The 55,454-nt window shown below is 68.1% G+C and carries 53 protein-coding genes (2 of these 53 cut by a window edge); 29 read left to right on the top strand and 24 right to left on the bottom strand.

What is annotated here, in order from left to right; all coding sequences use genetic code 11:
• The 6 genes from ACJH7A_RS09510 to ACJH7A_RS09485 form a co-directional block, all read left to right on the top strand.
• Positions 1-496: the 3' portion of a general stress protein gene (locus ACJH7A_RS09510; protein WP_212812619.1), read on the top strand. Its footprint begins 5 nt before the window's first position; 496 of the gene's 501 nt are visible here — the last part of the coding sequence; the start codon falls outside the window, past its left edge; it ends in the stop codon at positions 494-496.
• A gap of 113 nt (positions 497-609) precedes the next feature.
• Positions 610-2,019 carry an ABC transporter substrate-binding protein gene (locus ACJH7A_RS09505; protein ID WP_212814934.1) on the top strand — a complete coding sequence of 470 codons (1,410 nt, stop codon included), beginning with the start codon at positions 610-612 and terminating at the stop codon, positions 2,017-2,019.
• Positions 2,016-2,915 (top strand): carbohydrate ABC transporter permease, encoded by a 900-nt coding sequence (locus ACJH7A_RS09500; protein ID WP_406801836.1) that lies wholly within the window; start codon positions 2,016-2,018, stop codon positions 2,913-2,915. Before ACJH7A_RS09505 ends, ACJH7A_RS09500 begins: the two co-directional genes overlap by 4 nt.
• 14 nt (positions 2,916-2,929) lie before the next feature.
• Entirely contained in the window at positions 2,930-3,766 is an 837-nt protein-coding gene (locus ACJH7A_RS09495; RefSeq protein ID WP_346416938.1) for a carbohydrate ABC transporter permease, read from the top strand.
• Positions 3,767-3,769: 3 nt separating this feature from the next.
• On the top strand, positions 3,770-4,945 hold the full coding sequence (locus ACJH7A_RS09490) for an ABC transporter ATP-binding protein (RefSeq protein WP_406775620.1): 1,176 nt from the start codon (positions 3,770-3,772) through the stop codon (positions 4,943-4,945).
• A complete protein-coding gene (locus ACJH7A_RS09485) occupies positions 4,942-5,538 on the top strand; it encodes a suppressor of fused domain protein (RefSeq protein WP_318986184.1) in 597 nt (198 codons plus the stop codon). The genes ACJH7A_RS09490 and ACJH7A_RS09485 overlap by 4 nt, the downstream gene beginning before the upstream one ends.
• Here the strand turns inward: ACJH7A_RS09485 and ACJH7A_RS09480 are convergent.
• The 3 genes from ACJH7A_RS09480 to corA all read right to left on the bottom strand — a co-directional run bounded on the left by ACJH7A_RS09480 (position 5,535) and on the right by corA (position 8,562).
• A complete protein-coding gene (locus tag ACJH7A_RS09480) occupies positions 5,535-5,813 on the bottom strand; it encodes a hypothetical protein (protein ID WP_318986183.1) in 279 nt (92 codons plus the stop codon). The genes ACJH7A_RS09485 and ACJH7A_RS09480 overlap by 4 nt on opposite strands.
• A gap of 43 nt (positions 5,814-5,856) precedes the next feature.
• Positions 5,857-7,254 (bottom strand): NAD(P)/FAD-dependent oxidoreductase, encoded by a 1,398-nt coding sequence (locus tag ACJH7A_RS09475; RefSeq protein ID WP_346416936.1) that lies wholly within the window; start codon positions 7,252-7,254, stop codon positions 5,857-5,859.
• Positions 7,255-7,455: 201 nt separating this feature from the next.
• Positions 7,456-8,562 carry a magnesium/cobalt transporter CorA gene (gene corA, locus ACJH7A_RS09470; protein WP_406801835.1) on the bottom strand — a complete coding sequence of 369 codons (1,107 nt, stop codon included), beginning with the start codon at positions 8,560-8,562 and terminating at the stop codon, positions 7,456-7,458.
• A gap of 136 nt (positions 8,563-8,698) precedes the next feature.
• Between corA and ACJH7A_RS09465 the strand changes: the two genes are divergently transcribed.
• Both ACJH7A_RS09465 and ACJH7A_RS09460 read left to right on the top strand, forming a co-directional pair.
• Positions 8,699-9,841 (top strand): NADP-dependent malic enzyme, encoded by a 1,143-nt coding sequence (locus ACJH7A_RS09465; RefSeq protein ID WP_406801842.1) that lies wholly within the window; start codon positions 8,699-8,701, stop codon positions 9,839-9,841.
• Positions 9,842-9,846: 5 nt separating this feature from the next.
• A complete protein-coding gene (locus ACJH7A_RS09460) occupies positions 9,847-10,707 on the top strand; it encodes a glycine betaine ABC transporter substrate-binding protein (protein ID WP_212812611.1) in 861 nt (286 codons plus the stop codon).
• 283 nt (positions 10,708-10,990) lie between these two features.
• Here ACJH7A_RS09460 and ACJH7A_RS09455 read toward each other — a convergent pair whose 3' ends face one another.
• Both ACJH7A_RS09455 and ACJH7A_RS09450 read right to left on the bottom strand, forming a co-directional pair.
• A complete protein-coding gene (locus ACJH7A_RS09455; protein WP_318986604.1) occupies positions 10,991-11,821 on the bottom strand; it encodes an SDR family NAD(P)-dependent oxidoreductase in 831 nt (276 codons plus the stop codon).
• Positions 11,822-11,850: 29 nt separating this feature from the next.
• A complete protein-coding gene (locus tag ACJH7A_RS09450) occupies positions 11,851-12,687 on the bottom strand; it encodes an SDR family NAD(P)-dependent oxidoreductase (RefSeq protein WP_318986603.1) in 837 nt (278 codons plus the stop codon).
• A gap of 242 nt (positions 12,688-12,929) precedes the next feature.
• Here ACJH7A_RS09450 and ACJH7A_RS09445 point away from each other — a divergent pair, with 242 nt between their 5' ends.
• Together ACJH7A_RS09445 and ACJH7A_RS09440 are read left to right on the top strand one after the other, a co-directional pair.
• Positions 12,930-13,841, top strand: coding sequence for a TIGR04222 domain-containing membrane protein (locus ACJH7A_RS09445; RefSeq protein WP_406801834.1), 912 nt, complete (start codon positions 12,930-12,932; stop codon positions 13,839-13,841).
• Positions 13,838-14,953: a DUF692 domain-containing protein gene (locus ACJH7A_RS09440; RefSeq protein WP_406775651.1), complete on the top strand. Its 1,116-nt coding sequence runs from the start codon at positions 13,838-13,840 to the stop codon at positions 14,951-14,953. The genes ACJH7A_RS09445 and ACJH7A_RS09440 overlap by 4 nt, the downstream gene beginning before the upstream one ends.
• Here the strand turns inward: ACJH7A_RS09440 and ACJH7A_RS09435 are convergent.
• Together ACJH7A_RS09435 and ACJH7A_RS09430 are read right to left on the bottom strand one after the other, a co-directional pair.
• Positions 14,928-18,599, bottom strand: a complete 3,672-nt coding sequence (locus ACJH7A_RS09435) for a multifunctional oxoglutarate decarboxylase/oxoglutarate dehydrogenase thiamine pyrophosphate-binding subunit/dihydrolipoyllysine-residue succinyltransferase subunit (RefSeq protein ID WP_406775653.1) — start codon at positions 18,597-18,599, stop codon at positions 14,928-14,930. The two genes, ACJH7A_RS09440 and ACJH7A_RS09435, sit on opposite strands and share 26 nt — an antisense overlap.
• 207 nt (positions 18,600-18,806) lie before the next feature.
• Positions 18,807-19,577: a hypothetical protein gene (locus tag ACJH7A_RS09430; RefSeq protein WP_212812605.1), complete on the bottom strand. Its 771-nt coding sequence runs from the start codon at positions 19,575-19,577 to the stop codon at positions 18,807-18,809.
• Between the two features lie 160 nt (positions 19,578-19,737).
• On the opposite strand from ACJH7A_RS09430, the gene ACJH7A_RS09425 reads away from it, so the two are divergent.
• Positions 19,738-21,024 (top strand): multidrug effflux MFS transporter, encoded by a 1,287-nt coding sequence (locus ACJH7A_RS09425; RefSeq protein WP_371824521.1) that lies wholly within the window; start codon positions 19,738-19,740, stop codon positions 21,022-21,024.
• 185 nt (positions 21,025-21,209) lie between these two features.
• Positions 21,210-22,961, top strand: coding sequence for an MFS transporter (locus tag ACJH7A_RS09420; protein ID WP_346416971.1), 1,752 nt, complete (start codon positions 21,210-21,212; stop codon positions 22,959-22,961).
• A 184-nt stretch (positions 22,962-23,145) separates the two neighbouring features.
• Here ACJH7A_RS09420 and ACJH7A_RS09415 read toward each other — a convergent pair whose 3' ends face one another.
• The 4 genes from ACJH7A_RS09415 to ACJH7A_RS09400 are packed head-to-tail and all read right to left on the bottom strand — an operon-like array spanning position 23,146 to position 29,068.
• On the bottom strand, positions 23,146-23,754 hold the full coding sequence (locus tag ACJH7A_RS09415) for a hypothetical protein (RefSeq protein ID WP_346416934.1): 609 nt from the start codon (positions 23,752-23,754) through the stop codon (positions 23,146-23,148).
• Positions 23,755-23,787: 33 nt separating this feature from the next.
• Complete coding sequence (locus ACJH7A_RS09410) at positions 23,788-25,140, bottom strand: FAD-binding oxidoreductase (protein WP_406775650.1); 1,353 nt, start codon at positions 25,138-25,140, stop codon at positions 23,788-23,790.
• Positions 25,137-25,652 (bottom strand): hypothetical protein, encoded by a 516-nt coding sequence (locus ACJH7A_RS09405; RefSeq protein WP_406775649.1) that lies wholly within the window; start codon positions 25,650-25,652, stop codon positions 25,137-25,139. The genes ACJH7A_RS09410 and ACJH7A_RS09405 overlap by 4 nt, the downstream gene beginning before the upstream one ends.
• Positions 25,649-29,068, bottom strand: a complete 3,420-nt coding sequence (locus ACJH7A_RS09400; RefSeq protein WP_406775648.1) for a TM0106 family RecB-like putative nuclease — start codon at positions 29,066-29,068, stop codon at positions 25,649-25,651. Before ACJH7A_RS09400 ends, ACJH7A_RS09405 begins: the two co-directional genes overlap by 4 nt.
• A 50-nt stretch (positions 29,069-29,118) precedes the next feature.
• Between ACJH7A_RS09400 and ACJH7A_RS09395 the strand changes: the two genes are divergently transcribed.
• The gene (locus ACJH7A_RS09395; protein ID WP_406775647.1) at positions 29,119-29,460 is read left to right on the top strand and encodes a DUF2200 domain-containing protein; all 342 of its coding nucleotides are present in this window, start codon (positions 29,119-29,121) and stop codon (positions 29,458-29,460) included.
• Here ACJH7A_RS09395 and ACJH7A_RS09390 read toward each other — a convergent pair.
• The gene (locus tag ACJH7A_RS09390; protein WP_212812598.1) at positions 29,457-29,996 is read right to left on the bottom strand and encodes an LppP/LprE family lipoprotein; all 540 of its coding nucleotides are present in this window, start codon (positions 29,994-29,996) and stop codon (positions 29,457-29,459) included. The two genes, ACJH7A_RS09395 and ACJH7A_RS09390, sit on opposite strands and share 4 nt — an antisense overlap.
• 111 nt (positions 29,997-30,107) lie before the next feature.
• Between ACJH7A_RS09390 and ACJH7A_RS09385 the strand changes: the two genes are divergently transcribed.
• Both ACJH7A_RS09385 and ACJH7A_RS09380 read left to right on the top strand, forming a co-directional pair.
• Entirely contained in the window at positions 30,108-32,039 is a 1,932-nt protein-coding gene (locus ACJH7A_RS09385) for a DEAD/DEAH box helicase (protein ID WP_212812597.1), read from the top strand.
• Positions 32,036-33,136: an acyltransferase family protein gene (locus ACJH7A_RS09380; RefSeq protein WP_406775646.1), complete on the top strand. Its 1,101-nt coding sequence runs from the start codon at positions 32,036-32,038 to the stop codon at positions 33,134-33,136. The genes ACJH7A_RS09385 and ACJH7A_RS09380 overlap by 4 nt, the downstream gene beginning before the upstream one ends.
• Here the strand turns inward: ACJH7A_RS09380 and ACJH7A_RS09375 are convergent.
• Positions 33,133-34,236, bottom strand: coding sequence for a DUF5685 family protein (locus ACJH7A_RS09375; protein ID WP_406775645.1), 1,104 nt, complete (start codon positions 34,234-34,236; stop codon positions 33,133-33,135). The genes ACJH7A_RS09380 and ACJH7A_RS09375 overlap by 4 nt on opposite strands.
• Before the next feature lie 97 nt (positions 34,237-34,333).
• Between ACJH7A_RS09375 and ACJH7A_RS09370 the strand changes: the two genes are divergently transcribed.
• Positions 34,334-35,059: a siderophore-interacting protein gene (locus ACJH7A_RS09370; protein ID WP_212812594.1), complete on the top strand. Its 726-nt coding sequence runs from the start codon at positions 34,334-34,336 to the stop codon at positions 35,057-35,059.
• Here the strand turns inward: ACJH7A_RS09370 and ACJH7A_RS09365 are convergent.
• The 3 genes from ACJH7A_RS09365 to ACJH7A_RS09355 all read right to left on the bottom strand — a co-directional run bounded on the left by ACJH7A_RS09365 (position 35,044) and on the right by ACJH7A_RS09355 (position 38,379).
• Positions 35,044-35,628 (bottom strand): TetR/AcrR family transcriptional regulator, encoded by a 585-nt coding sequence (locus tag ACJH7A_RS09365; protein WP_212812593.1) that lies wholly within the window; start codon positions 35,626-35,628, stop codon positions 35,044-35,046. The two genes, ACJH7A_RS09370 and ACJH7A_RS09365, sit on opposite strands and share 16 nt — an antisense overlap.
• A complete protein-coding gene (locus ACJH7A_RS09360) occupies positions 35,628-36,875 on the bottom strand; it encodes a cytochrome P450 (RefSeq protein ID WP_406775644.1) in 1,248 nt (415 codons plus the stop codon). Before ACJH7A_RS09360 ends, ACJH7A_RS09365 begins: the two co-directional genes overlap by 1 nt.
• A gap of 91 nt (positions 36,876-36,966) precedes the next feature.
• Positions 36,967-38,379: an FAD-linked oxidase C-terminal domain-containing protein gene (locus tag ACJH7A_RS09355; RefSeq protein ID WP_318986588.1), complete on the bottom strand. Its 1,413-nt coding sequence runs from the start codon at positions 38,377-38,379 to the stop codon at positions 36,967-36,969.
• Between ACJH7A_RS09355 and ACJH7A_RS09350 the strand changes: the two genes are divergently transcribed.
• On the top strand, positions 38,326-38,781 hold the full coding sequence (locus tag ACJH7A_RS09350; protein WP_406801843.1) for a hypothetical protein: 456 nt from the start codon (positions 38,326-38,328) through the stop codon (positions 38,779-38,781). The two genes, ACJH7A_RS09355 and ACJH7A_RS09350, sit on opposite strands and share 54 nt — an antisense overlap.
• Here the strand turns inward: ACJH7A_RS09350 and ACJH7A_RS09345 are convergent.
• Positions 38,768-39,406: a TetR/AcrR family transcriptional regulator gene (locus ACJH7A_RS09345; protein ID WP_244872639.1), complete on the bottom strand. Its 639-nt coding sequence runs from the start codon at positions 39,404-39,406 to the stop codon at positions 38,768-38,770. The genes ACJH7A_RS09350 and ACJH7A_RS09345 overlap by 14 nt on opposite strands.
• 80 nt (positions 39,407-39,486) lie before the next feature.
• Here ACJH7A_RS09345 and ACJH7A_RS09340 point away from each other — a divergent pair, with 80 nt between their 5' ends.
• From ACJH7A_RS09340 to ACJH7A_RS09330, 3 genes are read left to right on the top strand one after another with little or no spacing between them, the layout of a single operon-like run.
• The gene (locus tag ACJH7A_RS09340) at positions 39,487-40,434 is read left to right on the top strand and encodes an oxygenase MpaB family protein (RefSeq protein WP_318986587.1); all 948 of its coding nucleotides are present in this window, start codon (positions 39,487-39,489) and stop codon (positions 40,432-40,434) included.
• A gap of 29 nt (positions 40,435-40,463) precedes the next feature.
• Positions 40,464-41,294 (top strand): uracil-DNA glycosylase, encoded by an 831-nt coding sequence (locus ACJH7A_RS09335; protein ID WP_318986586.1) that lies wholly within the window; start codon positions 40,464-40,466, stop codon positions 41,292-41,294.
• Between the two features lie 3 nt (positions 41,295-41,297).
• Positions 41,298-42,350 (top strand): LLM class flavin-dependent oxidoreductase, encoded by a 1,053-nt coding sequence (locus ACJH7A_RS09330; protein ID WP_318986585.1) that lies wholly within the window; start codon positions 41,298-41,300, stop codon positions 42,348-42,350.
• On the opposite strand, the gene ACJH7A_RS09325 is transcribed toward ACJH7A_RS09330, so the two are convergent.
• The 3 genes from ACJH7A_RS09325 to ACJH7A_RS09315 are packed head-to-tail and all read right to left on the bottom strand — an operon-like array spanning position 42,347 to position 43,728.
• On the bottom strand, positions 42,347-42,793 hold the full coding sequence (locus tag ACJH7A_RS09325) for a nitroreductase family deazaflavin-dependent oxidoreductase (protein WP_318986584.1): 447 nt from the start codon (positions 42,791-42,793) through the stop codon (positions 42,347-42,349). The genes ACJH7A_RS09330 and ACJH7A_RS09325 overlap by 4 nt on opposite strands.
• Positions 42,790-43,236: an HIT family protein gene (locus tag ACJH7A_RS09320; RefSeq protein ID WP_318986583.1), complete on the bottom strand. Its 447-nt coding sequence runs from the start codon at positions 43,234-43,236 to the stop codon at positions 42,790-42,792. Before ACJH7A_RS09320 ends, ACJH7A_RS09325 begins: the two co-directional genes overlap by 4 nt.
• Positions 43,237-43,260: 24 nt before the next feature.
• Positions 43,261-43,728, bottom strand: a complete 468-nt coding sequence (locus ACJH7A_RS09315; RefSeq protein ID WP_212812584.1) for a glyoxalase/bleomycin resistance/extradiol dioxygenase family protein — start codon at positions 43,726-43,728, stop codon at positions 43,261-43,263.
• Between the two features lie 27 nt (positions 43,729-43,755).
• Between ACJH7A_RS09315 and ACJH7A_RS09310 the strand changes: the two genes are divergently transcribed.
• Together ACJH7A_RS09310 and ACJH7A_RS09305 are read left to right on the top strand one after the other, a co-directional pair.
• Positions 43,756-44,583: a DUF6597 domain-containing transcriptional factor gene (locus ACJH7A_RS09310; protein ID WP_406801833.1), complete on the top strand. Its 828-nt coding sequence runs from the start codon at positions 43,756-43,758 to the stop codon at positions 44,581-44,583.
• Positions 44,584-44,600: 17 nt separating this feature from the next.
• A complete protein-coding gene (locus tag ACJH7A_RS09305; RefSeq protein WP_406801832.1) occupies positions 44,601-45,977 on the top strand; it encodes an amidase in 1,377 nt (458 codons plus the stop codon).
• Here ACJH7A_RS09305 and ACJH7A_RS09300 read toward each other — a convergent pair.
• Positions 45,974-46,936 carry an esterase family protein gene (locus ACJH7A_RS09300; RefSeq protein WP_406801831.1) on the bottom strand — a complete coding sequence of 321 codons (963 nt, stop codon included), beginning with the start codon at positions 46,934-46,936 and terminating at the stop codon, positions 45,974-45,976. The two genes, ACJH7A_RS09305 and ACJH7A_RS09300, sit on opposite strands and share 4 nt — an antisense overlap.
• A 76-nt stretch (positions 46,937-47,012) precedes the next feature.
• Entirely contained in the window at positions 47,013-47,501 is a 489-nt protein-coding gene (locus ACJH7A_RS09295; protein WP_406801830.1) for a DNA-deoxyinosine glycosylase, read from the bottom strand.
• A gap of 42 nt (positions 47,502-47,543) precedes the next feature.
• Between ACJH7A_RS09295 and ACJH7A_RS09290 the strand changes: the two genes are divergently transcribed.
• A complete protein-coding gene (locus ACJH7A_RS09290) occupies positions 47,544-48,623 on the top strand; it encodes an adenylate cyclase regulatory domain-containing protein (RefSeq protein ID WP_406801829.1) in 1,080 nt (359 codons plus the stop codon).
• 67 nt (positions 48,624-48,690) lie between these two features.
• Positions 48,691-49,491: a family 16 glycosylhydrolase gene (locus ACJH7A_RS09285; protein WP_406801828.1), complete on the top strand. Its 801-nt coding sequence runs from the start codon at positions 48,691-48,693 to the stop codon at positions 49,489-49,491.
• On the opposite strand, the gene ACJH7A_RS09280 is transcribed toward ACJH7A_RS09285, so the two are convergent.
• Together ACJH7A_RS09280 and ACJH7A_RS09275 are read right to left on the bottom strand one after the other, a co-directional pair.
• Positions 49,492-51,603 (bottom strand): heavy metal translocating P-type ATPase, encoded by a 2,112-nt coding sequence (locus tag ACJH7A_RS09280; RefSeq protein ID WP_406801827.1) that lies wholly within the window; start codon positions 51,601-51,603, stop codon positions 49,492-49,494. It lies immediately after the preceding gene.
• Positions 51,600-51,803: a cation transporter gene (locus ACJH7A_RS09275; RefSeq protein WP_212812576.1), complete on the bottom strand. Its 204-nt coding sequence runs from the start codon at positions 51,801-51,803 to the stop codon at positions 51,600-51,602. Before ACJH7A_RS09275 ends, ACJH7A_RS09280 begins: the two co-directional genes overlap by 4 nt.
• A gap of 110 nt (positions 51,804-51,913) precedes the next feature.
• Between ACJH7A_RS09275 and ACJH7A_RS09270 the strand changes: the two genes are divergently transcribed.
• From ACJH7A_RS09270 to ACJH7A_RS09250, 5 genes are all read left to right on the top strand, one after another.
• Positions 51,914-52,126 (top strand): hypothetical protein, encoded by a 213-nt coding sequence (locus ACJH7A_RS09270; protein WP_406801826.1) that lies wholly within the window; start codon positions 51,914-51,916, stop codon positions 52,124-52,126.
• Between the two features lie 78 nt (positions 52,127-52,204).
• Complete coding sequence (locus ACJH7A_RS09265) at positions 52,205-52,756, top strand: hypothetical protein (RefSeq protein ID WP_406801825.1); 552 nt, start codon at positions 52,205-52,207, stop codon at positions 52,754-52,756.
• A gap of 65 nt (positions 52,757-52,821) precedes the next feature.
• Positions 52,822-53,295 (top strand): glucose-6-phosphate dehydrogenase, encoded by a 474-nt coding sequence (locus ACJH7A_RS09260; protein ID WP_318986572.1) that lies wholly within the window; start codon positions 52,822-52,824, stop codon positions 53,293-53,295.
• 3 nt (positions 53,296-53,298) lie between these two features.
• Positions 53,299-53,814 (top strand): methyltransferase family protein, encoded by a 516-nt coding sequence (locus ACJH7A_RS09255; RefSeq protein ID WP_406801824.1) that lies wholly within the window; start codon positions 53,299-53,301, stop codon positions 53,812-53,814.
• A 407-nt stretch (positions 53,815-54,221) separates the two neighbouring features.
• Positions 54,222-55,454, top strand: partial view of a DUF222 domain-containing protein gene (locus ACJH7A_RS09250; RefSeq protein ID WP_406801823.1) — the 5' portion only. The gene runs 6 nt beyond the window's last position; 1,233 of the gene's 1,239 nt are visible here — the first part of the coding sequence; the start codon lies at positions 54,222-54,224; its stop codon lies off the right edge, out of view.

The following is a 55,454-nucleotide window of genomic DNA, read 5'->3' as shown; positions in this document are numbered from 1 at the left end:
GAATCCGCTGCAGCCTGACCGGACCCCGGGCCCGGGTGGTCAGCCCGGATTGCCGACCCCGCCCAAGGGCTGGCCCATCGGTTCGTACCCGACCTATGCCGAGGCGCAGCGCGCCGTCGATTACCTGTCGGATCAAGAGTTTCCGGTGCAGCACGTGACCATCGTGGGTGTCGACCTGATGCAGGTGGAGCGCGTCACCGGGCGGCTCACCTGGCCGCGGGTGCTCGCCGGCGGCATCCTGACCGGGGCGTGGCTGGGTCTGTTCATCGGCCTGGTGCTCGGGCTTTTCGGCACGAACGCGTGGGGCTCGCTGCTCACCGGCCTGATCGCCGGCATCTTCTTCGGCTTGATCACCTCGGGCGTGCAGTACGCGATGTCCCGCGGCACAAGGGATTTCAGCTCCACCATGCAACTCGTCGCGGGCCGCTACGACGTGCTGTGCGATCCGGTGTGCGCCGAACAGGGCCGCGACCTGCTGGGCCGCCTGTCGCTCTAGGGCCTTCGGGCCTCGGTCGCCATATCCGCCACTGAGCGGCGATATGTTGCACGGCACACCCGCGGCGCTCTACGGTTTGCGCGCGGGAGGTTCCCGTGAGACAGGAGGCGTCCGTGGTGCGCGCGGGAAAGCTGCGGGCTGCGCTGGCAGCGGGTGCGGCGGCGTGCACGGCCGCCACGTTGGTCTCCGCCTGCGGTTCCGGTGGGGGCGGCACCGTCGTCAGCGTCTACACGTCGGCGAATGAGAAGGCGACGTTCTCGGCCCTCGCCAGGCGGTGCAACGCCGAACTCGGCGGCCGCTTCAGCATCAAGCAGGTCAGTCTGCCCAAGGGCGCCGACGATCAGCGGCTGCAACTGGCGCGCCGGCTGACCGGCAACGACAAGACCCTCGACATCATGGGCCTGGACGTCGTGTGGACCGCCGAGTTCGCCGAGGCCGGCTGGGCCGTGCCGCTTTCCGACGACCCGGCCGGAAAAGCGGAAGCCGACGCTGCCGACGACACCTTGCCCGGACCGCTGAAGACCGCGCAGTGGCAGGGCCGGCTGTTCGCCGCGCCCATCACGACCAACACCCAAATGCTCTGGTACCGGGCCGATCTGATGCCCGAAGCGCCGGCCACCTGGGACGACATGGTGGCGCAGGCGACGCGGCTGCACGCCGCCGGCGGACCCAGCTGGATTGCCGTGCAGGCCAAGCAGTACGAGGGCCTGGTGGTCTGGTTCAACACCCTGCTGACCAGTGCCGGCGGCAGCGTGCTGTCCGACGACGGCAAGACCGTCACCTTGACCGACACCCCTGAGCACCGCGCCGCGACGGTCAAGGCCCTGCAAGTCATCAAGTCGGTGGCCACCGCACCCGGCGCCGACCCGTCGATCACCCAGACCGACGAGGGGACGGCGCGGCTCGCTCTCGAGCAGGGCAAGGCCGCGCTCGAGGTGAACTGGCCGTTCGTGCTGCCGTCGCTGCTGGAGAACGCGGTCAAGGGCGGCGTGCCGTTCCTGCCGCTCGATCAGCACGCGGAGCTCAAGGGCGCCATCAACGATGTCGGCACCTTCGCACCCGACGATGCGCAGTTCGCCACCGCCTACGACCAGAGCAAGAAGGTGTTCGGCTTCGCGGATTACCCGTCGGTGCAGCCCGGGGTGCCGGCCAAGGTCACCATCGGTGGCCTGAATCTTGCGGTGAGCAAGACCAGTACGCACAAGGCCGAGGCCTTCGAGGCCATCCGCTGCATGCGCAGCGCGACCAACCAGCAGTTCACGTCGGTGGAGGGCGGGCTGCCCGCGGTCCGCGCGTCGCTGTATGACGATGCCAAGTTCCAGGCCAAGTACCCGCAGTACGCGGTGATCCGCCGCCAGCTCGCCGACGCCGCGGTCCGGCCGGCCACGCCGCAGTATCAGGCGGTGTCGACGCGGATTTCGGCGACGCTGGCCCCGGTCACCAAGATCGACCCGGAGCGCACCGCCGACAAGCTGGCGTCCGAGGTGCAACAGGCGATCGACGGCAAGGGGCTGATCCCGTGAGCGACACCGGAGTTGCGAACGCGGCAGCCAACCCCGAGCGCCGGCTCGCCTACCTCCTGATCGCCCCCGCCGTGCTGGTGATGGTGGCGGTGGCCGCGTATCCGGTCGCCTATGCGGTGTGGCTGAGCCTGCACCGGGACAACCTCGCGGCGCCGGCGGAGACCCGCTTCGTGGGGCTGGACAACTACACGACGATCCTCACCGACCACTACTGGTGGACGGCGTTCGTGGTCACCCTCGGCATCACGGTGGTATCGGTGGCCATCGAGTTCGTGCTCGGGATGGCGCTGGCGGTGGTGATGCACCGGACCATGTTCGGCAGTGCCGTCGTGCGCACGGCCATCCTCATTCCGTACGGCATCGTAACCGTGGCCGCTTCCTACAGTTGGTATTACGCGTGGACGCCGGGCACCGGATACCTCGCGAACCTGCTGCCTACGGGCACCGCGCCGCTGACCGAACAGTTGCCGTCGCTGGCCATCGTGGTGCTCGCCGAGGTGTGGAAGACGACGCCGTTCATGTCGCTGCTGCTGTTGGCCGGGCTGGTGCTGGTGCCCCGGGAACTGCTCGACGCCGCCGAGATGGACGGCGCGAGCCGCTGGCAGCGGTTCGCCAAAGTGACTCTGCCGCTGATGAAACCGGCCATCCTGGTGGCCCTGTTGTTCCGCACGCTGGACGCGTTCCGGATCTTCGACAACATCTATGTGCTCACCGGCGGCACCAACAACACCGGTTCGGTGTCGATCCTGGGTTACGACAACCTGTTCAAGGCGTTCAACATCGGGCTCGGCTCGGCGATCAGCGTGCTGATCTTCGCGACCGTCGCGATCATCGCCTTCATTTACATCAAGATCTTCGGTGCTGCGGCGCCCGGTGCGCAGGCCGAGGTGCGGTGAAAATGGGTGGGGCGATGAGCGGGCAGAGAAGTGGCGGCCGGCTGGCCGGCTGGGGCGTGGTCAACGTCCTGGTGGTCATCTACGCGCTGCTGCCGGTGCTCTGGATCTTTTCGCTGTCCCTCAAGCCGACGTCATCGGTCAAGGACGGCAACCTGATTCCGCGTCAGATCACCTTCGACAACTACAAGGGCATCTTCACCGGCGGCGCCTTCGGCTCGGCATTGTTCAACTCGATCGGTATCGGGCTCATCACCACCGCCATCGCGGTGACGATCGGCGGCATGGCCGCCTACGCCGTGGCGCGCCTGGACTTTCCGGGCAAGCGGCTGCTGGTCGGCCTGGCGTTGCTGATCTCGATGTTCCCCCAGATCTCCCTGGTGACACCGCTGTTCAACATCGAGCGCACCGTCGGGCTGTTCGACACCTGGCCGGGCCTGATCCTGCCGTACATCACCTTCGCGCTGCCGCTGGCGATCTACACCCTGTCGGCGTTCTTCCGGGAAATCCCTTGGGATTTGGAGAAGGCCGCCAAGATGGACGGTGCCACGCCGGGGCAGGCCTTCCGGAAGGTCATCGCGCCGCTGGCGGCGCCCGGCATCGTCACCGCGGCGATCCTGGTGTTCATCTTCGCCTGGAACGACCTGCTGCTGGCGTTGTCGCTGACCGCCACGCAGCGGGCCATCACCGCGCCCGTGGCAATCGCGAACTTCACGGGCAGTTCGCAATTCGAGGAGCCGACCGGTTCCATCGCCGCCGGGGCGATGGTCATCACGGTGCCGATCATCATCTTTGTTCTGATCTTCCAACGACGGATCGTCGCGGGCCTGACGTCCGGTGCGGTGAAGGGGTAGTTCATGGCCGAAATAGTTTTGGACCACGTCACCAAGAGTTACACCGGCGGGGCGACCGCGGTGCAGGACCTGTCGCTGACCATCGCCGACGGTGAGTTCCTGATCCTCGTCGGGCCGTCGGGGTGCGGAAAGTCGACCACGCTCAACATGATTGCCGGGCTCGAGGACATCAGCTCCGGCGAACTGCGCATCGGTGGCGAGCGGGTCAACGAGAAGGAGCCCCGGGACCGGGACATCGCGATGGTGTTCCAGTCCTACGCGCTCTACCCGCACATGACGGTGCGGCAGAACATCGCGTTCCCGCTCACCCTCGCGAAGCTGCCGAAGGCCGAGATCGCGGCCAAGGTCGAGGAGACCGCGAAAATCCTTGACCTGACCGCACTTCTGGACCGCAAGCCCGCCCAGCTTTCCGGTGGCCAGCGTCAGCGCGTGGCGATGGGACGCGCCATCGTGCGCAGCCCCAAGGCCTTCCTGATGGACGAGCCGCTGTCCAACCTGGACGCCAAGCTGCGGGTGCAGATGCGCACCGAGATCGCCCGGCTGCAGGCCCGCCTCGGCACCACCACCGTCTACGTCACGCACGACCAGACCGAGGCGATGACGCTGGGGGACCGGGTGGTGGTGATGAGCGGCGGTGTCGCACAACAGGTCGGCACCCCCGATGAGCTGTACAACGAGCCCGCGAACCTGTTCGTCGCCGGCTTCATCGGCTCCCCGTCGATGAACTTCTTCCCGGCCACGCGGACCGACGTCGGCGTGCAGCTGCCCTTCGGCGAGGTCACCTTGAGCGACGACGCGCGCGCGGCGCTGGAGCGGCAGCGGCCGTCGGCCGACCTGATCGCGGGCGTGCGCCCCGAACAGTTCGACGACGCCTCGGTGATCGACGCCTACGCGCGCATCCAGTCGCTGACCTTCGAGGTCGACGCCGAGCTGGTGGAATCGCTCGGTGCGGACAAGTACGTGCACTTCCGGCTCGAAGGCGCCGGCGCCCAGGCCGCCCAGTTGGAACAGCTGGCCGACGACACCGCGGACGCCGGATCGAGCGAAAACACCTATGTGGCACGGGTTTCGGCCAAGTCGCCCGCGACGGCGGGCAGCCGGATCGAGCTGGCCCTGGACACCTCCAAGCTGACGCTGTTCGACCCGGCCACGGGCCGCAACCTGTCGTTGCCGCAGTGACCGACGTCCTCGGCGCGGTTCGTGCCCGTCTGACAACGCATTTCGCCGATCGCGGCAGCACCGCCGATCCGGTGGGCGCCAGCGTCACGTTCCTCGGTGCCGACCCCATCGAGGTACTGCGTTACGGGCCGACCGACGGGGACGTGTATCACTATGCGTCCCTGGGCTGTTCGCGCTACCCCATGACGGACCCGATGGACATGGTGGCCGACGGGATCAGCGGCCCGCGGGCGGAGGCGGTGCTGTCCCTGCGCGGTCCGACCCCGACGGCGCTGGCTCGCTCGATCGCGGTGTTGGCGTCGGCACCGGCCGTCGAAGGCCTGATCCTGGAACCGGATGCGCTGATCGATCTGCAGCAGCCGGTCTGGCAGGGGGCGGCGTTCACCGCATTCCTGTTGGGCGTCAGCGAGATCGGTGACGTCGAGCTGCCTGAGCCGTACCAGCCGGTGCGGATCCTCAGCGCCACACCGATCACCGCGACCGAGGCCGCCTGGGTGCGGCTCAAAGGCGCCGCCGCCATGCGGGATGCGTGGCAGCAGGACGGCGTCGACGTCCTCGATCAGCGACGCCGGGCCGCCGAACCTCGGGCCTAGGACGTGTTGTTCGGACAGGTGACGTCGGCCCACACGACGTCACCCTCGGCCGGTTCGTCGGAGGACGGGTTGTTGACGCGGACCACGGTGCAGCGGGGCAGGAGCACCGGCTTGTTGCCGTTGAGCCAGTTGATCCTGACGGTGTAGCCCTCGGCCTCGAGGTCTCTGATCACGGCGTCCGCGCCATTGGCGTGGGCGGCGGGTGCGGTGATGCCGGTGAGCACACCACTGGCAACGACCAACGCGACTACGGTGGAGCTGCGCCCAATTTTCATTGGAAGATCATGCCCGAACGGTTGTCACCGGCGGTCCGTTTTGCTAGAGGACGGTGTCACTCAGCGCGGTGCGAACCTCGGCCACGGCGCGTTCGGCCGCGCGTACCGCTCCTTCGAGGTAGCTCTCGAACTCGGGCGCGGTCTCGGTGCCGGCCCAGTGCAGCCGATCCACCGGGACGGTCGCGGCGTCGGTGTATCCCGTCAGCACCCCCGGTGCGCGCGTGCCGACACAACCGTTGATCCACGGTTCGTCGACCCAGGACTTCTCCACCACTTCAACGGGATTCGCCGCTTCGGGGCCGAACAGCGTGACCAGGTCGCGCACGAATGCCGCGTGGCGCGCCGCGGGATCGTTGAGTACCTCGTCGGTCCAGGTGAAGCCCGGACCTGCGCCTGCCGTGCCGACGAAGACCAGCAAGACGCCCACACTGCCGTCCGCCGGGGAGTTGTCGACCACGAAATGCGCGATCGGCAGGTCGGTGAGGGCCGATCCGTTGAAGCCCTGCTTGCGCCAGAACGGCTTGTCGTAGACCGCGAACACCTTGGTTTCGGTGCCGTTGTGCCAGGCCCGCTGCAGGGCCGAGCGACGCACCGGCAGTTCGGGAGTGACACGAATCCGGCCCGCGTCGGCCGGGCTCATGGCCACGATGACGCGCCGACAGCGCACGTCCGCACGCGCCGACCGGACCAGCACCTCGTGGTCGAGCTGGTGAATCTCGGTGACGGGAGAGTCCAGCAGCACCCGGTCATCCAGCCGGTCGGCGAGCGTCGTGGACACCAGCTGCATGCCACCGACCACCCGGGAGTCCTGTGCACCGTCTCGGGTGTTGACCATGAAGCTGATTCCGCCCGAGGTGGCGATCTGGTGCAGCACCTTGAGCAGTGAGACCCGGTGCGGGTCTTCGGCATACATCATGGTGAAGCAGGTGGTGAACAGGTGTCGTGCCTCGTCGACGAGGCAGTTCGTGTCCAGCCAGTGGCCGAGCGTCGTACTGTCCCAGGCGCCGGCCTTCTTCGCCGTCCACGGTGTCTTGGCGGGCACCCGCTTGGCCATTCGTTCCAGCCGGAACTGGGCCTGCGCGAAGTCGAGCAGGGCGAGGGGGCCCAGCGGCGGGATGGTGCCCGTGTAGGTGCGACGCTTCCCGTGCTGCAGGTAGATGGTGTTTCCCGCGGTGTACGTCTGGAAGGTCGACAGTCCCAGCTCTTCGATCAGCGCGTACATCCGCGTGTGCAGGGCGCCGATCCATTGACCGCCACCATCGGTGACGGCGCCGTTGCCGACGTCGACATTGACGGTCCGGCCGCCCACCCGATCACCGGCTTCGAGTACCACTACCGAAAGTCCTTGTTGGGAAAGCCGATACGCCGCGGTGAGGCCGGACAGCCCGGCGCCTACGACGACCACGTCGACGTCACGGTCGACACTCTGTGGGTTGGTCATTTCTCGCTGCCTCCTGGCCGCCCGCTCGTAAAACCAAAACTCGATTCGATATTGAGTTTAGGTGTCGGCGATCGTCGCCGTCAAGGAAAAATCGATCCGAGATCGGTTTTGGGCCGGACGGCAACATCAGCCAACCCGGGCCCTGCGTGCCAAGCGAATTGCCGTCAGCGGCTACGGCGCGCGCTCATCGCCCGAGCTGAATTACAGCCAGTGGTTGTGGCGGAACGTCCGGTACAACGCCGTGCACACCAGCACCATCACCGTCAGCACGGCGAAATAGCCGTAATGCCAATGTAGTTCGGGCATGTTGTCGAAGTTCATGCCGTAGATGCCGGCGATCATCGTGGGCATCGCGGCGATGGCGACCCACGCCGAGATTTTGCGCATGTCCGCGTTCTGTTCCATCCCGACCTTGCCGAGCGCGGCCTGCACCAGTGAGCTCAGCATGTCGTCGAACCCGGTGATCTGATCGGCGGCCTGGCTGTTGTGGTCGTGGACGTCGCGGATGTAACGGCGGACTTCTTTGGAGATCAGGTCGTTGTGGTCGGACAGCAGTCGCTGCAGCGCCATCGTCAGCGGATTCACCGAGTGCCGCAGCTCGACCACTTCGCGCTTGAGCAGGTAGATGCTCTCGATGTCGGTCTGGGTGTGTGAGGAGAAGACGCTCTGTTCGATGGTGTCGATGTCGGTCTCGACCAGCGCGGTGACTTCGAGGTAGCTGTCCACCACATGGTCGGCGATGGCGTGCATCACCGCGTACGGCCCCAGCGTGAGGATGGTGGGCGACTCGTCGAGCCGGTGCCGCACACCGGCCAGTCCGCTGTGCTCGCCGTGCCGCACGGTGACGACGAAGTCGGGCCCGACGAACACCATGATCTCGCCGGTCTCGACGATCTCGCGGGCGTTGGCCACCGACTCGTGCTCGACGTAGCTGACGGTCTTGAGCACCAGGAACAGCGTCTGGTCGTACCGTTCCAGCTTGGGGCGCTGATGGGCGCAGACCGCGTCCTCAACAGCCAGTTCGTGCAGCCCGAAGACGTCGGCGACGGCCTGCATCTGGTGCTGGTCCGGCTCATGCAGCCCGATCCACACAAACGCCTCCGCCCCGGCCGCGCGCAGTTCGCGCACCTTGGACACCGCGGCGCCGTGGGTGTATTTGCCGGGGAGCCGTGAGCCCATGGAGTAGACGCCGCAGTCCACCGTGGCGCGGGCGACCGGCACGTGGATGGAGCTGGCATCGGGGCCGCTAGGTGGCTTTTTCGGGGCCTGCCGGAAGTTCGAGGGCTGGAGTGCGCGGAACGAGGGCATGCGGCTGACCTCCCGTGGGGCGGACTTTCTGAACCAATAGGCCAGTGGCAAATGCTACGCGTAACCGGCGGGTAGCTTTTGTGTGAAGTAGCCTGACGCGGTGTCAGATAAGTCAGGTGCTGTGCGCACACCCCAGGTGGTCATCGATGATGCGGAAATTTTCGCCGCCCACGAAGGGGGCAAGCTCTCCGTAGCCCTCAACGAGCCGCTGGATACCCAGCGTGCGTTGTCGATCGCCTACACCCCCGGCGTCGCGCAGGTCAGCCGTGCCATCGCGGCCGACGCGACCCTGGCCAAGAAGTACACCTGGGCCAACCGCCTGGTCGCGGTCGTCAGCGACGGCAGCGCCGTGCTGGGCCTCGGCGATATCGGCCCGGCGGCCTCGCTGCCGGTCATGGAGGGCAAGAGCGCCCTGTTCAAGACCTTCGGCGGCCTCGACTCCATCCCGATCGTGCTGGACACCAAGGACCCCGACGAGATCGTCGAGACCCTGATCCGGCTGCGTCCGACGTTCGGCGCCGTCAACCTGGAGGACATCTCCGCGCCGCGATGTTTCGAGATCGAGCGCGGCGTCATCGAGGCGCTGGACTGCCCCGTCATGCATGACGACCAGCACGGCACCGCCATCGTGGTCCTCGCCGCGCTGCTGGGCGCCACCAAGGTGCTCGAGCGCGACATGCACAACCTCAAGGTCGTGGTCTCCGGCGCCGGTGCGGCCGGTGTGGCCTGCACCAACATCATGCTGGCCAGCGGCATTCGCGACATCATCGTCCTCGACAGCAAGGGTGTCGTGCACTCCGGTCGTAACGACCTGAACTCCTTCAAGGCCGAACTCGCCGGCCGCACCAACCCCCGTGGCGTCACCGGTGGCATCGCCGAGGCGCTCGACGGCGCCGACGTCTTCCTCGGCGTCTCGGCCGGCCTGGTGCCCGAGGAATTCATCGCCGAGATGGCGCCCAACAGCATCGTGTTCGCCCTGTCCAACCCGGACCCGGAGATCCACCCGGATGTCGCGCGCAAGTACGCCGCGGTGGTGGCGACCGGTCGCAGCGACTTCCCGAACCAGATCAACAACGTGCTGGCGTTCCCGGGCGTGTTCCGTGGCGCCCTGGACGCCGGTGCCCGCCGGATCACCGAGGCCATGAAAGTGGCTGCCGCAGAAGCCATCTTCTCGGTCGTCGGTGACGATCTGTCGGTCGACTACATCGTGCCCAGCGCGCTCGACCCGCGCGTGGGGCCGGCCGTGGCGGCCGCGGTGGCGGCTGCCTCGCAAGCCTGAACACCATGAGCCGCCGGGTCGCGGCGGGCGGTGTGGCGCTGGCCGCACTGCTCACCGCGGCGACGGCGGGCTGCAGCAGCGGGCAGTCCGTGCCCGGGCCTCCGGCGTTGACCGTCGGCGCGGCACCGACCGCCGAGTCGAAACTGCTCGCGCATCTGTACTCGGCGGCGCTGGGGTACTTCGGTATCCCGACCCGGGTGCACCTGGTCCCGGATCCTGTTGCGGCACTTGACTCCGCCGATGTGACGGTGGCGCCCGGGCTGACCGGTGAACTGCTCGTCAGATTCGTCCCGCATGCCACGGCACGGGCCGACGAGCAGGTGTACCGGTCGATGATCTCGGCGCTGCCCGAAGGTGTCGCCGCCGCCGACTACACGGCGTCGGCACAGGACAAGCCGGCCGTCGCGGTCACCGCGGCGACCGCGGACCGCTGGGCCAAGCGGGATGTCGCGGCGCTGCCGGGGCACTGCGGCGGATTGTCCGTCGGGGTGGTGACGGGCGACGCGCATCCGGCTCGGGTGGGGGACTGCATCCTGCCGGCCGCTCGTGAATTCAAGGACAGCGCAAGCCTTTTCGACGCGTTGCAGGCGGGTGCGGTGACGGTGGCCTGGACCTCGACGGCGGCGCCCGCGGTACCGTCCGGGGTGACGGTACTGACCGACCGGACGTCGCTGATCCGCGCCGAGAACGTGGTGCCCTTGTACCGGCGCAATGTCCTGGCCGAGCAACAGGTGTTGGCGCTCAACGGAATTGCCGGCGAACTGGACACCGCGACGCTGACCGACATGATCGGTCAGGTCGACAAGGGTGCCGATCCGGCGGCCGTGGCGGGTGCGTGGCTGGCCCAGCATCCGCTGGACCACTAGCCGCGCGGGCAATCCGCGGTCAGGGGTTCACATGCCCTCGCGCTGCTCACCAGTAGTGGGTGAACCTGGTGCGAAGTTCGTGGTTTCAATCGCGGGGAGCAGTAGCCATTCTGATTGAAGCCACGCACCGTTCCGCGCCGCGAAACGTCCCTGGCTTCAACAACAACTCGCGGATCGTCGTCCCGGTTGCACTCAGGGACTTATCGCCGCGCCGCTGTTGGTGAACAAGTCCACTCCGTGTCTCGGCGCCCGAGGGCAGGAGTCGAACGACTGGGCCCGGGAGTCAACCGAGCTTCGGCAGCACCCGTCCGGCGATGGCCGCGAAGAGGCCCTGGTAGGCGCCCGACCCGGTGATGCGGACGATCACGTCGACGATCTTGGCGTCGGGCCCGACCAGCACCCGGGCGTGGCCCTTGCGGACCGACTCGAGAATGATCTGTGCGGCGCGTTCGGGCGTGGTCAGGGCCGCCCTGTCGAAGAGCTTGTTCAGGCCCGCGGAGTCGATGTCGGACGCCGCGGTCGAGTTGCGCACGATGTTCGTCTTGATGCCGCCGGGGTGCACCGTGGTGACCTTCACCGGATGCCCGGCGAGCTTCATCTCCTGGCGCAGCGCCTCGGTGAAGCCGCGGACGGCGAATTTGGCTGCGTTGTAAGCGGATTGGCTGGGCACCGCGAACAGGCCGAAGATGCTCGAGACGTTGACGACGTGCCCGTCACCCGAGGCGATCAGGTGCGGCAGAAAGACCTTGGTGCCGTTCACGACGCCCCAGAAGTCGACGTCCATGACCCGTTCGATGTCCTTGAACTGGCTGACCTCGAGATCACCGGTGAAGGCGATGCCGGCGTTGTTGTAGATCTGGTTGACCTTGCCGAAGTGCTTGACCACCTCGTCGGCGTAGAGCTCGAAGGCCTCCCGCTCGGCGACGTTGAGCCGGTCGGCTTTCACCGGCGCGCCGATGGCCTTGACCTGTTCCTCGGTCTTGGCCAGGCCCTCGGTGTCGATGTCACTGATCGCCAGCGACGCACCCGAGCGCGCCAGCTCGATGGCCAGCGCCTGACCGATACCCGACCCGGCTCCGGTGATCACACAGACCTTGCCGGCGAATCCCTCCATGACCGCTCCTTTGCGTTGGGTGGTGGGTGTCAGTGCGAGCGCGACGGCATCACGCGGGACGTGACGCGGGAGAACAGATCCTGGTATGCGCCCGAGCCGGTGGCCCGGATGATGAGGTCCAGCAGCTTGGCGTCCGGTCCGACGAGCACGCGGGCGTGGCCCTTGCGGACGGCCTCCAGGATGATCTTGGCGGCGCGTTCGGGCGTGGTCTTGGCCAGCTTCGCGTCGAAGGTCTTGGCCAGTTCCTTCGGGTCGATGCCTTCGACCGCGGTGGAGTTGCGCGCAATGCCGGTCTTCACGCCACCGGGGTGCACGGTGGTGACCTTGACGGGGTGGCCGGCGAGCTTCATCTCCTGGCGCAGCGCCTCGGTGAAGCCGCGGACGGCGAACTTGGAGGCGTTGTAGGCGGCCTGGCCGGGGACGGCGAACAGGCCGAAGACGCTCGAGACGTTGACGACGTGCCCGTCGCCCGAGGCGATGAGGTGCGGCAGGAATTCCTTGGTGCCGTTGACGACACCCCAGAAGTTGACGTCCATGACCCGTTCGATGTCCTTGAACTGGCTGACCTCGATGTCGCCGGTGAAGGCGATGCCGGCGTTGTTGTAGATCTGGTTGACCTTGCCGAAGTGCTCGGCGACGGCGTCGGCGTAGAGGGCGAAGGCCTCGCGCTCGGTGACGTTGAGGCGGTCGGCTTTGACGGGGGCGCCGATGGCCTTGATCCGCTCCTCGGTCTCGGCGAGGCCCTCCGTGTTGACGTCACTGATCGCCAGCTTGGCGCCCGAGCGGGCGAGCTCGATGGCGAGGGCCTGACCGATACCCGATCCGGCTCCGGTGACGACACAGACTTTCCCGGCGAAGCCCGACATGTTCACTCCCTTGTGGTCGATGCGCGTGCTGCTAGCGACAGTAGCCGGTACCGCCGGTGTCGGATAGCACCGGGTGGCGCTGCGAGAGCTGCGGTACCAAACGGTACCAAACCGCCCTCAACCTGTGAATCATGCTAGGAAATGGCCGGTGCGGGCCCATTTTCATCGACGCACGCCGCCCCTGCCGCGACGCTCGCTGCATTGCTTCTCTTCTTCGACCCGACGGCAGGGAGTTGATTCCGATGACAGCATCGTGGGGCCTGACCGGACCGCAGTTTCTGGGCGTCTATCTCGTCACGTATCTGCTTGCGCTGGCGTTGATGTACGGCTTCCGGGCCGTGTTGACGCGCTCGGGAACTGCGGAAACCGATGCCCCGAATCCGCGACCGCTACTGGACCCTTATGAGACCGCATATCTGGCCGGCGGGCCGGGCCGTACCGTCAGCACGGCGATCGCGAACCTGGCCTTGAGCGACCGGCTTCTGGTTTCCCGCGGCGGCACGCTCACCGTCGCCGCCGGCGCCACGCTGATCGACGACGTGGACGCTGCCGTCGCCGACGGCGTGTCCGCCACGCACCGCCGGAAGACGGCGATGAAGCGGCTGCGCAAGCATCCCCGGATCGTGGCGATCGGTGAGCGGTTGCGTGCCCGGGGCCTGCTTCTCGACAGCGGGTCGACCACCATCCTGCGGGCGTGTGCGCTGCTGCCGTGCGCGGTGTGGGTCGTCGGTGTGCTCCGGTTGATCAACGGCATCGAGCTGCACCACAAGGTCCTTCTGCTGTTCGTTTTCCTGGTGGCAACCGGTCTGTCGACACTCGTCCTGGTGCGCGCTTTCCTTGCCGATGCGGCACACCGCCCGTCCGCCGAAGGGCAACTCGCCCTGCAGGGCATGCGCAACCGGTATGAGTCCGGGGTGGCCCTGGCCGAGCCTGCGGCGGAGACCGGACGCACCGACGCGGCCCGTCAGGCACAGGTTGTCGGCGTCGCGCTGCTCGGTTTCGTCGCGCTGACCGACGACGATCTGCGTACCTCGTTGCTCGGCAGCGTCGGTGTCACGGGCGGCGGCGGTTGCGGCAGCGGCAGCAGCTGCGGCGGTGGTGGTGGGGGATGTGGCGGCGGTGGCTGTGGCGGCTGCGGCGGGTGCGGCGGATGACCACCGGAGCTCCCGGGCCTGCCGTCGGTATCGGCTGGCGGCCCGAGATCGACCTCACCATCGAGCGACTGCCCGGTGTCGAGTTCATGGAGGTGATCGCCGAAGGCATCCGGCCCGGCGCCCTGCCGGCTTCGCTGGAGGCGGTCCGTAGTCGCGGAATTCCCGTTGTGCCACATGGAATTTCGCTCTCGTTGGGCGGTGCGGAGCGGCCCGACCCCGCCCGGCTCGAGCACCTCGGCGCGTGTGCGGCGGCCCTGGGTGCCCCGTTGGTCAGCGAGCACATCGCCTTCGTGCGTGCCGGAAACCGCGAAGCCGGGCATCTCCTGCCGGTGCCGCGCAGCCGTGCCGCGCTCGACGTCGTCGTGGCCAACGTCCGGATCGCTCAGGACGCGTTGGCCGTCCCGCTGGCCCTCGAACACGTGGCGTCCGTCGTGTCCTGGCCCGACGACGAGTTCACCGAAGCGCAGTTCCTGTGCGAGATCATCGAGCGCACGGGCGCGCTCCTGCTGCTGGACGTGGCCAACCTGTACACGTCCGCCGTCAACTTCGGCGCCGATCCGATCGCTGCGCTCGATACGTTGCCGTTGGATCGGATCGCCTACGTCCACGTCGCCGGGGGAGCCTTGCGCGACGGCATCTGGCACGACACCCACACCGCCGACGTCGCCGAGCCGATCCTGGACCTGCTCGCCGAGCTCGCGAGCCGAACCGTGCTACCCGCCGTCATGCTGGAACGCGACGGCGCCTACCCGGCGCCCAGCGTGCTGGCTCGGGAGTTGGCCGCAATCAGGTCGGCTGTCGGACGAGTCGGCGATGACGTGGTACGGCCCTGGGCCGCGGGACCACAGCGGCGACCCGGTCGAGTGGGGGCCGAGCCGTCGGACCTCACCCGGAGTGCGCTGGCCGATGCCGAGGACACGCTGCTGCAGGCACTGCTGGGGCTGTCCGGCCCGCCGGCGGGATTCGATGCCGACCGTGTTGCGGTGGCCGGCGCTGCATTGGCCCACAAGCGAGCCCATACTCAGCCGAAAATGAGCTTGGGTGCGAAATTCCGGCGGAAGTTCGCACCCAAGCTCAGGTTCGACGCTACGGGGCGAACGCCTCGTCGATGATCGCCTGCTGCTCGATGGCGTGCACCTTCGAGCTGCCCGACGACGGCGCGCTCATGGCCCGGCGGGAGATGCGCTTGATGCCGGTCAGCTTCTCGGGCAGCAATTCGGGCAGGCTCAGGCCGAAGGTCGGCCAGGCGCCCTGGTTGGCCGGCTCTTCTTGCACCCAGAAGTACTGCTGCACGTTCGGGTACTGGTCCAGCGTGGCGTTGAGCCGGCGCTTGGGCAGCGGGTAAAGCTGCTCGATGCGCACGATCGCGATGTCATCGCGCTTGTCCTTGGCCTTGCGGGCCACCAGCTCGTAGTACAGCTTGCCGCTGGTGAGCAGCACCCGGGTGACCTTCGACCGGTCGCCGACGCCGTCTTCGTAGGTCGGCTCCTCGAGCACCGAGCGGAACTTGATCTCGGTGAAGTCCTTGATGTCGCTGACCGCGGCCTTGTTGCGCAGCATGGACTTCGGGGTGAAGACGATGAGCGGGCGGTGGATGCCGTCGAGACCGTGCCGGCGCAGCAGGTGGAAGTAGTTGGCCGGGGTCGACGGCATGGCGACCGTCATCGAACCTTCGGCGCACACCTGCAGGAACCGCTCGATGCGGCCCGACGTGTGGTCCGGGCCCTGGCCCTCGTGGCCGTGCGGCAGCAGCAGCACGACGTCGGACAGCTGGCCCCACTTGGCCTCGCCGGAGCTGATGAACTCGTCGATGATCGACTGCGCGCCGTTGACGAAGTCACCGAACTGGGCTTCCCACAGCACCATGGCGTCAGGGTTGCCCACCGAGTAGCCGTACTCGAAGCCCACCGCGGCGAACTCCGACAGCGCCGAGTTGTAGATCAGCAGCTTGCCGCCGGTCGGGGTGCCGTCGGTGTTGGTGGCCAGCAGTTGCAGCGGGATGAACTCCTCGCCGGTGACGCGGTCGATGAGCACCGCGTGCCGCTGCGTGAAGGTGCCGCGCTGCGTGTCCTGTCCGGAGAACCGGATCAGCCGGCCCTCGGCGACCATCGAGCCCAGGGCGAGCAGCTCGGCGAACGCCCAGTCGATCTTGCCTTCGTAGGCCATCTCGCGGCGCTTCTCCAGCACCGGCTTGACACGCGGGTGCACGTTGAAGCCCTCGGGCACCGCCAGGTGCGCGTCGCCGATGCGGGCGAGCAGCGACTTGTCGACCGCCGTCAGCAGGCGCTGCGGGATGGTCTGGTCGGTTTCCACCGACTCGCTGGGGGCGAGCTCGTGCTTCTCGAGCTCGCGGACCTCGTTGAAGACCCGCTCCAACTGGCCCTGGTAGTCGCGCAGGGCGTCTTCGGCCTCTTTCATGGAGATGTCACCACGGCCGATGAGGGCTTCGGTGTAGGTCTTGCGGACGCCACGCTTGGTGTCGATGACGTCGTACATGTACGGCTGGGTCATCGACGGGTCGTCGCCCTCGTTGTGACCGCGGCGGCGGTAGCACAGCATGTCGATGACGACGTCCTTCTTGAACGCCTCACGGAAGTCGACGGCGAGGCGGGCGACCCAGGCGCAGGCCTCGGGGTCGTCGCCGTTGACGTGGAAGATCGGCGCGCCGATCATCTTCGCCACGTCGGTGCAGTACTCGCTGGAGCGTGAATCCGTTGGCGCCGTGGTGAATCCGATTTGGTTGTTCACGATGATGTGGACGGTGCCGCCGGTGCGGTAGCCCTTGAGCAGCGCCAGGTTGAGGGTCTCGGCGACCACGCCCTGGCCGGCGAACGCGGCGTCGCCGTGCAGCATCATCGGCATGATCGAGAAGCGGCCGTGGGCGTCGCTGTCGTCGTGCTCGTCGCCGACGAGCAGGTCCTGCTTGGCGCGGACCAGGCCCTCCAGAACCGGGTCGACGGCCTCGAGGTGGCTGGGGTTGGCGACCAGCGACACGTCGATCTCGTTGTCGCCGAACATCTGCAGGTAGTGGCCGGTGGCGCCGAGGTGGTACTTGACGTCGCCGGAGCCGTGCGCCAGCGCCGGGTTCAGGTTGCCCTCGAACTCGCTGAAGATCTTCGAGTACGGCTTGCCGACGATGTTGGCCAGCACGTTGAGGCGGCCGCGGTGCGGCATGCCGATGACCACTTCGTCGAGGTTGTGTTCGGCCGCCTGGTCGATGGCGGCGTCCATCATCGGGATGACGGCCTCCGCGCCTTCCAGCGAGAAGCGTTTCTGCCCAACGTATTTGGTGTGCAGGAAGGTCTCGAAGGCCTCGGCGGCGTTGAGCTTGGACAGGATGTACTTCTGCTCACCGACCGTGGGCTTGTCGTGCTTGACCTCGACGCGCTCCTGCAGCCACTTCTGCTGCTCGGGTTCGAGGATGTGGGTGTACTCGACACCGACGTGGCGGCAGTAGGCGTCGCGCAGCACCGACAGCACATCGCGCAGCTTCATGAACTGCTTGCCGGCGAAGCCGTCGACCTTGAACTCGCGGTCCAGGTCCCACAGCGTCAGGCCGTGGGTGTTGACGTCGAGGTCGGGGTGGCTGCGGAAGCGGGTCTTGTCCAGCCGCAGCGGGTCGATGTCGGCCATCAGATGGCCGCGGTTGCGGTAGGCCGCGATCAGCTCGATGATGCGGGCGTTCTTGTGGGCGATCGAGTCCGGGTTGTCGATCCGCCAGCGCACCGGCTCGTAGGGGATGCCCAGCTCGCGGAAGATCTCGTCGTAGAAGTCGTCGTCGAGCAGCAGGTGGTGCACGGTGCGCAGGAAGTCACCGGACTCGGCGCCCTGGATGATGCGGTGGTCGTAGGTCGACGTCAGGGTGATGAGCTTGCCGACGCCGAGCTCGGCGATGCGCTCTTCGCTCGCGCCCTGGAACTCGGCCGGGTACTCCATGGCGCCGGCGCCGATGATGGCGCCCTGGCCGCGCATCAGGCGCGGCACCGAGTGCACGGTGCCGATGGTGCCCGGGTTGGTCAGCGAGATGGTGACGCCGCTGAAGTCCTCGGCGGTCAGCTTGCCGTCGCGGGCGCGCCGGACGATGTCTTCGTACGCGGCGATGAACTGGCCGAATTGCATTGTCTCGCAACGCTTGATGGCCGCGACGACGAGCTGGCGCGAACCGTCCTTGTTCTGCAGGTCGATGGCCAGACCGAGGTTGGTGTGCGCCGGTGTGACGGCCGTCGGCTTGCCGTCGACCTCGGCGAAGTACCGGTTCATGTTCGGGAACTGCTTGACGGCCTGGACGATCGCGTAGCCCAGCAGGTGGGTGAAGCTGATCTTGCCGCCGCGGGTGCGCTTGAGGTGGTTGTTGATGACGACGCGGTTGTCGATCATCAGCTTCGCGGGGATGGCGCGCACGCTCGTGGCGGTCGGCACGTCCAGCGACGCGTTCATGTTCTTGACGACGGCGGCCGCGGCGCCGCGCAGTGTCTGCGTCTCGGAGTCCTCTGCGGGCGCGGGTCCGGCGGCGGCCTTGGCGGGGGCAGCCTTGGCAGGGGCGGCCTTGGCAGGCGCGGCGGCCGGGGCAGCCGGAGCGGCAGGGGCCGCGGCGGGAGCCGGCGCGGCCGCCGGAGCCGCGGGTGCGGCGGCGGGCGCGGGGGTTGCCACGGTTACGGAATCCGTTGTGTCCGTGATGGGTTCGGGGTTGTAGTCACGAAGGAAGTCGTGCCAACTCGGGTCCACCGAGGACGGGTCCTCACGGAATTTGCGATACATCTCTTCGACCAGCCACTCGTTCTGACCGAATGGTGAAGGTGATGTGCTCACGGCCGCTATTCGCCTCGTTTCCTTCTGTCCGACGAGCGCCGGACCTCAGCCCGGCGTACCCGCCCTCTGTTGTGTTGGCGGTCGCCCGCCCCCGTGCCGCCTAAGGCTAACCCGTCGGCCGATTCCGCGGACGGCGGAAGCCCACCTATTGGTGGATCAATCTGCGGAGGGTTTGCTATCCCGCGCCTCGGGCAGCACGAGCAGCGTCTGGCGCCACCGCGCGGGGGCGGGCCCGAACGCCGCGCGGGCGTTCTCGATGATCTTCTTACTCATCAACCGGTTGCCGACGCCGCCGATCACCGCGCCGACGCCCACCGGCAGCAGCTTGCCGAAGGCGATGGCGCCGCGCTTGAGTGTGTACTTCTTCACGAAGAACTTCAGCAGCCGCGAATTCAATTGCGAGACAGCCGGTAGCGGTACGGTCGCCGCGCCGTCGGCCAGCCACGCGCCGCTGGTGCGGCCGGTGCCGAGCAAGTCTCCGATGGCGTGCTTGCCTTCATCACCGACGAGAACGGCGAGCACCAGCGCGCGACGACGCTCCCGCTCGGTGACCGGGATGCCGTGCACTTCGGCCACCGCGAGGGCGAACACCGCGGTCGCTTCGAGGAACACCACGGTCTCACCGGCAACCGCCGACATCGCGACGAGCGTGCCGATGCCGGGGAAGGCCGCGGCCGATCCGACGGCGGCACCGCTGGCCATGGTCGCGGCCATGTAGTGCTTCTCGAGCTTGGTGATGATCTCGGCCGGGGTGGCACCGGGGTTGTGCTCCCGTAGCCGGTTCACGTAGGCGGCCACAGCCGGCGCCTGCACCCGGGCCCCGCCCTCGAGGATGTGCGAGAGCGCCTTGGCGGCAGCGCCAGGGTTCTCGGTGTGGGCGTCATGCTTCACAGGCAACTGCCCCTTCATGCTGGAGCGAGCACTCATCGGCCGGCCTCTCCATCTCCGTACACAGGAATTCAGGCTAACGCGTGGTCAACGATCGGCGTGCCATCTGAGTGCCCGGCACCAGCTGAGCCGGCGATCACATCTGAATGCTGCCGATTTGCCGGGAAGAAAAAACCGGTATGCATTGCTAACCATATTCATGGCAGCATCGCCCCTTGTGGATCTGACAGCGGTAGGCGACGCGACCGACAGTGGCGTGCCCGCCGAGGCCCCGGAAGTACGTCCGGCGCCGAGCCGTACCCGGATGATCGTGGTGCTGGGCCTGTTGGTCGCACTCGGCCCGCTGACCATCGACATGTACCTGCCGGCGCTGCCCCGCATCGCCTCTGAGCTGGGGTTGTCGTCGTCGGTCGCGCAGCTGACGCTGACCGGGACGCTGGGCGGCCTGGCCCTCGGCCAGCTGATCGTCGGTCCGCTGTCGGACGCGCTGGGCCGTCGGCGCCCGCTGGTCGCCGGCATCCTGCTGCACATGGCGGCCTCGCTGCTGTGCCTGTTCGCGCCGAACATCGAGGTGCTGGGCATCGCCCGCGCGCTGCAGGGTGTGGGTGCCGCCGCGGCATCTGTGGTGGCCGTCGCTGTCGTGAGCGACCTGTTCGAAGAGTCGGTCGCGGCCGTCGTGATGTCGCGGTTGATCCTGGTCCTCGGCGTGGCGCCGGTGCTGGCGCCATCGCTGGGTGCGGCCGTGCTGCTGCGCGGTTCGTGGCACTGGGTGTTCGCCGCGCTCGCCGTGCTGGGCGGCGCGATCCTGGCGGTGGCGGTGCTGGCCCTGCCCGAGACCCTCGCGGTCGCCGACAGGCGCCCGCTGCAACTGCGCGCCATCCTGCGGACGTACGTCGAGGTGCTGAGCGATATCCGTTTCGTGGTGCTGGTCCTCGTCGGTGCCCTGGGCATGTCGGGCCTGTTCGCGTACATCGCGGGGGCCGCGTTCGTGCTGCAGGGCCGCTACGGCCTGGATCAGCAGACCTTCGCCCTGGTGTTCGCGGCCGGTGCCATCGCGCTGATCGGTTCCACGCAGTTCAACGTCGTGCTGCTGCGCCGGTTCGAGCCGCAGAAGATCGCTGTGGTCGCCCTGATCGCCGCGTCGGTGTTCGGCCTCGTGTTCGTCGCGCTGGCCGTACTGCATGTGGGCGGGCTGGCCGGTTTCCTGATCCCGGTGTGGGCCATGCTGGCCGCGATGGGGCTCGTGATTCCGAACACACCTGCCGTCGCGCTGGCTCGTCACCCGGATGCCGCCGGCACCGCTGCGGCCGCGCTGGGTGCCGCCCAGTTCGGGCTCGGCGCGGCAGTGGCGCCGCTCGTCGGCGCGCTGGGCAACGGTGAGTTGGCGCTCGCGGGCGTGATGACGACGGGCGTCGTGGTCGCCCTGTTCGCACTGCTGGCCGTCGGCGACAAGGGCGAATCGGGACACGAACGCCACCGCCATTAGGTCTGTGGTCGCGGCGCCGAACTGCTGACTTGTTCGGATCCGCGACTGTCCGTAGCGTCGAAGTCGAGACCGGCACATCGGCCGGCCACCAGACTTGATACCGACTGCATGCATACGTTGATTTCCGCCGGAGTTCGTCGGTGAGTGCTGCGCAAGTGAGTCGGCCGTGGCATGCCCTCTGGGCCATGATGTTCGGCTTCTTCATGATCCTGGTCGATTCCACGATCGTTGCCGTCGCCAACGTCGTCATCATGCAGAAGCTCGGCACCGACTACGACGGTGTCATCTGGGTGACCAGCGCTTACCTGCTGGCGTATGCGGTACCGCTGCTCGTCGCGGGCCGGCTCGGTGACCGCTTCGGGCCCCGCAATTTGTACCTGACGGGCCTGGCGGTGTTCACGCTGGCGTCGTTGTGGTGCGGTTTGTCCGGCAGCATCGGGATGCTGATCGCCGCACGCGTCGTGCAGGGTCTGGGCGCGGCGCTGTTGACGCCGCAGACCCTGTCCACGATCACGCGAATCTTCCCGCCCGAACGCCGGGGCGCGGCCATGAGCGTGTGGGGTGCCACGGCCGGGGTGGCGACGCTGGTCGGCCCGCTGGCCGGTGGCGTCCTGGTCGACCACCTCGGCTGGCAGTGGATCTTCTTCGTCAACGTGCCGATCGGCATCGTCGGCCTGGCTCTGGCCTGGGTGCTGGTCCCGCAGTTGCCGACCGAGCGGCACCGCTTCGACATCCTCGGCGTGGTGCTGTCGGGCGTCGGCATGTTCGGCATCGTGTTCGGCCTGCAGGAGGGGCAGACCCACGACTGGGCCTGGTGGATCTGGCTGGTGATCCTCGCCGGCCTGGGCTTCATGGCCGCCTTCGTGTACTGGCAGTCGGTCAACCCGGACGAGCCGCTGATCCCGCTCACGGTGTTCCACGACAACGACTTCTGCCTGTCCAACGTGGCCGTGGCCACCATCGGCTTCTGCGTCACCGCGATGATCCTGCCGGTGATGTTCCATGCGCAGGCCGTCCTCGGCCTGAGCGCGACGGAGTCGGCTCTGCTCACCGCGCCCATGGCGGTGGTGTCCGGGATGCTGGCGCCGCTCGTGGGCAAGCTCATCGACCGCCATCCGCCGCAGCCGATCGTCGGATCGGGCTTTTCGGCGCTGGCGATCGGGCTGACGTGGCTGTCGTTCGGGCTGACCCCCGATACCCCGCTGTGGCAGCTGGTGCTGCCGTTCATCGCCATGGGCATCGGCATGGCGTTCATCTGGTCGCCCTTGGCGGCCACCGCCACCCGCAACCTGCCGCCGCGGCTGGCCGGCGCCGGATCCGGCGTCTACAACGCGACGCGGCAGGTCGGTTCGGTACTCGGCAGCGCCGGCATGGCCGCCTACATGACGTCCCGGATCAGCGCCGAGATGCCGACCGGCGGACGGCCCGTCGCCGGCGAAGGCACACCGGTGACCCTGCCGCCGTTCCTGCACGAGCCGTTCGCCACCGCGATGTCGCAGTCGCTGCTGCTGCCGGCGTTCGTCGCGTTGTTCGGGGTCGTCGCCGCACTGTTCCTGCGGGGTCAGGCGACGGCGGCGCCGCTGGTGCGGCCCCGGACCTCCGTCCCGGAGCCGCCCGAGCCCAATTACTTTCCCGATGACGACGACTACGTCGAGTACACCGTCGACCGCACCGAGTTCGACGCCGTGGACGATTCCGACCCGTGGGACTGGTACGACGTGCCCGCCGAACCCGACGAGGACTACGCGCATTACGAGTCCGAAGCCGCCGACGAGCCGCGCACCTCACCTATCCCGATGCGCGTCGACCACTGGCACAGCCCGCGTCGGCCGGAGGTCATGAAAGCTGAGGCGCCTTCGGCACCGCGCCGGGGGCGGCATTACCGCGAAGACGACGAGGCCGACGACCCAGGCGTCTACGGTTTGCATTCGATGTGAGTCAAGATCGGTTCGCGAGCGTGCAGTCAGATCGCCGAAATCGCTGAATCGGTGATCTCTTCGCACGCTCGTGCCGCAGGATCGCCGCCAATCCATGCGAGTGTGCAATCAGTGCGCGTGGAACGGCAGATCTGTGATCTGTCCGCACACTCGCGGATGCCTCAGCGGCGGTCTCTGCGCGTGCTCAGTAGACGCGGCTGCCCTGCGCAGACAGCACGAAACCGTGGGTCTTCCGGTCCTGGCCCCAGGCCTCGCCGGGATTCTGGATTTCACAGGTGAGGGCGCCGTCGCCCGCCGTCGCGCACACTTCGTCGTTCTCGTCGACCGAGCCTTTGGCACCGGGGACGACGATCTTCTGGCCGGGGGCCAGCTCCCGGTAACTGGCCGGGTCGACGGGCACGCCACCGTTTTGCGTTTCCTTCTGCTTCACATCGGCCTGGCCGAAACTCGCCACGCTGCCGGCCGCGACTTCCACCTGGGTCACGTCCGCGGGTACGCCCGGCAGCTTCCCCCAGCACGTGATGCTGGAGTAGTACTGCCACGAGTTCGGTCCGTCGTACAGCTCGCAGTGCACGCCGCCGGCGGTCTTGAACCGGTACGACGACCAGCCGTAATGCTTGGGCCCCGCGTAATCGCAGACGTTCACCGCCGCGTAGCCGTCGAACCCGGTGATGACCGCGGGCGCGCGGCTCGGATCGGTGGTGCCGCAGGCCGGGGCGGCGTGGCCGTCGGGTGCTGAGGTGATCGCGAGCAAGGGCAGCCCGAGAGCAACAACCACGGCGAATCGGCGCACCATATTGACGCTACCGGAGCCTCTGGGACCGGATCAGCGGAACAGCACCGCGGGGTTGAGGTACCCGGTCGGGTCGAACGCCACCTTCACCGTGCGCATGGCCGCGACGTCGGCGTCGGTGCGCGACATGGTCAGGTAGTCGCGCTTGCGGGTGCCGACGCCGTGTTCGGAGCTGACGTTGCCACCGCAGTCGGCGATCAGGTTCATCATCGCGGTGTAGAGGGCTCGTTCGGTTTCGCCGGAGACGTTGCAGCGCACCAGGTTCAGATGCAGGTTGCCCTCGCCGATATGGCCGAACAGTACGGGGATGGCCTCGGGCGCGTGCGCTTCGGTGACCGCCACCGCCGCACGGGCAAACCGTGCGACCGAGGAAAGTGGCAGCGACACATCGAATTTCAGTGGCGGGCCATACCAGCCCAGCACCTCGCCGATGGCTTCGCGGACCTGCCACAGCCGCTGCTGTGCGCTGACGTCGACGCCCACCGCGGGTTCTCGGGTCAGCTCCGCATCGCCCAACACGTCGGCCAGAATGTCGGATTGGTCGGTGTCACCGGCCATTTCGACCAGCAGCTGCCAGGCGCCGCCGACGGCGGCGTGCACACCGAGGTGCTCCGCGGTCAGGGCGCTGGCACGCGTGTCGACCAGTTCCAGTGCCGCGATGCCGTCGGTGTCCCGGAGCCTTCGCCCGGTGGTGATCAGGGCGTCGAGGTCGTCGAACCCGGCCACCGCGGTCACCCGATGGGGCGGGACGGGGTGCAGCCGTAGGTCGAGGCCGGTGATGACCCCGAGCGTGCCTTCCGCGCCGACGAACAACGAGGTCAGGTCGTAACCGGTGTTGTCGCTGCGCACCTGGCTGTGCCGGTGCACCAGCGTGCCGTCGGGCAACGCCACCTCGAGGCCCAGAATCTGTTCGCGCATATTGCCGTAGCGCACGGTCCGCAGGCCGCCGGCATTGGTCGACGCCATGCCGCCGACGGTGGCCGAATCGCGGGACGCGAGGTCGACGCCGAACACCAGGCCTGCAGCGGTCGCGGCGCGCTGCACCGCGGCGCAGGTCGCTCCGGCGCCGACCCGGATGCGACGTTCCTCGGTGTCGACAGCTCCGACCGCCGACAACCGTTCGGTGGAGAGCAGAATGTCGTCGTGCTCGGGGACGGTGCCGGCCACGAGTGACGTCCGCCCGCCCTGCACCGTGACGCAGGCGCCCGCATCGCGGCACGCGCGCAGCACTGCGGCAACCTCGTCCTCGCTGCCGGGGCGGACCAGCGCCTGGGCCTGGCCGCGGTAGCGCCCGGTCTGGTCGACGACGCGTCCGGCGAGCACGTCGGGATCGGTCGTGACGTACCCGGTGCCGACGATCGATGCCAGCTGATCCAAGAGCGTCATGGCCGTGACACCGGCCGTCGACGGGCGATCTGGCCGGCGGCGTATGCGACAGCCGGTGGCGGGACGAGCGGCGCGGGGATGCCGATGCGGCCGGTCTTGGTCTGGAGGGTCACCATCGCGGCGGAGGGCCGGATGGCGATGACCGAACCCCAGTCGAGCGTCACCGTTCCGGTCGGGGTGGCCAGCATGAACCCCTGGTCGTTGAACCCGGAGGCCCACTGCGCGCCGGGAAACATGTTGTGGCCCAAGGCCCGATAGCTGCGGAACCAGGTCATCGTCGTGATGAGCCCGAAGAACACCAGCAGCAGGACGACCGCGATGCCGATGGCCGCCGGTATGGACCCGGCGCCGGCTGATACGAAAACGATGCCGACGACGATGATCAACCACAGCTGCCACCGGGTCAGGGCTCGCTGGGTGGAGAGCCACGTGAAGTGCCGGCGATCGGACGGTCCCGCGGTCCAGACGTGGTGAACGGGCGGCACCGGTATGCCCGGCTGCGGCATGGTCATGCGGTCACCGACAGGAACGCGCCGAGTTCGATCATCCCGTCCGGCGTCGAGGGGAGATAGTCGGTCAACAGCGCCGAGCGCACCACGTAGGCAGCGTATTTGGCGCGGCTGATCGCCACGTTGAGCCGGTTGCGGTTCAGCAGAAAGCCCATGCCGCGGGGCACCTCGGCGATGGACGACGCCGTCATCGAGACGAACACCACGGGGGCCTGCCGCCCCTGGAATTTGTCGACGGTACCCACCTGGACGTCACCGTAGCCCGCCGCGTCCATCTGCTCGCGCAGCAGTACCACCTGCGCGTTGTACGGCGCCACGATCAGAACATCTTCGGGGCCAAGGGTTTTCGTGCCATCCTCGTCGGTCCACTGCCTCCCCACGAGGCCGCCGATGGCGGTGATGATCGCCTCGGCCTCCTCGGGACTGTCGGTCGCATTGCCCTCGTGCTCGACGGTCATCAGGTGCACGCCGGGTTCGATACCGGCCAATCGCCGTGCGCCGCTGACACTTTCGGCCGCCAACAACCGGTTGTCGTAGGACAGTGCCGACACCGGGGCGCACACCGCCGGGTGCATCCGGTACGACACGTCGAGGAAATAGCCGCGTTCGGCGGGCAGGGTGTGGCGGCCCTCGACCAGCCAGCTCAGCGCCGACTCGTCGACCGGCTCGGGGTGGGTGCCCTGGCTGACCTGTGGCAGCTGCTGCGGGTCGCCGAGCAGCAGCAGATTGCTCGCCGCGGGTGCGACGGCGATGGTGTTGGCCAGGCTGAACTGGCCGGCCTCTTCGATGACGAGCAGATCCAGGCTGCCGCGCGGGACCCGGCCGTCGTTGGCGAAATCCCAAGCGGTGCCGCCGATCACGCAGCCGTTGTTGTCCTCGATGAAGCGCGCGTACTGGTTGTCCGGCACGTCGCTGAACGGTGCGCCCTCGGGGGCACGCTTCTTGCCGACGACCCGGCCGTCGACCCCGGCCTTGACCACGCTGCTCAGCACGTTCTCCACGACGGCGTGCGCCTGCGCCACGACGCCGATGCGCCAGTGGTCGAGGTTGACCAGGTCGGCGATGACCTTCGAGGCGGTGTAGGTCTTCCCGGTGCCCGGCGGGCCGTGCACGGCAAGGTACGAGGAGTCCAAATCCCGCAGGGCGGCGACGATATCGCGCGCTGCGTCGCCGGTGCGGGGGAGCGGGCCGGTGGACCGGGTGCGCGGGGCGGACCGCAGCAGGATGTCGAGCGGCGCATTGGGCGGCAGCGACGGCAACCCGGCGGCGAGCTCGGCAGCCGTCGTCTCGATCGAGGTCCGCAGCGGTTTGGTGTTCGGCGGCGGACCCGGCGTCAGGGCGAAGGGCAGTTGGCCGAACTCGTCGCCGTCCTTGCCGGTGCGGTGCACGATCAGCACCTCGGTGCCGTCCTCGTTGCAGTCCACCACCGTGGCGGTACCGGCGGCGCGGACGTCGGGATCGTCGGAAAGTCCTGCCGGAGAAGGTGGCTCGTAGAGTGCGAACACCTCGGCGCCGGGCCGGAGCGAGCCGGCGGCGATCTCGCCGCGCAGCAACACCTGGCGCTGCGGCTTGCGGGCCTTGGGCGGGATGTTCCAGTCGACGGCGACGTGCGGGGTTGCCGTGGACACGAAAACGTCTGTGCAGTCGGCCCATTCGTCCACCGGGTTGTTGAGCCGGTCGAAATGCTCCCACCAGAACGGCTTTTCCTCGCGCTGGTGGTATCCGCGGGCGGCCGCGATCATGGCGACGGCCTGCTGCTTGTCCGAGCGAGCCGTGGTGCCGTCGCCCGCGTACTTCGCCAGCGCACGCTGAGTGGCGTCGTCGGCCGGCGCGGCCGCCTCCGGTTGCGCGGGGCCACCGACTGCCGGGCCGCGCGGCGCGATGCCCGCGGCCCATGCCACGCCGAGCAGCCACTCGCGCAGCCGCAACGTGGAGCGGCAGTCGTAGTGGTTGTAGTCCTCGATCTCCTTGAGGACGGTCGCGGCTTCCTCGTGTTCGCCGGCCGCCTCGAGTTCGGTGTAGCGCGCGTACTGCGTGATGGAGTCGGTGGCCTTGGTGACCTCACCGACACGCAGCTCACCGCCCATGTACAGCGGCTCCAGGTACTTGATGCTGTAGCTCTCGGTCCCGACGCGAATACTCTTGCGCACCAACGGCAGCAGGTCGACCAGCACACCGCTGCGCAGCAACTCGTCCACCTCGGCCTCGCCGACGCCGTAGCGCCCGGACAGCCGCAGCAGCGTGCTCTTCTCGTAGGCCGCGTAGTGGTAGATGTGCATGTTCGGGTACCGCTTGCGTTGCTTGCGTACCAGCGCCAGGAAATCGATGAGCGCCTGCCGTTCACTGGTCCGGTCGTGCGCCCACAACGGGTGGAACTGTCCCGTCGCGGTCAGGGTGCCCCACAGGTATTCCAGGCCCCAGTCCCGGCCGTTCTCGGTCCACAGCGGGTCGCCTTCGTAGTCGAAGAACAGGTCGCCGCGGTCGGGTTCGGGCAGCGCGGTGAGTGGCTGTGGGTCGATGACCTCGAACTGCGGCTTGTCGTCGATCGGCGGCGCGACCTGCAGCCGCGCCTGCCCGACGAGATTGGCCACGATGCGCGACGAGAGCCCCGGCACCGCGCCGCTGTGCTCGGCCAGCTGGTGCATGGTGGTGATGCCGGCGTCGAGCAGCCGGGCCCGCTGGCTCACCCGCATCCCGGCCACCAGCAGCAGGTCGTCCCGCTCGCGGACTTGGACTTCGCAGTCCTCGCACTGGTGGCAGGCCCGCAGCGTGGGCGTCTCCCAGGACACCGGTGTGCCACCGGTGCGGTGCTCGTCGAGCAGCCGCTGCAGCGCCGCGCGCCGCGGCAGGTAAACGGGAAGCAGCTCGGCCACCGGATAACTGGCGATGGTGCCGTCGCCGAGCACCAGATCCACCTCGGGGGCCACCGGCACGCCGGCCTGTGTCAGCGCGTCGGCGTAGGCCGCCAACTGCAGCAGCGCCTCGACCTTCACCGACCGGGCCAGTTTCGTGTCCCGCAGGCGGTAGCGGCCGTCCTCCAGGATCAGGAAGTCGGCGAATCCCAGGAAACGGCCGTCGAACATCGCGGCCTGATAGATCACCGGTGCCCGGCGGTCGACGGCGGCCCGGGTGGCTTCGGCCGCGGCCAGCAGCCCGGCGACGGTGTACGGCCGCGGCCGGCCGATCATCGTGACGTTGTCGCCGGACGCCTCCCGCAGCTGCTCCAGATGCCGCTGCTCATGCGCGTCACCCAGTTCGGCGGTGCGGGCCAGCAGGTCGTCGTCCACGACGGCCTTCGGTCCCCAGCCCAGCAGCCCGTCGAACCGGCGCAGCAGCGCGTACTCGCAGCGCGCCGCGGCCGCGAGATCCGACGCGCTGTAGATGACCGGCGCAGCGTGATCGGTCGGACTGAGGAACACGTCGCCACCATATGGCAGCCCGCCGACAGACCGGGGTTACCTTGGCTGGAGTGAGCAGGATTTTCACCACGAGCGTCGCGTCGGTCTATCCCCACTACGTCAACAAGGTGGAGAAGAAGGGGCGCACGACCGCCGAACTCGACCAGGTCATCTGCTGGCTGACCGGATTCGACCAGGCCACCCTGGCCGAGCACCTGAAAGCAGAGACGACGTTCGAGGACTTCTTCGCCGCGGCGACACTGAATCCGAATGCCACCCTGATCACCGGTCTGGTGTGCGGCGTCCGCGTCGAGAACGTCGAGGACCCGTTGATGCAGAAAATCCGCTACCTCGACAAGCTGGTCGACGAACTGGCCAAGGGCAAGGCCATGGAGAAGGTGCTGCGCGGCTAGTGCGTGTTGCCGATCAGCTCGACACCGTTGCCGTTCCAGTGGAACCGCACGATGCTCTTGAGCCCGCTGGCCGGGTTGGTGTAGCTCAGGGCGACGGTGTCGCCGGTGGTCTGGGCGAGGTCGATGCCGTTGAACCCGTAGGTGTCGGGCACCCCGGTCGGGATCAACTGGCCCAGGTGGAACATCACGGCGCGGGTGTTCGGCTGTTCGGCGTTGGTGTTCGCTTTCACAATCACCACCGACAGTGGTGCGCACTGGTTGTAGTTCCCGGCCAGCGGTTCGGGGCTCCAGCCCTGCTTGCTGCGCGGGTCGGCCGGCAGCGTCGACACCGCTTTGGCGATATCCGGCGCCGTGAGGCTGACGGCGCAGGGGTCTGCCGGGGCCGCGCTGGTCTTCGGACCTGCGGCGACGGTCGGCGCGGCGGTTTTCTTGGCGGCGGCCGGCGCGGTCGGCTCGGGGGTCTTGGAGGCGGTGGAGTCACCCGACCCACAGGCGGACAGGCTTGCCGCCGCGAGTGCGGCCACCGCGATCGTCATCAGTTTCGGTTCGGCGCAGCGCACCCGGCCACCCTATAAGGCGGACCAGGGGGAGTCCGGTCAGCCATGCTGGGCGTACCTGGCCTGATAACCCTCTAGACTCCTTGCATAATGACGACGTCTTCGCCCGAGGCCGACCCGGATTCGGGCGGCCCCAACACCACAGCTGATCCCGCTTCAGAAACCTCCGCCGAGACCGGCGCCGAGGTCACTTTCGCCGACCTGAACATCCGTCCGGAGGTGCTGCGGGCACTGACCGACGTCGGCTACGAATCTCCGTCGCCCATCCAGGCCGCGACCATCCCCGCGATCCTGAACGGTTCCGACGTCGTCGGCCTCGCCCAGACCGGTACCGGCAAGACCGCTGCGTTCGCGGTGCCGGTGCTGTCCAAGATCGACCCGGCGAGCCGCAACACCCAGTGTCTGGTGCTGGCCCCGACGCGTGAACTCGCGCTGCAGGTGGCCGAGGCGTTCAGCAAGTACGGCGCGCATCTGAACGTCAACGTACTGGCGATCTACGGCGGCTCGTCCTACACGCCGCAGCTCGCGGGCCTCAAGCGCGGCGCGCAGGTCGTGGTGGGCACGCCGGGCCGCGTCATCGACCACCTGTCGAAGGGCAGCCTGGATCTCTCGCACCTGGACTACCTGGTGCTCGACGAGGCCGACGAGATGTTGCAGATGGGCTTCGCCGAGGACGTCGAGCGCATCCTCGCCGACACCCCCGAGTACAAGCAGGTCGCGCTGTTCTCCGCGACCATGCCGCCGGCCATCAAGAAGATCACCGCCCGGTACCTGCACGACCCGGTCGAAGTGACCATCAAGGCCAAAGCGCAGACCGCCGAGAACATCACGCAGCGCTACATCCAGGTGGCCGGCCCCCGCAAGATGGACGCCATCACCCGGCTGCTCGAGGTCGAGCCGTTCGAGGCGATGATCGTCTTCGTCCGCACCAAGCAGGCCACCGAGGAAGTTGCCGAAAAGCTCAGGGCCCGTGGCTTTTCCGCGGCCGCGATCAACGGTGACATCCCGCAGGCCGTCCGTGAGCGGACCATCAACGGGCTCAAGGACGGCTCGATCGACATCCTGATCGCCACGGACGTCGCGGCGCGCGGCCTGGACGTCGAGCGCATCTCGCACGTGCTGAACTACGACATCCCGCACGACCCCGAGTCCTACGTGCACCGCATCGGGCGCACCGGTCGCGCGGGTCGCTCGGGCACCGCGCTGCTGTTCGTCACCCCGCGCGAGCGGCACCTGCTCAACTCGATCGAGCGCGTCACCCGCAAGAAGCTCATCGAATCCCAGCTGCCGTCGGTCGACGACGTCAATGCCCAGCGCGTGGCGAAGTTCCGCGATGCCATCACCGACTCGCTCAGTGCGCCGGGCATCGAGCTGTTCCGCCGCCTGATCGAGGACTACGAGCGCGACAACAACGTGCCGCTCGCCGAGATCGCGGCGGCGCTGGCGGTGCAGACGCAGGGTGGCGAAGAGTTCCTCATGAAGGAGCCCCCGCCGGAGAAGCGGCGCGAGCGTCCGGACCGTGACGACCGCGGGGACCGTGGCGATCGCGAGCGCAAGCCGCGCTCGACGCGCGACGACCTGGCCACCTACCGCATCGCGGTGGGCAAGCGGCACAAGGTGATTCCGGGTGCCATCGTCGGCGCGATCGCCAACGAGGGCGGTCTGAACCGCAGCGACTTCGGGCACATCAGCATCCGGGTGGATCACTCACTGGTCGAGTTGCCCGCCAAGCTGAGCAAGGACACGCTCAAAAAGCTGGAGAACACCCGCATTTCGGGCCAGTTGATTCACCTGGAGCTCGACAAGGGTGGACGTTCCGGCGGTTACGAGGATCGTGGCGGACGCCCCGACCGGGGTTCGTACTCGGACCGCGGTGGTCGCCAGGACCGCGGCTCGGACCGGGGTTCGTACTCCGACCGTGGTGGCCGTCAGGGCGGACCGCACAAGGGCCGGGGTCGTGATGACGACCGGCGCGGTGGACACGGCGAAGGTCGAGGAGAGGGCAAGCGTAAGTACAAGTGACCCGGGTTGATTCGCTCACCGGGGTTCGTGCTGTCGCCGCTCTGCTGGTGGTCTTGACCCACGCGGCGTTCACGACCGGTAAGTACACCCAGACGTACATCGGACTGATGTACTCGCGCGCGGAGATCGGTGTGCCGATCTTCTTCGTGCTGTCGGGCTTCCTGCTGTTCACCCCGTGGGTGAAGGCGCTGGCTCGGGCCGATGCCGAAAAGCCTTACGACGCACCGTCGGTGCGGCGTTACGCGTGGCACCGGGTGCGACGGATCATGCCCGCCTACGTGGTGACAGTGCTGGCAGCCTACGCGCTGTACCACTTCCGGACCGCCGGCCCCAACCCCGGACACACCTGGCTGGGGCTGCTCCGCAACCTCACGCTGACCCAGATCTACACCGACAACTACCTGTTCTCCTGGCTGCACCAGGGCCTCACCCAGATGTGGAGCCTGGCGGTGGAAGTTGCTTTCTACGTTGCCCTTCCGGTGTTGGCCTACCTGCTGATGGTGGTGCTGTGCCGGCGGCAGTGGCGGCCGGGCCGGCTGCTGGGTGCGCTGGGCGTCTTTGCCGCGTCGAGCCTGGCGTGGCTGACGCTGGTGCACACCACGGATTTCCTGCCCGACGGCGCCCGGCTCTGGTTGCCGACCTACCTGATCTGGTTCGTCGGCGGCATGCTGCTCTCGGTGCTGTCCGTGATGGGGGTGCGGGCCTACGGATTCCTGTGCATCCCACTGGCTTTGGTCTGCTACCTCATCGCGTCGACGCCCATCGCCGGCGCCCCGACGACCTCGCCCGCCACGCTGCCGGAAAGCCTGTGGAAGGCGGTGCTCTACGCCGCCATCGCCACGCTGGTCGTCGCGCCGCTGGGCCTGGGGAACCGCGGTTGGTACGCGTGGCTGCTGGGGAGCCGGCCGATGGTCTTCCTCGGTGAGATCTCCTACGAGATCTTCCTGGTGCACCTGGTCATCATGGAACTGGTCATGGTCGAGGTGATGCGCCAACACATCTGGACGGGGTCGACCTTCGCGTTGTTCACCTGGACGATGCTGTTCACGATCCCGGTGTCGTGGCTGTTGCACCGGTTCACGCGGGTGCGGAACTAGGAACAGTCGCAGCAGTCGCAGCAGCCATCGCAACAGCAGCCGTCGCAGTCACAGCAGCCGTCGCAGTCGCAGCAACAGCCGCTGCAGTCGCACGCGAAGCAGCCGTCGAACCAGCCGGCCTTGCGCTGGACCTTCTCCTCGGGATTCTCTTCGCCCGTTTCGATCCCGACCACGTCGTCCAGCGGAGCTTCGCCGAATGACGCGACCGGTGGCTCGGCGTCGGGCGGTACCTCCGTCGCCCGGTATCCCGCGTCGCTGAAGGTCCGGGACACGGCCCGCCGCAACTCGCGCGTCAGCAGCCGGTGCACCAGCCGCCCGTCGGTGAACTGCACGTCGGCCAGGGCCAGCTCGATGCCGAGCACTGCGTCGTCACACATGGTCCGGACGTCGGCGATCGGTGTCGCGGTGGCGGCCACCGGATTCCATTTTCCGTGCACCTCGTCGTCGTGCAGATCCTCGACCGCGTCGAGCAGGTGCGCGACCCGCCCGAACAACTGGCCGACGTCGTGCAGCGGCGCGACATTCGCCGGCCGGCCGGCCAGGATCGCGGTGTGGCCGAACGCCGCGGCGACGGACGTCTCGGTGGGTTCGGTGACCGCGAGCAACGAACCACCCGGTGCCGCAGCGGCTTCCAGCGCCGCCTGCCGCCCGATCGCTGCCATCAGCACGCCGGTATCGAAGCCCAGCGCGGTACCGACATCCGTGCCTTGGCGCTCCCACCGGTCGGCGATCCGTCGGGCCGCGGGCCGCACTCCTGCCGCGGCGAACACCCCGTCGCCGTCATCGACGTGATCGCGCACCCGTGCCGCCGCGAGCACCAGGGAGACGACGGCCGCCAGCCGAACTGATTCGCCTACCGCGACGTCGGCCTTGCGCATGCCGCGCAGCGGACAGCGGCCGGCCTCCCGGCGGCCGGGCGCCGCGGTGGACTGCGCCTCCACCAACGCCGACACGACGAGGCCGTCGTAGTTGGTGGCGACTCGGCCGCCCTGACCGTAGTCATCGCGAAGCGCGAGACAGAGCCCGCACAACTGGGCGGTCCAGACGGCCGCAAGTTCCTTGCCGAGCCGATGCCGGCAGGGCCGGAGGATGCCGAACACGGCTCGAAGATAGCTTTGGCCAGCACAAACCGCAGGCAATCAACCAACACCATCAATTAGGTTATGCTGCCCTAAGAGTCCAATCGGAGGGTGCAACATGACCGAGTCGAAGCCGTCGCGCGGAATCCAGGGCGCGCTGGTCAAACTGTGGCGGGGCGGCGATTACGAGCTGACCGTCACCGGCCGCACCCAGATCACCCCGCACTACCTGCGGCTGCATTTCACCACCGGCAACCTGCTCGCCGAGCGGCCGGTGCACCCGACCATGTGGGTCCGGGGCTGGTTCCCCGACGGCGACAAGGCGCATCAGCGCGGCTACACGCTGGTCAACCCCGATCCGGTGGCCGGCACCACGGACATCGACTTCGCGCTGCACGACGGCCTCGCCACGCGCTGGGCGCAGGACGCCAAGCCCGGTGACACCCTCGAGGTGACGCTGCTCGGCAGCAGCTTCGAGCTGCCCGAGCCCGCGCCGGCCGGATACGTACTGGTCGGTGACACCGCATCGCTGCCGGCCATCAACTCGCTGCTGCAGGCGATCGGCGAGGCGTCCATCCAGGTGTATCTGGAGGCGGGTCACGACGACGACCGCGATCTTCAGGTGGGCACCGGTGCGCCGGGGCTGACCGTCACGTGGGTCGACCGCAAGAACAACGGCGAGGCTCTGGTCGAGACCGTGCGGGCGTCGGCGTTCGACGCCTCCGATCACTTCGGCTGGGTGGCGTGCGACAACCGGACCACCCGCTCGGTGGTCAAGGTGCTGCGCGAGGACTACCAGATTCCGAAGAAGGCGATCAAGGCACGCGCCTACTGGGAAGCCTGATCGATCGGAACCAGCTGGGACACCACGAATTCGTCGATCATCGCGCGTTCGTCGTCTTCGTCGGCGCCGGGGAACATCAACAGCGATACCAGGATCCGGACGAGCCAGCCGGCCCGGCGGTGCGCGGCTTCGGTCTCCAGTTCGGGCCACGACGCCGACAGGAACGCCGCCACCAGTCCGGTGATGACGTCGGACTGCGCGGCGACCTCGCCACCGATCGGTCGCTGGGTGGCGACGAACCACGATGACAGCGCCGGACTTTCCCGCACACTGCGCAGCGCGATCGCGACGCCGTCGAGCAGCCGGGTGCGCGGATCGGTGATGTCGGCGATCTGCTCACCGACATGGGCGAACACCCGGAACGCCTCGCGGTGCACGTAGGCCAGGTGGAGCACGTCGCGGTTCTCGTAGTACCGGTACAACGTGGCACGGGAACACCCTGCCGCCCTGGCGATTTCGAGCATCCCGACGGTCGCCGCGTCCTGCTCGGCGAACAGGCGGTCGGCGGCGTCCAGGATGGCCTCCGCCGCGACCTCGGTGCGGCGGCCGGCCAGCCAGTCGTTTGCCATCAGCCGATCGTAAACGGCACCGATAGCGGGCGTCGCACGTAGCTGCCCCCGGCCCACTCGATGTTGTCCTCATCGACAGTGAATTCCGGTATCCGGGAGAGCAGTTCGGTCAGTGCGACGCGGGACTGCATCCGTGCGGCCGCCGCGCCCAGGCAGTGGTGCGCACCGTGGCTGAACGTCAGGATGTTGCGCGGGGCGCGCGTCACGTCCAATTCGCCTGCGTTGGCGCCGTATTGGCGTTCGTCGCGGTTACCGGAACCGTAGAGCAGCAGAGCCTTGCGGCCGGCGGGGATGGTGGTGTCGCCGATGGTGACATCGCGGGTGGTGGTGCGGGCCAGACCCTGGACCGGCGAGGTGAGCCGGAGCAGTTCGTCGACGGATTCGGTGATGAGGTCCGGGTTCTCCACGAGCAGCCGGCGCTGATCGGGGCGCCGGTGCAGCAGTTGGACCGAGCCGCCCAGCATCCCGGTGGTGGTGTCGTTGCCGCCGGTGACCATGGTGAACGTGAACGCGAGGATCGACAGCACGCCGCTGATGTCGCCGTCGGCGCCGATGCCCGCGGCGACCAGGTGCGACACGGTGTCGTCTTCGGGCTCCTTGCGGCGGCGCTCGATCAGCGCGGTGAAGTACCCCATCATGTCGCCGAGCGCGCTGCCCAGCGTCTCGAGCGCACCGCCGAGGCCGCCCTCGGCGGTGTTGGCCGCGACGATGGCCTCGGTCCAGCCGTCGAACTGGTCGCGGTCGGCTTCAGGAACACCCAGGTAGTGCGCGACGACCATCGACGGCAACGGCTTGAACAGCTCGGTCACGATGTCACCGCCACCGGCGGCCTTGAGCTTCTCCAGTCGCTGCACCACGAACTCGCGCACCTTGGGCTCGACGGCCTCCACCTGGCGCGGTGTGAAGCCGCGCGACACCAGCTTGCGGAATTCGGTGTGTACGGGCGGGTCCGTCATCACCATCGGCGGGTTGTCTTGCAGGCCAATGAGTTCCAGCTCGCCGTAGTTGACGGTCAAGCCCTGCGCCGAGGAGTACGTCTGGTGATCGCGCGCCGCGGTCCAGATGTCGGCGTGCCGGGACAGCACGTAGTAGTCGGCGCCGGGATTGTCGGTGGGTACGACATGGTGGACGGGATCGTGGTCGCGCAGCGCGCGGTACATCGGCCAGGGATCGACCCACCCGGCGGAATCGGCAAGCTGGAACGCCACGGGGGAGCCGGACGTCTCGTGAGACAAAATCGCCGTCATGTCTTATGTGTACGGCGGCGGGGCTGATGTGTCAAGGGTCCATCGGCACGCGCCATGAACACCGCCGAGGTGTTGTGGCGCTGCTGTCCGGCTAGATGCCCGCCCCCGGATTCAAGATGTTGTCGGGATCCAGTGCCGCTTTGATCCGGCGGTTCAGTTCCATGACCTCCGGGCCGAGTTGACCGGCCAGCCAGGGCCGCTTGAGCCGGCCGACGCCGTGCTCGCCGGTGATGGTGCCGCCGAGCGACACGGCCAGGTCCATGATCTCGCCGAACGCGATGTTGGCCCGCCGGGTGTTCTCGGCGTCGTTCGGGTCGTGGACGATCAGCGGGTGGGTGTTGCCGTCCCCGGCGTGCGCAATCACCGAGATCAGCAGGTCGTGCTTGCGGGCGATCTCACCCACGCCGTCGACCAGGTCCGCCAGCGCGGGCAGCGGCACCCCGACGTCTTCCAGGAGCAGTGGGCCCTTGGCCTCCACGGCCGGGATCGCGAACCGCCGAGCGGCCACGAAGGCCTCGCCCTCGTCGGGGTCGTCGGTCAAAAACACCTCTGTCGCACCGGCTTCGGTGAACACGCGGGCCATGAACTCGGTGTCCTCGACGCCCGCCGGGCCGCGGTCGTCGGAGGCCGCCACCAGCATGGCCTTGGCGCCGCGATCCAGGCCCATCTTGAGCTTGTCCTCGACGGCGTTGATGGCGACGTCGTCCATGAACTCCAGCATCGACGGGCGAATCCGGCCGGTGACGGTCACGACGGCGTCGGCGGCCGCGCGCACCGAGTCGAAGCTCGCCACCACGGTGCACCCGCGGTGCTGTGGTGGCAGCAGGCGCAGGGTCGCCTCGGTGACGATGCCGAGGGTGCCCTCGCTGCCGACGAAGAGTTTGGTGAGGCTCAGTCCCGCAACGTCTTTCAGCCGCGGGCCGCCGAGCCGCACCGCCGTGCCGTCGGCCAGCACCACCTGCAGGCCCAGGATGTAGTCGGTGGTGACGCCGTACTTCACGCAGCACAGGCCGCCGGCATTGGTGGCGACGTTGCCGCCGATGCTGCAGATTTCGAACGACGACGGATCCGGCGGATACCAGAGGCCATGGGCCGCAACGGCTTTCTTGACCTCGGCGTTGAGCAGGCCGGGCTGCACCACGGCGGTGCGGGTCGCCGTGTCGACGACGATGTCGCGCATCCTTTCGGTGGTGAGGACGATGCCGCCGTCGACGGCGGTCGCCCCGCCGGACAGGCTGGTGCCGGCGCCGCGCGGCACCACCGCGATCTTGTGCGCGCTGGCCCACCGCAGGACCGTCTGCACCTCCTCGGTGCTGCGCGGCCGTACCACCGCGATGGGGGTGCCGGCGTCGGGATCGAGCGCGCGGTCCTGTCGGTAGGACGCGACGATGTCGGGATCGGTGACGACGGCGTCGGCGGGCAGGTCGGCGATGAGGCTGGGCAGCGCGGTATGCACGCGGGCAAGTCTAGGAGCCCGGTGGTGACCAGCGAAGACTCGCGTCATGTGCCGGGGGCATTAATCCCATGTAACGCCCGTGTTACGGGTATCGTCAGCTATGTGTACAGCAAGGCCTTGTTGGCCGAGATGGGAGCGCTGCGCGACAGCCGTCGCGGAGCGCATGTGTCTGCGACCGCGATCGAGCTCCACGTGCGCGCCGTGAGTCATAGCGTGCGCACGCGCCGGCCGGCTTTCGTGGCCGACGAGGCGCTCGATCTGATCGCGTCAGGGTCGGTGACAACCGTTGCGGCACTCGAGCTTTGGATGGCTGGCCTCTGGCAGCGGGTGCCCGGCGGCTACCTGATCGACGACCGTGAACTGATCGCCCACCTGTCATCTGGTCCGGTGCGGCGCTGGGTGCGCCGGGTGTGGCTCAAGCTCAACAGTGAGTCGGTCATCCCGTTCTGACGGCACCTGCAGTTGCGCGGACGCCGCGTAATGCGGCAAACAACAGGTCGTTCAGCATGTCGATGAGGTGGTCGCGGTCGACGGAGATCGCCCCGACGAGGACCGCGGTGAGCGTCTCGGCGACCCCACCGATGACAAATTGCGCCGCCAGTTGCAGATCGATCGGCCGCGGGTCTGTCGCGGAGCCGCTGAGCCCGGCGACGATGCCCGCGAATCGCTGAGCTTCCGAGAGGCGACGCGGGCCGAGGACGGGTGAGGACGCGGACTCGATCAGGACGATGCGGCCCTTGCGCCGATCGGTCAGTGCGACGTCGACAAGTGCGCTGAGCGCCGCGCGCGACCGTGCGCGGGGGCCGCCCTTGGTGTCGGCGATCGCGGCGAGTCCACGCTCTTCCACTTCGGCGGTGATCTCGTCGAAAACCGCGATGTGCAGGTCCTCGATGCGTGGAAACGACTCGGCGAAGTAGCGCGCCGCCAGGCCGGCCTGCTCCGCTACGCCACGCAGGGTGGTCGCGGGGATGCCCTTGGTGCCCATCAGCTCCAGGCCTGCCGCGATGAAGCGACGCCGCCGATCGGCGATGCGGTCGGCGCCACTCATGCCGCCGTACTGCCGCGCCTCACTCACGTCACCAATCTTGACACACGCGTTGACAGATGGTTGCCTCATCTCATCTATCAACGCTTGATGACAGATTGGATGCGCGCATGACCATGACTGCATCGCCCGTGGGGGCCGGCGTGGAGCCGTGGCACCCGAGCCAGCCGCATGCCGAGCTGGCGGCCGACGTCCGGTGGTGGTTGGGCTCGCCGCTGAGCCTCGGGCTCTTCGGGCGCCTGGCACTCGACCAGGTGGCATACCGCCCGATCGCGGCAGCGGTCGATTGGTCGGGACGATTTCAGGAGAACTTCACCGACCGGGGTATCCGGTCGCTCGCCTTCGGCATGCTGATGCTGTTCGGCGACGAGGCCGACCGGCGCGGGGACACCGAGGAACTCAAACGGCTGCATGCCGGCGTGCGGGGAACCGGCAACGGTGAGTTCGCCGACACGCGGTTCAGTGCACTCGACCCCGAACTCTGGAATTGGATCGCCGTCAGCTCGCTGAATCTGTTCTACCGGGGCTACGTCGCGGTCCGCGGCGAGAACCTCGATGCCGAGCAGCGCGAGGCGGTGTATCGGACCCTGCGGTGGATGATGAGCTATCTGGAGCTGCCCAGCGCGCGGGCCAAACTGCCCGAGACCCTGGCCGACATGGAGGCGTACTACGACCGCGTCGCCGAACAGCACCTGGCGGACAACGCATTTCTGCAGTATGCCGACGAAAGCTTCGACACGCTGCCCGTGCCGGCCTTGCTGCCGAAGCAACTGCGGGTGCTCCTGCTGCCGCTGTGGAACGTGCTGACACCGATCGCGTTGCGGGTGCCGAAGGTGTTGGGCCGGCGCCATGCCCACCCGAAGATGCGGGAGCTGCTCGATATTCGGTCGACGCCCTTGAACCGGCTCGAATACGCCCTGTATCTGAAGGCCTCTCAGGTGGCCTGGCGGTACCTACCGCGGGCCGTCGTCCTCGATCCGCTGGCATACAACCGCTACCGCTACGAACGGCTGCGGTCGGCCTACCACCGCGTGCAATTGGACAGCTTCGCCGCTTAGCCGCGCCGCCAAGAGGGCAGAATCTTGGGGTGCTGCCACATCCCCGAACCGGAGTGTTGTTCCCGTCCCCGGTCCCGGCCGGCGCGGGCTGGCCCGGGGACCCGGCCGACGCCGACACCCCCGTCGCCCGCACGGCGGCGCAGGTCCGGGCCAGGGCCCGTCGCTGTGCCAGTCTGGCCGACCTCGACGCCCAGGTGTCGGTGTGCCGGGGCTGTCCTCGTCTGGTCACCTGGCGTGAGGACGTCGCCATGCGCACGGTGGCCAAGCGCAAGGCCTATGCCGCCGAACCGTACTGGGGCCGGCCGGCACCGGGGCTCGGCGTGGACCGGCCGCGCATCTGGGTGCTGGGTCTGGCGCCTGCCGCCCACGGTGCCAACCGGACCGGCCGGGTGTTCACGGGCGACCGGTCGGGCGACTTTCTCTTCGCTTCGCTGCACCGCGTCGGCCTGGCCAGCAGCGCCGACAGTATCGATGCGGCAGATGGCTTGACCCTCAACGACATTCGGGTGGTGGCCGCCGTCCGGTGCGCCCCGCCGGACAACGCGCCGACGCCGGAGGAACGTCTCACGTGCGAGCCGTGGCTCAGCGCGGAGTGGCGGCTGACGGGTCAGGACGTCCGGGTCGTCGTCGCACTCGGTGGCTTCGCCTGGAAGGCCGCGCTGGAGTTGACGGGAGCAGGACGGCCGTATCCGAAGTTCGGGCACGGCGCGCTTGCCGTGCTGCCCGACGGGCGGCGGCTCCTCGGCTGCTACCACCCGAGCCAGCAGAACACCTTCACCGGCCGGCTCACCCCGGCCATGCTGGACGACGTGTTCAGCACGGCCAAGGGAATCGCATCCCGCCCCGAAGGGTTGGAATAGATCGTGCAGTTGTCTGTCCTCGATCTCGTCCCGGTCCGTAGCGACCAGTCCACCGGCGATGCCTTCGCCGCCACCGTTCGCCTCGCCAAGGTCGCTGATGAGCTGGGCTACACCCGCTACTGGGTGGCCGAGCACCACAACATGCCCGCGGTCGCCGCCACCAGCCCGCCCGTCGTCCTTGGCTACCTGGCCGCGCAGACCACTCAGATCCGACTCGGCTCGGGCGGCGTGATGCTGCCCAACCACGCGCCGCTGGCCGTCGCCGAGCAGTTCGCGCTCTTGGAGGCGGCAGCGCCGGGCCGCATCGACCTCGGCGTCGGCCGGGCGCCGGGTACCGACCCCGTCACCTCGATCGCGCTGCGCGGCCCGGCCGGGCGCACCGACGAGGACATTCAGCGCTTTCCCGAGTACCTCGACGACGTCGTCGCGCTGATGAGCCCCGGCGGCGTCAAAGTGTCCCTCGAGGGACGAAACCTGTTGGACAAGAACTACATCCTGAAGGCCACCCCGTCGGCGGTGAGCCCGCCGAAACTGTGGCTGCTGGGCTCGTCGATGTATTCGGCGCACCTCGCCGCGGCCAAGGGGCTGCCGTACGTGTTCGCCCACCACTTCTCCGGGCAGGGCACCGAGGAAGCCCTGGCCACGTACCGCGAAGAGTTCCGGCCCAGCGAATTCGCGGACAAGCCAACCACGTTCATGACCGTCAACGCCTGCGTGGCCGAGACGCGCGACGAGGCCGAACAGCTGATCCGCCCCAACCTGCAGATGATGGCATGGCTGCGCACCGGCGAGCCGCTGCGTGCGCTGGATCTGGTCGAAGACTCGGAGCACAACCAGCTCACCGCCACGCAGCAGGCCATCGTCGCCGCGGGAATGGAGCGGGCCGTCGTCGGCGCACCCGCGGAGGCCGCGGACCAAATCCGCGACCTGGCATCGCATTTCGGTGTCGACGAGGTGATGGTCAGCCCCGTCGCCGCCGCTCGCCGGGGCTGCGATCCAGCCACCGCCCCGGCTCGCGAGACGACGCTACGGCTGCTCGCCGAGCAGCTGCTCTAGCGGGGCGTCAGCGCGACCACCGGGATCGGCCGGGTGGTGCGCTTCTGATATCCCGCGTACCGGTTGGCGTTGTTCTTGTTCACGATCTGCCACAGCCGCGCGTAGTCGGGGTCGTCCTTGCCGACCACGCGCGCGGTCACCGGGATCCGCTTCGTCCCGACGTTGATCTCGATCTCGGGCTTGGCCTTCAGGTTGAAGTACCAGCCGGGCGCCGTCGGCTCGCCGCCCTTGGACGCGACCACAAGGTAGGCGTCGCCGTCCTTCGCGTAGGTCAGCGATGTGGTGCGTGCCAGGCCCGTCTTGGCGCCGACGGTGTGCAGCAGCAGGCTCGGCGGGACGCCGGGGAACTGGTGCCCGATCCGGCCTTCGGTCTTCTGGTAGATCCGGTCGTGCATTTTCAGCAACGGGAGACCGAGGTATTTCTCCCACAGGGGCATGCTCATGGCTGCAAGTCTGCCTGCGGATCAGACAGCCGCGCCACCGCCTCCAGTAGGATCTTTCCGCTGGTCTCCCGGTCCGGATCACGGCGCAGCAGCATCCCTTTGGCAAACGCCAGCTTGTCGCCCAGCTTGCGCGGGACGACGTGCAGGTGGATGTGGAACACCGTCTGAAATGCGGCTTTGCCGTCGTTGATCGCGACGTTGTTACCGTCGGCGTGGAGGCCGGACTCGCGCGACGCCTGGGCGATGCGCTGACCGAGCTTGGCCATACCGGCCACCACGTCCGGCGGGGTGTCGACGAGGTTCTCGTAGTGCTGCTTGGGGACCACCAGGGTGTGGCCGCGGGAGAACGGGCGAATGTCCAGGAACGCCACGTAGTCGGTGTCTTCGTAGACGCGCACCGCGGGCGCCTTCCCGGCGACGATGTCGCAGAACACACAGGCCATCAGTTCACGGTAGGCCAACCGGGGTCAGACGTTGGAGGCCGCCCACTCCGACAACCGGCGGTCGCGTTCGGCGGCGTCGACCTCTTCGACGCGCGTCATCACCGCCCAGCGCTGGCCGAATGGATCGATGATCGACGCGAACCGGTCACCGGTGACGAAAGTCTGTGTCGCTTCCCGGATCGTCGCGCCGGCCCGCTCGGCGCGGTCGACCACCGCGTCGACATCGGGGCAGTACAGCACCACCGAATGCGTGACCGGACCGCTGCGGGGCGGCGCCACCAGTTCGTAATCGGGGTTGGGATCGGACAGTTGCAGCCGGCCGGTACCGAAGTCCAGCTCGGCGTGGGCCACCTTGCCGTCGCTCGCGTCCATCTTCTCGATCAGCCGCGCGCCGAACACCTCGACGTAGAAGTCGATCGCGGCGGCGGCCCCATCGATCACCAGGAACGGGGTGAGGCTGGTGTAGCCCTGGGGAATTGGTTGCACGCTCATGGCACCCAGTTTCGTAGGGTCAATGGTGTGGCGGCTTGGAAAAACCCGACAACAGCTCCCAAGCTGGGTGTGGTCGGCCGTGCCAATACCGGCTCGGTGTTCGATCTGCAGCAGTGGCAGCCGTCCGCCGCGGCAGCGGTCTGGGTCGAGAACTTCTGGTCCGTCACTTGGGATTTACGGGACGTCGAGCCGTTCGACAGCACCGTCATCACCTTTCCCGCGGTGCACCTGACGCACGAGTGGGGCACCGACGAGGTCCGGCACGGTCACCGGTTGCCGGCGACGCTGGTGCACGGCGTGGTCGAGCGGGTGTTCACGACCACGCTGTCGGGGGCAGGTTCGGTGGTGGGCGCCAGGTTCCGGCCCGGCGGCTTCGCGGCCCGTTTCGGCCGGGACGCCGGCGCGCTGACGGGCCGCGTGCTGCCGGTGGGTGCGGAATTACTGGGCGCCGCAGTCCCTTTCGCCGACGATATCGACCGGGACGCAGCGGCGCTCGACGCCGCGATCGGCGACCACACCGATGTGGGCGCCACGTATCGGGACCTGACGCGATTGCTCGACCGGGTTCGCGCCGATTCACAGCTGCACCGGGTCGAACAGGTGATGGCGCTGTCTCCCTGGAGCGAGCGGACCACGCAGCGGGTGTTTCGCCGGTACGTCGGGGTGCCGGTGAAATGGGTGCTGTGCCGCTACCGCCTGCAGCACGCGGCACTGCAGATCGAGACGGTGCCGGACCTCGACTTCGCCGACCTGGCAGTGCGATTGGGTTGGTACGACCAAGCGCACTTCATCAACGACTTCCACGCGATGCTCGGCTGCACGCCGGGGGAGTACGCCACAAAACACCGCCGATGATGGGTAATCTGCGCCGCATGGACTCTCGTGACCTGGCGTTCGCCGGCGCCGCCGAACAGGCCAGGATGCTCGCCGCCGGTACGGTGACCGCACCCGAACTCGTCGAACTGTACCTGGACCGGATCGCGCGCATCGATGCCGAATTGCGTTGTTATCGAACAGTTCTGGCCGACAGTGCCAGGGCCCAGGCGCAGGCCGCGCAGGCCCGGCTGGACGCAGGGGAACGGCAACCGCTGCTCGGCGTACCGATCGCCATCAAGGACGACACCGATGTGGCGGGCGAACTGACCACGTTCGGCAGCAGCGCGCACGGACCGGCCGCCACCACGGACGCCGAGGTGATTCGGCGGCTACGCGATGCCGGCGCGGTGATCCTGGGCAAGACCACGGTGCCCGAGCTGATGATCTGGCCCTTCACCGAGACACTGACCTACGGCACCACGCGAAACCCCTGGAATCCGGACTATGCGCCGGGCGGCAGCAGCGGGGGCAGTGGCACCGCGGTCGCCGCCGGGCTGGCGGCGGTGGCGATGGGATCGGACGGGATGGGCTCGATCCGGATTCCCGCCACCTGGTGCGGGCTGTTCGGCATCAAACCGCAGCGCGACCGTGTGCCCATGAGCCCGCACGACGATTCGTGGTGCGGCCTGGTGGCCTACGGGCCATTGGCCCGCACCGTCGAAGACGCGGCCCTGTTCCTCGACGCCACCACCGACGGCGGCTTCGTGGCTGCCGCACGACGGGCACCCGGACGGTTGCGGATTGCGTTGAGCACCAAGGTGCCACCGCTGGTGACGGCACGGGTGGGCGCCAAGCAGCGCGCCGCGGTGGAGCAGGCGGGCGAGCTGTTGCGCGAATTGGGCCACGACGTCGTCCAACGAGATCCGGACTATCCGCGGTCGGCGGTGTACGGCCACGCCCTGCCGCGCTACTTCCGTGGTGTCTACGACGACGTGTCCGCGCTGCGGCACCCCGAGCGACTGGACCGCCGCACCCGGTCCTTCGCCCGGATCGGTGGGTTGCTCTCGCAGCGGCGCATCGACGCGATCCGTGCCGCCGAACCCGCGCTGGCCGCTCGGGTGCAATCGATTTTCGACAGTGTCGACGTGGTGATCACCCCGGGCGCGGCGACCGGGCCGTCGCGGGTCGGGCAGTATCAGCGCCGCGGCGCCGTCTCGACGCTGGCGTCGGTCGCCGCGCGCGTGCCCTTCCAGGCCATGTTCAACGTCACCGGTCAACCGGCGGCCGTCGTGCCGTGGGGGCTGGACAATAACGGTGTCCCGACGTCGATTCAGTTGGTGGGCAGGCCCTTTGACGAGGCGACGCTGCTGTCGCTGAGTGCGCAGATCGAGGGCGCCCGCCCGTGGGCGGGCCGGCGGCCTCCGGTCGGTTAGCGCGCGCCGAGCGCGGCCTGGATGTCCGGCTTCATCTGCAGGAGTTGCTGACCCCAGTAGGCCCAGGTGTGCGTACCCGTCGGCGGGAAGTTGAACGTGGCGTTGTGCCCGCCCGCGGACTGATACGCGCCCTGGAACTTGGTGTTCGACGCGAGCGTGAAACTCTCCAGGAACTGCTGGGGCACACCGCTTGTCGCGCCGGCCAGGTCGTCCGGCGTGCCGGTGCCGCAGTACACCCACAGCCTGGCGCCGGACGAGGCGATCCTGCCGACGTTGACCGTCGGGTCGTTGCGCGCCCATGCCGGATCACCGGGAGGCCCCCACATGGCGCCGGGGTTGAAGCCGCCGGAATCGTTCATCGCCAGCCCGACCAGCGACGGCCAGAACGAGTCGGACAAGTTCAGGAATCCGGACAGCGAGCCGGCGTACCGGAATTTGTCCGGGTGGTCCGCCACGTACATGAGTGCGGTCGATCCGCTCATCGACAGCCCGACCACCGCGTTACCGCCGGTTGAGATGTGCTTGTTGGCGGCCAACCACGCCGGCAATTCCCTGGTCAGGAAGGTTTCCCATTTGTAGGTCTGGGTGGTGCCGTTGCCGACGGCCGGCTGATACCAGTCGGTGTAGAAGCTCGACATGCCGCCGACCGGCATCACGACGGACAGGCCCGAGCCGTCGTACCACTCGAACGCCGGGGTGTTGATGTCCCAGCCGTTGTTGTCGTCCTGCGCCCGCAGGCCGTCCAACAGGTAGAGGGCGTGCGGACCGCCGGCCTGGAATTCGACTTTTATGTCGCGGCCCATGGCCGCCGACGGGACGTTGAGGTATTCGACGGGCAATCCGGGTCGGGAGAACGCGCCGGCCGGCGTCGCTGCGATCAGACCACCGATCGTCAGCGCCGTCAGCGCCGCACCCAGATACTTCGTGAATCCCGGCAGGTTCTTGGCGATGCGTGACATGGGTAAACCCCCTGGGTCCGGATGCGGATACACACCGCATTCGCGCGGCATACCCCCATCGGCCGAGGTGAAACGTTCAGCGGACCACTTGCCACGCCGCGAGTTTGTCGGCGAACGACATGGTCAGCGCTCCGCTGCTCGAGGGCAGGCGGACGGCGGGCAGCGCGATGTCGGTGCGCTGGAACAGTGTGTACGCCGTCAGCCCGTTGACGAAGCCCCGCTCGATCGTCGGGTGTTGCGTCAGGAACGCGTCGAAATCGTTGAGCACCAACGTCTTCCGGTCGATATTGGCGTCCAGGCTGCCGACTCGCCGGCAACTGTGCACGACGTCCCACAGCGCCACCCCGGCGGCGGTGACGGCATCGAGGCGCTCGGCATAGGGCAGCTCCGCGTCGAACCCGATGAGCGCACCCAGCAGCCGCCAGAACTGGTTGCGCGTGTTGGCGTAGTACTCGCCGGTGTCCAGCGACTTCTCGCTGGGAAACGAGCCGAGGATCAGCACCCGTGGGTCGGCGCCGACAATCGCCGGCAGCCCCGTGCGAAGCGGCATCTCTGGCTCGGTCATGTGCCCATTCTCCGTTGCTGCCAGGCGCGATAGGTTGGCCGGGTGAGTGAACAAGCTGCCGAGCCGGTCGACCGTGCCGAGCTGACCGACTGGCTGCTGTCCGAAGGGTTCACCGAGGACCAGATCAACGAGTCGTTCGCGCCGATGCTGCTGCCTTCGCGGCGGGCGTTGGGTGATGACGGCACCAGGTTGTCGGCCCGGCAGATCAGCGAGCGGTGGGGCGTGAATCTGGACCTGCTGCAACGAATTCTGCATGCAGCCGGCCGGCCCCGGTCCGAAGATCTGGACGCCGAGCTGTTCCTGCCGGTCGACAGCGACCTGGTCGGCTACGCCCAGCGGTTTCTCCGGCTCGGCCTGCCGGAGGATCAGGTCGTCGCGGTCGTTCAGGTCATGGCCGAAGGTCTGTCCCGCACCGTCGAGGTCATGCGTTTTGCGGCGTTGTCCGCGATTCTGCAACCGGGTGTCAGCGAACTCGACGGCGCGAAAGCCACCGCGGCGCTGATCGGCGAGGCGGCACCGCTGCTCGGGCCGATGATCCAGGACATGCTCCGGACCCAGTTGTTGCACGCAATGCTGGAAGAGGAGGTTAGCGCCACCGAACGGATGGCCGGACGGCCGCTGCCCGGGTCCGGGCAGGTATCGGTGGCCTTCGCCGATCTCGTCGGCTTCACGAGTCTGGGGGAGGAACTGCCGCCGGAGGACTTGGAGCAGTTGTCGCAGCGGCTGGCCGATCTTGCGCGCGATCTCGCCGAGCCGCCGGTGCGGTTCGTCAAGACCATCGGCGATGAGGTCATGCTGGTCAGCGCCGAGCCGGTCCCGCTGCTGAACATGGTGCTGCAGCTCGTCGACGCGGCCGAGAAAGACGAATTCCTGCCGCGCCTCAAGGCGGGCATGGCGACGGGCCCGGCGGTGAGCCGGGCCGGTGACTGGTTCGGCAGGCCGGTCAACCAGGCCAGCCGGGTCACGGGAGTGGCCCGCCCCGGGTCGGTTCTGCTGGCTGAATCCGCACGTGAGGCAGTCGGCGACGCACCGGATTTCGAGTGGTCTTTCGCCGGTGCACGACGGCTCAAAGGCATCCGTGACGAGGTGAAACTGTTCCGCGCCCGCCGCGGCGGGGAGTAGCCGCGGCACCGATGCCCCTCGTATACCGGCTTGCACGAAGGCCGAGACGCGGCTTACATGGGTAGGCATGCCAGACATTGATCGTCGCAGCATGCTGTCGATGGCGGGGCTGGGCCTGCTGGCCGCCACGCTTCCCAAGGCCGAGGCCCACGCTGATACGCCCGGAAAACTCATCTTCGAGGACAACTTCGACGGCCCTGCCGGATCGTCGCCCGACACCTCGAAATGGGAGATCGCGACGGCCCGGGAGTCGATGGAGAACCCGACGTATTGGGAGATGCCCGAACGCGTCGGCCAGTACCGGAATGACCGCAAGAACCTGTTCCTGGACGGCAAGTCCAACCTGGTGATCCGGGCGGCCAAGGACGGGAACACGTACTACAGCGGCAAGATTTTCGGCACCTTCAAGGCCGGCATCGGCCATACCTTCGAGGCCCGGATAAAGCTCAACTGCCTGACGCCGGGCTGCTGGCCGGCCTGGTATCTGGCCAACAACTCGCCCGGAATCGGCGGCGAGGTCGACATCATGGAGTGGTACGGCAACGGGAGCTGGGCCCACGGTACGACCGTGCACGTCAACCTCAATGGCGGCGAACATGTTTCGCACAACATCACGCCGGACAGCGCCTGGCACAACTGGCGCTGCCAGTGGGACGACGCCGGGTTGCGATTCTGGCTGGACTACACCGACGGCGCGCAACCTTACTTCAATGTCCCGGCAAAGTCGTTGCCCAACTGGCACTTCAACGATCCTGGCTACACGCTGTTCCCGATCCTGGGCCTCGCCGTCGCCGGGTCCGGTGGCGGCGATCCGTCCGGGGGTACGTACCCGGCCGAGATGCTGGTCGACTGGGTGAAGATCTGGTAGCTACCGGTTGGGCTTGAAACTGCGGAGCCGCAGGCTGTTGCTCACGACGAACAGTGAGCTGAAAGCCATTGCCGCGCTGGCGATCATCGGATTCAGCATGCCCGCGGCCGCCAGCGGGATCGCCGCGATGTTGTAGGCGAACGCCCAGAACAGGTTGCCCTTGATGGTCTTGAGGGTGGCGCGGGACAGCCGGATCGCGTCGCCCGCTGCCCGCAGGTCGCCACTGACCAGGGTCAGGTCCGAGGCCTCGATCGCCACATCGGTGCCGGTACCCATGGCCAGTCCCAGGTCGGCCTGGGCAAGGGCGGCAGCATCATTCACGCCGTCGCCGACCATCGCCACGACCCGGCCCTGATCCTGCAGGCGCTTGATCTCGTCGACCTTGTCCGCGGGCAGCACCTCGGCGATCACCGTCGCGATGCCGACTTCGGCGGCCACCGCGCCGGCCGCGCGGGCGTTGTCCCCGGACAGCAGGACCGGGGTCAGTCCCAGCTTCTCAAGGTCGGCAATGGCTTCGGCGGCAGTGTCTTTCACCTTGTCGGACACCACGATGACGCCGGCTGTGGCGCCGTCGATCGCGACCCACACCGGGGTGCGGCCTTCCGCCTCAGCCGTGTGCGCAACGTTCTCCAACGCCGGGGTGGCCGCCGTGGCCAGCCAGCTGTACCTACCGACGGCGACCTCGTGACCGTCGACTACGCCGGTGACGCCGCGGCCGTCGTGGTTGACGAAGTCGGTGACCGTCGGTAGCGGCCCGTCGGCGGCGGCCCGGGCCGCGATGGCCTGGGCGATGGGGTGTTCGGATGCGTGCTCCAAGGCTCCGGCGAGCCGTAACACGTTGTCGGACTGGGCATGTACGGCCGCGACCGTCATCTTCCCGGTGGTCACCGTTCCGGTCTTGTCCAGCACGACGGTGTCGACCTTGCGGGTCGATTCGAGTACTTGCGGGCCCTTGATCAGGATGCCCAGCTGCGCGCCGCGGCCGGTGCCGACCAGCAGCGCAGTCGGTGTGGCCAGGCCCAGCGCGCAGGGGCACGCGATGATCAGCACCGAAACGGCGGCGGTCAGTGCGGCACTCACCGTGCCGCCGGCGACCAGCCAGCCGATCAACGTCAGCAGCGCCAGCCCGATCACCACCGGCACGAACACCGCCGACACCCGGTCGGCGAGGCGCTGCACGTCGGCCTTGCCGCTCTGCGCATCGGCCACCAGGCGCGCCATCTGCGCCAGCTGGGTGTCGGCACCGACACGGGTGGCCTTGACCTCAAGGCGCCCACCGGCATTCACCGTTGCGCCGGCGAGCTGATCGCCGGGGCCGACCTCGACAGGCACCGATTCGCCGGTCAACATCGACGCGTCGACGGCAGACGTTCCCGTCACCACCACGCCGTCTGTGGCGATCTTCTCGCCCGGACGGACCACGAAGACGTCTCCCACCGCCAGATCTTCGATGGGCACCCGGGTTTCGTGGCCGTCACGGAGGACCGCGACGTCCTTGGCGCCGAGATCGAGCAGCGCGCGGAGTGCCGCGCCGGACTGCCGCTTGGCGCGGGTCTCGAAGAACTTGCCGGCGAGAATCAAGGTCGTGACGGTGGCGGCGACCTCGAGGTAGAGGTGGTCGCTGCCCATGGCCAGCATCCATACCGACCACAGGTACGACGTGAGCACACCCAGCGACACCAGGGTGTCCATCGTCGCCGCGCCGTGCCGCAGGTTGGTCCACGCGGCATGGTGCAGCGGCCAGGCGCCCCAGAACACCACGGGCGTGGCGAGGGCCAGCGCCCACAGCGCCCAGTGCGGGAATTGCAAGGCCGGAATCATGGACAGCGCGATGACGGGGATCGTGAGGGCCAGTGACGCCAGCAAGCGCGGCAGGTAGGCCGGTTCGGCGGGGGTATCGGCCTTGTCGACGCTCGCGGTGTAGCCGGTGGCCTCGACGGCCGCGACAAGATCGTCGGTGGTCACGCTGTCCGGGTAGGTGATCGCTGCCTGCTCGGTCGCGAAGTTCACGCTGGCGTGAACACCGTCGATCCGGTTGAGCCGCTTCTCGATTCGGGCCGCACACGACGAACACGTCATGCCGCCCACGGACAGGGTGACCGACGTGGTCATGCTGGTTGGACGACGTCGTATCCGGCGTCTTCGATGGCGGCAGCAACGGCGGCCCGATCGGCCTCGCCGTCCACTCGTACGGTCCCGGCCTTGAGGTCCACCTCGACGCCGGTTACGCCGGGCAGCGGCTCGACAGCTGAGGTGATGGACGCGACGCAGTGTCCGCACGACATTCCCTGAACTTCAAGTACCTGACTCATGCCTGGAGTATATACCCATAGGGGGTATAGGTAGGGCTGTGATTCGGGTCTCGGGTTCGGGTGTCGGTTGAATCTCTTCCTTTAGTCGCCTCGGGTGGCATCCTGGTTCCATGGCGCGCAAAGAAATTGACCCGGTCCGGGCGAAGAGTGCCCTCGCGGTAGCGAAGGAACACCCGGGCATGCTGCTGTTCCTGGCGTCGCCGGTGATTGCCGCCATCGTCCTGGTCGGTGTCTTCGTCAGCCCCGGCTGGGCGGTGTTCCTGGCATTGGTGGCGCTCGGGGCGGCCGTCTTCGGCGGTTCCGCGCTTCTGCGTAAGCGCTGATAGCCCGTTTTTGTGGCGTACGTTCGCTTGGGGTGAAAGGCCGTTTCGTTACAGCTGTAACGGTGTAATCATGTAAGCATGAGGCAACGTCATTCTGGCCAGGACCGCCGCGGCGGCTGGCAACAAGCGCAGCAGCCCGACGCGGGCGACGCCGCCGACTGGTTCGCCGGCCGGCTCCCGGAAGAGTGGTTCGCCGGCGACCCGGAGGTCACGGTGGACCGCGAGGAGATCGTGGTGATCGGGCGACTGCCCGAGTCGGAGAATCCGGAAACGGCCGCCCGGGCCTCCGGGCGCGTGGCGCGGTTCCGGGAAGAGACCCGGTCCGAGCGCATGCGGATCGCCGACGAGGCCGAGGCCCGCTACGGCCGCAAAGTGGCCTGGGGTGTGTCGGTGGGGGAGTCGGAGCGAATCCTGTTCACCCACTTGGCTGTTCCGGTGATGACCCGGCTGAAGCAGCCCGAGCGTCAGGTGCTCGACACCCTGGTCGACGCCGGCGTGGCCCGGTCGCGGTCCGATGCGCTGGCGTGGTCGGTCCGGTTGGTCGGCGAACATGCCGAGGAGTGGCTCGCGAAACTGCGTGACGCCATGACGGCGGTCGACGATCTTCGCGCCGAGGGTCCGCAACTCTGATCAACCATTGACGTTCGCCGCCGCTCGGGTGCAGGCTCAAGGTACTGGCCCGATGGGAGCGCGTCATGAGCGATCGGTTGTTCAATTACATCGGCGAGATGCTGTGCGGCAGCCTGAATGCCGACCTCGCGTCGGCCCGGGTGCTCGCGCCGGGTGACTTCACGAAATTCCTGACGGACGACGTGCGACTGCATGCCATCCAGGGACGGTTGGCGGCCGAGGAATGGGGCACCGCCGAGCGGCATGGGCCGGTGCGGGTCCTGGCCACGCACATCATCATCACCGAGCACGGGCTGCTGTACGCGGCCGAGGTCGGCGGTCCGAATCCCGGTTACTACCTGGCGGCGCCGCGGACCTTGCTGGAACCCGTTGCCGACCACATCGCGGACAGTCCGCCGCCGTCGGGCACGGCCGCAGCCGTGGACTGCCGGATGGACCACGACCTCGCGTCCATCTGGCAGTTCGAGAGTGCGCTGCGGCATCGCCTCGAATCCGATCCGGTCATCCGGGTCCAACTGACGGCAGCGTTCGCGGCCTGAGTCATGGGCTCGACGGCGTCCCTGCGCCGCCAAAGCCTGGTGCGCAGTGCGGGTTTCACCGTCGTCGTGCCCGGCACCATGGCCGGCTTGATCCCATATTCGCTGACCGGTTGGCGGCGGATCGGTGACCTGTTCGGCGTGCCCGGCACATGGATCGGCGGCGTGGTGCTGATCGCTCTGGGCCTCCCGGTGCTGCTCGCGGCAATCTACAAATTCGCCAGTGATGGGCTCGGCACACCGTTGCCGGCCGCGCCTACGCAGAACTTGGTCGTGACGGGCCCGCACCGGTACGTCCGCAACCCGATGTACCTCGCGGTCGCTGCCGTCATCGTTGGTCAGGCGCTGGTCCTCGGCCAGCCGGTACTGCTTTGGTATGCAGTCTTTTTCGTGCTTGGGACGGCCGCGTTCGTCTACTTCTATGAGCAACCCGCGCTGCTGAGGCAGTTCGGCGACGAGTACCGGCGCTACTGCAAGTCGGTACCTGCCTGGCTGCCGAGGGTCACGCCGTATCGGCCGTAGGTCTGTGGGTGGCGCCGCAGTCGCTAGGCGAGTGAAACTCCCTGCTGTGCCTGCGAGTCCGTCCGGCGCCCCGCCCAGCCGGCGCATCCGTCCGGCGCCGCACCCCGCCCGCGCGTCCAACCCCGCCGGCACCGGCGGCGCCCCGCCCCGCCGGCACCGGCGGCGCCCCGCCGATGACGCGCCCAGCCTGCACATCCGTCCAGCGCCCCGCCCCGCCCGCCTGTCCAACCCCTGCCCCGCCAGTGCATCCGGCGCCCCGGCCCGCCGGCCCGCCCGGCCCACGGTACCTCGCAGCCCAAGTTCGGCGGTCGCAACTGCCCTTCCGGGATCGCTCGAACTGTCACCGGTGTCCTGATGTAGGCCGAAAAACTCCTTGCAGTTCGAACATGCGTTCGATACAATTGGGCATGGGAATCACACCGGATCTCAACGCTCTTCTCGATCACCTTCGCGGTGTGCAGATCTCCGACGACATGTCCAGGGACGACGCGGTGGCGGCGATGACGTGCGTGATGAAACTGCGCAATGTGGCCGACCATGTGGCGGCGAGGCTGACCGGGGTGCTGGACCGCCGCGGGGTGGCGGCCGCGCAGGGCCGGACGCCGAGGGAGTTGCTGATGGCGTTGGGATGTGCGCCATCGGTGGCCGAGCGCTTTATCCGGGTATCGGGAGCCTTGCCGGCATTGCCCACGCTCGCGGCCCATGCCGCCGACGGGGCGATCTCCGGTGAGCATGTCGATGCGATCGTCAAAGGCATCAACCACATCCAAGCCCGCGCACCCGGCCCGGTGGACAAGGAGACCCGGTACCAGCAGGTGACCGATCTGTTGGGGCAGTTCTTCTCCGGCGCCACCCCCGCCGACATCGACAAACGCGCGCGGCGTTTGGGGAACCGAGTCGCGGCCGCTGAAGGTGGCCTGCCGGCCGCCGAGGACCGGTCGATCAACACCGTCGAGCACCGCGTCACCTCCGATGGTCGGGTGCAGGTGCGCGCGGACTTGGACGTGGAGGTGGGCGCCAAGCTGGTCGCAGCGATCGAGGAACACTCGGCACCGCGGCCCGAACCCGACGGCACCCCTGACACCCGCACGGCGGGCAGGCGGCGGGCCGATGCCCTGGAAGCGGTGCTGGACATCGCCGCCCGCGGCGGCGACGTCGCCTCGGCCCCGCGCACGCAGCTGCTGGTGACCGTCCCAGCCGATGCCCCAGACCTGGCCACGCTGGAATTCATCGGATCGATCAGCACCATGACCCTGGAACGACTCACCTGCGACACCACCGTCACCACGATCATCGTCGACGGCGAACACGTACCCCTCGATATGGGTCGGGAGAAACGTTTGTTCCCGGCGCACCTGCGCAAAGCGCTCTATCACCGCGATGAATGCTGCATCAAATGCGGCGCCCCACCCGGACGCACCCACGCCCACCACATCATCCACTGGACCCACCACGGTGAGACATCACTAGCCAACGGGTGTCTGCTGTGCCCGGCCTGCCACGCCAACGTCCACCACGACGGCTGGGATGTGGTCATGGGCCTGGACAAACACCCCTGGCTCATCCCACCCGCGACCGTCGACCCGCAACGAAAACCCATCCCCGCGTACAACCGCCGCACCATGCGCCTCGACACAGCC

This window comes from Mycobacterium sp. SMC-17, assembly GCF_045310915.1.
Lineage (GTDB): Bacteria > Actinomycetota > Actinomycetes > Mycobacteriales > Mycobacteriaceae > Mycobacterium.
The sequence above is the reverse complement of the archived record's forward strand: the minus strand, read 5'-3'. Positions and strand labels throughout refer to the sequence as shown.

Bases quoted from the DNA above. Each gene is read 5' to 3' on its own strand.
- ACJH7A_RS09495 (WP_346416938.1), top strand. From the start codon at position 2,930: ATGAGCGGGCAGAGAAGTGGCGGCCGGCTGGCCGGCTGGGGCGTGGTC.
- ACJH7A_RS09490 (WP_406775620.1), top strand. From the start codon at position 3,770: ATGGCCGAAATAGTTTTGGACCACGTCACCAAGAGTTACACCGGCGGG.
- ACJH7A_RS09480 (WP_318986183.1), bottom strand. From the start codon at position 5,813: ATGAAAATTGGGCGCAGCTCCACCGTAGTCGCGTTGGTCGTTGCCAGT.
- ACJH7A_RS09475 (WP_346416936.1), bottom strand. From the start codon at position 7,254: ATGACCAACCCACAGAGTGTCGACCGTGACGTCGACGTGGTCGTCGTA.
- corA (WP_406801835.1), bottom strand. From the start codon at position 8,562: ATGCCCTCGTTCCGCGCACTCCAGCCCTCGAACTTCCGGCAGGCCCCG.
- ACJH7A_RS09460 (WP_212812611.1), top strand. From the start codon at position 9,847: ATGAGCCGCCGGGTCGCGGCGGGCGGTGTGGCGCTGGCCGCACTGCTC.
- ACJH7A_RS09455 (WP_318986604.1), bottom strand. From the start codon at position 11,821: ATGGAGGGATTCGCCGGCAAGGTCTGTGTGATCACCGGAGCCGGGTCG.
- ACJH7A_RS09450 (WP_318986603.1), bottom strand. From the start codon at position 12,687: ATGTCGGGCTTCGCCGGGAAAGTCTGTGTCGTCACCGGAGCCGGATCG.
- ACJH7A_RS09445 (WP_406801834.1), top strand. From the start codon at position 12,930: ATGACAGCATCGTGGGGCCTGACCGGACCGCAGTTTCTGGGCGTCTAT.
- ACJH7A_RS09440 (WP_406775651.1), top strand. From the start codon at position 13,838: ATGACCACCGGAGCTCCCGGGCCTGCCGTCGGTATCGGCTGGCGGCCC.
- ACJH7A_RS09435 (WP_406775653.1), bottom strand. From the start codon at position 18,599: ATGTATCGCAAATTCCGTGAGGACCCGTCCTCGGTGGACCCGAGTTGG.
- ACJH7A_RS09430 (WP_212812605.1), bottom strand. From the start codon at position 19,577: ATGAGTGCTCGCTCCAGCATGAAGGGGCAGTTGCCTGTGAAGCATGAC.
- ACJH7A_RS09425 (WP_371824521.1), top strand. From the start codon at position 19,738: ATGGCAGCATCGCCCCTTGTGGATCTGACAGCGGTAGGCGACGCGACC.
- ACJH7A_RS09420 (WP_346416971.1), top strand. From the start codon at position 21,210: ATGATGTTCGGCTTCTTCATGATCCTGGTCGATTCCACGATCGTTGCC.
- ACJH7A_RS09410 (WP_406775650.1), bottom strand. From the start codon at position 25,140: ATGACGCTCTTGGATCAGCTGGCATCGATCGTCGGCACCGGGTACGTC.
- ACJH7A_RS09405 (WP_406775649.1), bottom strand. From the start codon at position 25,652: ATGACCATGCCGCAGCCGGGCATACCGGTGCCGCCCGTTCACCACGTC.
- ACJH7A_RS09390 (WP_212812598.1), bottom strand. From the start codon at position 29,996: ATGACGATCGCGGTGGCCGCACTCGCGGCGGCAAGCCTGTCCGCCTGT.
- ACJH7A_RS09385 (WP_212812597.1), top strand. From the start codon at position 30,108: ATGACGACGTCTTCGCCCGAGGCCGACCCGGATTCGGGCGGCCCCAAC.
- ACJH7A_RS09370 (WP_212812594.1), top strand. From the start codon at position 34,334: ATGACCGAGTCGAAGCCGTCGCGCGGAATCCAGGGCGCGCTGGTCAAA.
- ACJH7A_RS09365 (WP_212812593.1), bottom strand. From the start codon at position 35,628: ATGGCAAACGACTGGCTGGCCGGCCGCCGCACCGAGGTCGCGGCGGAG.
- ACJH7A_RS09360 (WP_406775644.1), bottom strand. From the start codon at position 36,875: ATGACGGCGATTTTGTCTCACGAGACGTCCGGCTCCCCCGTGGCGTTC.
- ACJH7A_RS09350 (WP_406801843.1), top strand. From the start codon at position 38,326: ATGCACGCGGGCAAGTCTAGGAGCCCGGTGGTGACCAGCGAAGACTCG.
- ACJH7A_RS09355 (WP_318986588.1), bottom strand. From the start codon at position 38,379: ATGACGCGAGTCTTCGCTGGTCACCACCGGGCTCCTAGACTTGCCCGC.
- ACJH7A_RS09340 (WP_318986587.1), top strand. From the start codon at position 39,487: ATGACCATGACTGCATCGCCCGTGGGGGCCGGCGTGGAGCCGTGGCAC.
- ACJH7A_RS09325 (WP_318986584.1), bottom strand. From the start codon at position 42,793: ATGAGCATGCCCCTGTGGGAGAAATACCTCGGTCTCCCGTTGCTGAAA.
- ACJH7A_RS09320 (WP_318986583.1), bottom strand. From the start codon at position 43,236: ATGGCCTGTGTGTTCTGCGACATCGTCGCCGGGAAGGCGCCCGCGGTG.
- ACJH7A_RS09315 (WP_212812584.1), bottom strand. From the start codon at position 43,728: ATGAGCGTGCAACCAATTCCCCAGGGCTACACCAGCCTCACCCCGTTC.
- ACJH7A_RS09305 (WP_406801832.1), top strand. From the start codon at position 44,601: ATGGACTCTCGTGACCTGGCGTTCGCCGGCGCCGCCGAACAGGCCAGG.
- ACJH7A_RS09300 (WP_406801831.1), bottom strand. From the start codon at position 46,936: ATGTCACGCATCGCCAAGAACCTGCCGGGATTCACGAAGTATCTGGGT.
- ACJH7A_RS09295 (WP_406801830.1), bottom strand. From the start codon at position 47,501: ATGACCGAGCCAGAGATGCCGCTTCGCACGGGGCTGCCGGCGATTGTC.
- ACJH7A_RS09285 (WP_406801828.1), top strand. From the start codon at position 48,691: ATGCCAGACATTGATCGTCGCAGCATGCTGTCGATGGCGGGGCTGGGC.
- ACJH7A_RS09280 (WP_406801827.1), bottom strand. From the start codon at position 51,603: ATGACCACGTCGGTCACCCTGTCCGTGGGCGGCATGACGTGTTCGTCG.
- ACJH7A_RS09275 (WP_212812576.1), bottom strand. From the start codon at position 51,803: ATGAGTCAGGTACTTGAAGTTCAGGGAATGTCGTGCGGACACTGCGTC.
- ACJH7A_RS09270 (WP_406801826.1), top strand. From the start codon at position 51,914: ATGGCGCGCAAAGAAATTGACCCGGTCCGGGCGAAGAGTGCCCTCGCG.
- ACJH7A_RS09265 (WP_406801825.1), top strand. From the start codon at position 52,205: ATGAGGCAACGTCATTCTGGCCAGGACCGCCGCGGCGGCTGGCAACAA.
- ACJH7A_RS09260 (WP_318986572.1), top strand. From the start codon at position 52,822: ATGAGCGATCGGTTGTTCAATTACATCGGCGAGATGCTGTGCGGCAGC.
- ACJH7A_RS09255 (WP_406801824.1), top strand. From the start codon at position 53,299: ATGGGCTCGACGGCGTCCCTGCGCCGCCAAAGCCTGGTGCGCAGTGCG.